The following is a 57295-nucleotide window of genomic DNA, read 5'->3' on the forward strand; positions in this document are numbered from 1 at the left end:
GCTACCGGAGTTCGGTGTGTACCTGCAGGGGCGTCCGCTGGTCGCCCTCGACTGGGATTCGCGATGGATCCGCTGGTCCGACTTCCGGGTGCCGTCCGACGCGCAGGACGCGTACGACGCTTTGTACGAGACGTGGGTTCGCGCGGGACGGCAGCGGGTGGAGGTGGCTTGCACCGGTGGGCGCGGACGCACCGGCACCGCGCTCGCGTGCCTCGCGATACTCGACGGCATCCGAGCGAGGGACGCAGTCGCCTTCGTCCGCAAGCACTACGATCCGCGCGCGGTGGAAACCCCGTGGCAGCGTCGCTTCGTCACACGATTCGCGTCACCCGGGTGAGTAGCGCCGCTCGATGCGGACCACATCGGCTTCGGCCGCGGAGGCCTCGCGTTCAGCAGCGGTGACGTCCTTCTTCGCTGCCGCGACCGCGCGACGCGCAAACTTGCGCTGTTGTTCGGCGTGGACCAGCTTTTCCTGCAGTGCCGCAACCTCCGCTTCATGGCGGGCGAGTTCGCGGTCCGCTTCCTGGGCGGCAGCCCGCGCACGCGTGACAGCGCGTCGAGCCTCGTGCGCCGCGGTGGTTGCCTCGGCCAGCTCGGCCCGCCCCTCCGCGCCATCGGTTCGGGCTGCAGAACGGTCGGGAACGACGCTCAGCGTCGGCGTCGACGACGAACCTCCGAGATCCCCGAGCGCGCCGATGCCGGACGGCTCGACGATGGCGTCGAGGCGTCCCGCACGCACACGTTCGGCGACCGCCGGGTCCGCAAGCGCGGCATTGAGGGTCTGTGCAACCTCCCGCAGGGCGCTGTCGCTGGCCGTTCGCCCCCGCTCGGAAGCCAGTTCGGCCGCGTCCCGCTCCAGCGCGGAGATCACCTGCCGTCGCTGCGTGGACAGTGTGCGCAGATCCTGTCCGGACAGTGTTCGCTGGGCGGTGCGCAGGGCGTCGCCCAGGTCGAGGAGGACACCGAGTTCGTCGGGTCGCTCACGTGCCAGCAGGTTCACCAGCCACGCTGCGACTGTCGGTTTGCGGAGCCGGCCGATCGCGGCAGTGAGTTCCCTGTCGCCCGACTCGCGGGCCTGCGCCACGTACTCGGTGCGCGCGGCGATGAACTCCCCGGGGTCGAGGCCGTACAGGGAGTCCGCCACCGAGTCCAGAGTGGGCATGGGGTCAAGCGTAGTGGCGATCACCCTGCCGGCACAGGGACACGCGATCCCCGCAGCAGATGACGCGCGGGCATTGTCGTCGCCAGGTGCGCGACAGCGCAGGTGACGAACACGGTCCCCACCACGAACCACAGCGGACCCTGGGGCCAGGGTTTTCCGACGAACCCGATGGCCAGCATGGTCATCGAACCGAGGGAGATCGCGACACCGATGACGGTTGCTACGACGCAGACCAGCGCGGTTTCCGACCACACCATGGTGTGGAGTTGGCGCGGGGTGGCCCCGACAGCCCGCAGCAACTGCCACTCCCGCCGACGCCGGAGTGTGCTCGCCACGAGCCGATTGGCAGCGCCGAGCAGTATGTATCCCATCAGGACCAGGGCGATAGCGATGTTGAGCACGCGCGAGGGATCCGGAGCTGCCGGCCCCACCGAGGTCGTGGAGGCATCGTCGATCCGCAGCCCGGGAGTATCCGCGAGCAGCGGTGGGAGTTCGGTGGTGATCCTCGCGTGGTCACCGGCGACCAGCACCTGGTCGTAGGGCCCGTCCTGCCCCTGCGGGAGTAGATCCAGCGACGCGGCGATCTTGCCGAATCCGAAGCCACGCGCGTAGGTCGCCACCACTGTCGGCTCCACCTCGGTCCCGTCCGACAGGATCAGCGGCAGGGTGTCGCCGACGTCGACCCCGGCGAGCCGGGCTGCAACGGAATCCATTGCGACAGAAGCACCGGTCAGGCGCGACACGTCGCCATCGGTGACACCGAGATCGAGTACCTCTCCGACGTCGGGCCCGACAGCGAGCATCGGATATTCCTCGGCGCGTGGCCCGCCGTCCTGCTCGAACGGACGTATCGCGGTGGACCGGATCACAGCGACAGCCGTGGTCGACGAGGATGCGCGCTGGATCGACTCGAGCGCCGACGACGACACGCCGCCCGCGTCGGGAGCGGACACGACCACATCCGCGACGGTGCCTTCGCCCACATCGTGGTCCACCGTGGCGCTCGCCGTGGTCACCGCGAAGATCTGCGTGGTCAACAGTCCTACCGCGAGTGCGAGGACACTGATCGCACCACCGGTCCGCAGGGCGTAGCTGTGCGAGTTCCGCACGGCCAGCCACCTGCTCGCAGAACCGGTTCTGGGCGCGATCCACCCGCAGACCCGACCGACCATCGCCGGGGCAATCAGACTGATACCGATGATCGCGAGCAGCGTTCCCGACGCCGTGCCGATCAGAGCTTCCTCGCTGCGAATCACGAGGGGGACGACTGCGGATCCGGCCGACAACGCGAGCACCACGAATCCCGCTCTGGTTCGGAGCCGACCTCCGCCGCGCGGTTCGGCCTCGGTCTCGAGGATCGCTTCGGTGGCCGGAATCCGGGAGATTCGCAGCGACCCCGCGCGCGCCGCCACCTGAACCATGCCCAGCATCAGCAGGCAGGCACCCAGCGCCGGACCGGGACTCCAGCTCGGTAACTGCCCGGGTGCGAGCAGGCCGACGGTGGTCAACGGCCGCGTGGCCGCCGCAGACAGCAGGTAGCCGCCGATCACGCCCACCGCCACAGCTCCGAACGCCACACGGGTCGTCCGACGCGCGATCATCGACCGGATCTGTCGCGGTGTCGCCCCCACCGCGCGAAGCAATGCGATTTCCCGCGACCGATTCGCCACACCGACAGAAACCGCTCCCGCGGTGATGAATCCGACGAGGACCACCAGCACTCCCCCGACGGAGAACGCCGCAGCCGTCAGCATTCCGGTCCCCGACGCCGCCGCGGGTCGTTCGGCGCGGCCGATGTCGTCGCCCGTCGCGACCACGAGACCTCGTCCCGCCACGAGTTCTTCCACACGGCCGGTGATCGCGACGGAATCCGCGTCGTCGTCGAAAGCGACGATGAGTAGGTCCGCGGAGTCTGCCGACCTCCGGGAGAGTTCCCGCGCGGTGGTGTCACTGACGAAGACGCCATTACCCGAAAGATCTGCAATGCCAGTCACACTCATGTTCTGTAGTTGTCCGCGCAGCATTACCTCCACCGGGTCACCGACCGAGACACCCGCCGTGACGGCTGTATCTGCGGCGAGTACGACGTCGGTGGGACCGCTCGGTGCACGACCGGTCAGACCGACCGTTCCGAGAAGGGAGTTCCACCCGTGACCGTTGTCTCGGACCGATTCCGCGGGCAGCACCCGGCCACGCCCGTCGGTTGCCACCGCCGGGAAACTCAGGTCCGCGGCGACCGCACGCACCCCCGGTATCTGCGACAGGTCCACGGCGAGGTCGGTCGGAACCCCGACGTGTTCGGGCAGCACCGGATCGAAGTCTTCGTCCTGCGGGACGCTCTGGTCGCCGCCGATGACCATGTCGATGCCGGTGAATCGCTGCGTGGGCACCTGCGAGCGCAGCCCGGACTCGGCCATGACGAGGCAGAACGTGACCAGTGCGGCACCCACCGCCACCGCGCAGATCACCGCAAGTGTTTCACCGACCCGGGCCGGCAAACGCACTGTCATCGGACTCGCCCTCCGAGCAGGGCAGTCAAGGTACGTGCGTCGGGGCGGCGTAGGACCCGATCGATGCGTCCGGTTGCCATCACCACGACGTCGTGTGCCCGGACTGCAGCTGCAGGATCATGGGTGACCATCACAACGGTCTGTCCGAGGTCGCGCACGAGATCATCGAGGAGGGAAAGGATCTGGTCGCCGGTGGCCGGGTCCAGTGCGCCCGTCGGTTCGTCGGCGAACACGACATCCGGGCGGGTCGCCAGTGCGCGGGCCACTGCGACCCGCTGTTGCTGTCCACCCGAGAGTTCACCCGGTGTGCGAGACAGGAAGTCGCCCAGACCGACCCGGTCGACAACTGTGGCCAGCCAGCTTCCGTCGCCGGGTGTCTCGGCCAGGCGCAGCGGCAAGGTGATGTTCTCCTCGACAGTGAGCGACGGGATCAGGTTGTAGGCCTGGAAGACAAACCCCACCCGTTCACGTCGAAGCCGTGTGCGGGCGGTCTCCCGCAGCCGACCGATCTCCGTGTCGCCGATCCACACCTTGCCCCGCGTCGGGGCATCGAGTCCGGCCGCGCAGTGCAGGAGCGTGCTCTTCCCGGAACCGGATCGACCCATGACGGCAAGGAACGCGCCGCGCGGGACAGTCAGGTTCACGTCGTCGAGCGCTGGTGTACCGCTTCGATTGTCCTTGGACCGATAGACCTTGGTCACCGCCTCCAGCCGGATAGCGGCCGGCACGGACTCACGCTCGGCAGTGGTGCGGACGCTCTCCATCGCGGTGTTCACGGGCGTCGCCGCCGCAGGTAGCGCGCCACGAGTGCCGCGAGGCAGAGGATGGTGGGAATCCCGAAAACCAGTGAGAACAGGACGTTGTCGGGCCTTGCGATCGACGACACCGCGTTCAGACCGACGAACACCGCGAACGCGACCCACAGTGCCCCGGTCGCCCGGTCGGGGGGATCTCCGCGCGGTCGTGTGCCTGCCGTCGAGAGTAGCTCACGTGTTCCGGATCCATGGTGCGGGCGGATGCCGTACGGGTCGTCCATGATGCCTCCAACAATCGAGGCCGCGACAATTGCGCGGCGCCCTCATTCGTTCCCTGGTCTCGACGCTATGAGCTGCCACGGCGTCCCGACATCCCGACGGCTACCGGCTTCCGGTACAGCAGGCTGTACCTTCATGCACCCGCATGGACGGCGAAGGTGCACAGGGCATACCGTCGGCACACCGACACGCACATCCACCACGCGAGGATTCGAGGGGGACCCATGACAAGTGAACCCTCGGCTGCCGGCAGCGACCCTCGACGAACCGCGCTGCGAGAGAATGCAGTTGCAGTTGTGAAGAAGGCAGCCATCGCGACGAAATGGCTGGTACTCGGAGCCGGAACCGCCATCCTGGCGCTTTTCGGCGTGATTGCCTCGATCCTGGTCGCTGCGCTCTGCCTGGTGGGTGTCGGAGTGTTTCTGCTCGCGCCGACGCTGTCGGTCGTCCGGTGGATCGCAGATCTGGAACGACGACGACTCGCCGCGATGGGCATTCCTGTCCCGTCGCCCTACAGCAGCGACCCCACCGAGTGGCGAGAGGCGTGGCAGTTTCTGCGCTCCGATCCTGCGCCTCGGCGGGACATCGTATGGCTGTGCATCCATGCGACGTTCGGCCTCGCCGTCGGTCTACTGCCGCTGGAGTTGCTCTCGAATGCGGTGGAGGAACTCACCGCTCCGCTGTGGTGGCATCTGTCTCCGCCCGGTGGAGCGACCATGCTCGGCGGCCTGATACCCATCGACTCAGGGGCCGAGGCGCGCTGGGCGACCGTCACCGGCCTCTGCTGGGCGATCCTGTGGTTCGTGTTGCCTCCGTTGCTACTCCGGGCGCAGGTCGCTTCCGGTAGCCGGTGGTTGCCCCCGCACCCGGATGTCGATCTGTCCGCTCGTGTCGTCGAACTGACCGCGACGCGAGCGGCAGCGCTGGATGCCCACGCCGTGGAACTGCGCCGGATCGAGCGGGCGCTGCACGACGGCGCGCAGAATCGGCTCGTGACCGTCGCCGTGCTCACCGGAGCGGCCCGCCAGGCCTTGGCCCGGGACCCTGCCACCGCCGACCCCTTCCTCGAGAAAGCACAGCAGAGCGCCGAAGTCGCTCTCGCCGAACTTCGCTCGGTGGTGCGGAGCATTCTGCCGCCGGTGCTGGAGTCCGAGGGATTACCCGGTGCGTTGTCGGCGTTGGCCGCGCAGTGTCCCGTCGAAACCCGGGTGGACACACATGTTTCACCACGATGCCCCGTGGCCGTCGAAGCGATCGCCTACTACACCGTGGCCGAGGCACTCACCAACGTCACCCGTCACAGCGGTGCGCAGCGTGCCGATGTGCAAGTACTGCGGCAGGGCAACACACTCATGGTCGAGGTACGGGACGACGGTGCCGGGGGCGCGGTCGTCGAACTCGGGTCCGGGCTCGCCGGGATCCGCGGGCGCGTCGAGGCGCATGATGGGACGTTGCAGGTGGACAGCCCGGCCGGTGGGCCGACGACAGTGATGGCGGTGATCCCGTGCGGATAGTGGTGGCCGAGGACGACGCGTTGCTCCGGGAAGGGCTCGTGCTGTTGCTGCGCGGCGAGGGACTCGACGTGGTCGCCGGGGTCGGCGATCCGGACGCACTGCTCGACGCCGTGGCGGAGCATCGACCCGACGTCGCGATCGTCGACGTCCGGATGCCGCCGACCCACACCGACGAAGGCATCCGGGCCGCGGTCGCGGCCCGGGCTGCTCATCCCGAGCTTGCCGTCCTTGTGCTGTCCGCATACGTGGAGCAGAGCTTCGCCACCGAACTGCTCGCAGGCGGGGCGCATCGCACGGGTTATCTACTCAAGGAACGCGTCGGGCGGGTCGGAACCTTCCTCGAGGCCCTGCACCGTGTCGCCGGCGGTGGCACCGCGATCGACCCCGAGGTCGTTGCCCAGCTCTTCGCACGGCAACGCGCCGCCGACCGGCTCGCCGACCTGACCGTACGAGAACGCGAGGTGCTCGCCGTAATGGCCGAAGGGCTGGGCAACGGCGCGATCGCGACTCGCTTGTTCATCACCGAGAACGCAGTCCACAAACACATACGGAGCATCTTCGCGAAGCTCGGCCTGCAGGCCGGCGACGACTCCGACCGGCGGGTCGTCGCGGTGCTCCGGCACCTCGAAGCCACGCAACGAACCGGTTGAATCGGGCGCCTACAGAGCCAGCTTCGCGAGCAGGTCGCGCGCCTTCTCGGCGCTACGCGGCTCGCACAGCACGTCGTAGCGGCCCGCGACCAGCTGCATCGTGGACGAGAAGTCGCGTTGTCCGCGGGTGGCCGCGTACGGGATCGTCGCTGAAATCAGCCCGAAGATGATGCCGCCGACGAGACCCACGAGCAGCGGCCCCAGGAAGTCGGTGGAGAAGATCCCGAGAAGCAGACCGAAGAACAGACCCAGCCACGCACCGGAGACGATGCCGCCGCCGATCACCTTGGCCCACGTCAGCCGGCCTGTGACCCGCTCGACCTGCATCAGGTCGACGCCGACAATCGTGACGTCCTCGACCGAGAAGTTCTGATCGGACAGGTGGTCGACGGCGCGCTGCGCTTCTGCGTATGTCGAGTACGAACCGACAGGCCATCCACTCGGCGGTTCCGGCAGTCCCGGCGCCTGGCGCCCGGGCCCCATGGGATTCGTCATTCTGGCTCCTTCTCGTTGCAGTCCGTGTCCATTCTGCCGGGATCTGCCTACTTCGGCGGCTCGAACGACGTGGTTCGGGTCATCCCCGCGGCACGGCCTTTCGCCGAGATCACGAGAGCCATCTTCCGACTCGCTTCGTCGATCATCTCGTCGCCGAGCATCGCGGCACCGCGCGCTCCACCCGCTGCGGAGGTGTGCCATTCGTAGGCGTCGAGAATCATCTCGGCCTTGTCGTAGTCCTCCTGCCTTGGGCTGAATACCTCGTTGGCGGCATCGATCTGACTGGGGTGCAGCACCCACTTGCCGTCGAATCCGAGCGCTGCCGAGCGCTGCGCCGACCGACGGAACGCCTCGACATCGCGAATCTGCAGGTACGGTCCGTCGATGGCCTGAAGTCCGTGTGCCCGCGCGGCCATCAGGATCGTCATGAGGATGTGGTGGTAGGCGTCGCCGCGGTCGTAGCCCTCGGGCTGTTCGCCCACGACGAGAGTGCGCATGTTGATGCTGGCCATGAAATCGGCGGGGCCGAAAACGAGGGTCTGCACGCGTGGACTGGCCGTCGCGATCTCGTTGATGTTCGTCAGCCCCAGCGCATCCTCGATCTGCGGTTCGATCCCGATCTTCCCGACCTCGAGTCCGTGTGCCTTCTCCACCTGGGTGAGCAGCAGATCGAGCGCTTTCACGTGGCTCGCGTCCGGCACCTTGGGCAGCAGGATCGCGTCGAGATGTGCGCCCGCCCCACCGACGACGGTGGACACATCGAGGTAGGTGGCGTCGGTCGTCCAGTCGTTGACGCGTACGACTTTGAGCTGGTCGCCCCAACCGTCTTCGTTCAGCGCTTCGACGATGGTGGTGCGCGCCTGTTCTTTGGCGAGAGGCGATACGGCGTCCTCGAGATCGAGGAAGAGCGCGTCGGCAGGTAACCCCTTGGCCTTGTCGATCATCTTCCGGCTGCTGCCCGGAACCGCAAGTACTGACCGTCGGGGCCTGAATGAGAACGACATGGGGGGACCGAACCTCCGTGTTCCGTGATCGACATACCTAGCCTCTAGCCTGGCAATCATGGCAGCAGTGAGCAAGGTATTCGCAGCGAGGCTGGCGGGCCTGGTCGTGCTCGGCCCCGACGGCGAATCGATCGGTCGGGTCCGCGACGTCGTGCTCACCATACGAATAGGCCGTCAGCCTCCGCGCGTGCTCGGCCTGGTCGTCGAGCTTCCCACCAGGAAGCGGATCTTCGTTCCGATGCTGCGGGTGACGGCGATCGCGCCGGGTTCGGTCACGCTCGTCACCGGCAGCGTGAGCCTTCGCAGGTTCACGCAGCGCCCATCCGAGGTGCTCGCGCTCGCGCAGGTACTCGACTCCCGCGTGCGCGTCGACGACCCGGAACTCGCCGACCTCCAGGGGGCGGACGTCACCGTCGTCGATCTCGGGATCGATCTCACCCGCAGCCGCGATTGGCTGGTCTCGCGTGTCGCGGTGCGACGGCATCGGGGACGGCTGGCGCGTCGCGCGCCGGTGCACGTCGTGGAGTGGCAGCACGTGCACGGCCTGACTCAGCAGGCCCTCGCTCTACCCGGGCAGGGTGTCTCACAGTTACTGCTCCAGTTCGAGGACATGCGTCCCGCCGACGTCGCCAACGTGTTGCGCGATCTGCCGATCAAGCGCCGCAACGAAGTGGCCGCCGCACTCGACGACGAACGACTCGCCGACATCGTCCAGGAGCTGCCGGCGGACGACCAGACGGATCTCCTCAAACATCTCGAGGTCGACCGCGCCGTCGACGTTCTCGAGGCCATGGACCCGGACGACGTCGCCGACCTGATGGGCGAGTTGCCGGAGACCGACGCCGAGTGGTTCCTCCAGCGCATGAACCCGGAAGATTCCGAGCCGGTGCGCCGCCTGCTCGAACACTCTCCCGACACCGCGGGTGGCCTGATGACCCCGGAGCCGGTTGTTCTGACTCCGGCGACCACGGTCGCCGAGGCACTCGCTCGGGCACGCAATCCGGATCTGACCCCGGCACTGGCGTCGATGGTGTTCGTGGTCCGTCCCCCGACCGCGACACCGACCGGCCGCTATCTGGGTTGCGTTCATCTGCAACGATTGCTTCGCGAACCGCCGGCGAGCCTCGTCGGTGGTGTCATCGACAACGATCTCCCGCGACTCGATCCCGAGGATTCCCTGGCTTCGGTCACGCGTTACTTCGCGACGTACAACCTGGTGTGCGCTCCGGTCGTGGACGACGAGCAGCACCTGCTCGGTGCGGTGAGTGTCGACGACGTGCTCGACCACCTGTTGCCCGAGGACTGGCGTGAAGAGGAGGAAGAGGATGAGTGACCGCAGCCCGTTGGGCACACAGCGACTCGAGACTCCCCGTACCTCCCGGTTCCGGGTGAACTTCGATGTGGAGGCCGTCGGCCGGGTCAGCGAGTCGATCGCGCGTTTCCTCGGCACCGGCCGCTACCTGGCGATCCAGACGATCGTGGTGATCGTCTGGATCGTGCTCAACGTCTTCGCGGTGAGCCTGCAGTGGGATCCGTATCCGTTCATCCTGCTCAATCTCGCGTTCTCGACGCAGGCCGCGTATGCGGCGCCGCTGATCCTGCTCGCCCAGAACAGGCAGGAGAACCGCGACCGGGTGTCGCTGGAGGAAGACCGCACACGGGCCGAGCAAACGAAGGCCGACACCGAGTTCCTCGCACGTGAGCTTGCGGCGTTGCGACTTGCCGTCGGCGAAGTCGCGACACGCGACTATCTGCGACGAGAACTGGAAGATCTGAAGGCTCTGATCATCGATGCCGACAAGGACGACGAGGTCGGTCCCGGCCCGATGAGGCCACCGCGACGCTGAGAACTACCGATACCGCAACGTCCGGTTGCACATAACCCGAACCCGTTCTGTAATGTGCGTCACAACAGTGGTGACGTAGGTTCGGTCGAAGGTGGGTATCCAGGTGCGCTGGCACACGACTCTGATTGTTGTTCCGTTGCTCGCCGCAGCAGGCTTCGCCGCGACGGCTTCGGCGCCCGCACCGAGCGGCGCCGCCGCCGATCTCGAACCCGCGCACACCGCCGCCGTGCGGAATGTGGGCGTCTTGCCCGCCGAGCCCGCGACCCCGCAGGCGATGCGTAACCCGTCCGCAGCCGCCGGCGACCCGACGGACCCGCTGTCACAGACGCCCCCTGCGATGCCCGGTGACGGGTTCGCCATCCTCGGCGACGGCCCCCTCGCAATCCCCGAACTCGTGTTCTACGCGTACCGCGCCGCCGAGATGCAGCTCGCGATCAATTCGCCGGAATGCGGACTGCCGTGGCATCTGCTGGCAGCGATCGGGCGCCTCGAATCGAATCATGCCGACAACGGGCGAACGGATGTCCTCGGCACCCTCGCCGCATCACGGACGACACCGGACGGTCGCGTCGGCCCGATGCAGCTTCCGGCCGACGTGTGGGAGCGCTTCCCCTCGGACGGCAACGTCGACGGAGTGACAGACCCGCAGAACGTGTTCGATGCGACCCTCGCAGCGGGGGCGTGGGCCTGCGCGGACGGCGCCTCCGCGCGAGACGAGGCAGGCGAAGCCCGGGTCGCGGCGATGTTCGACCCATCCCCCGAGTACCTGGCGAATGTGCAGAAATGGTCTGCCGCCTACAAGAAGGGCGCAGAGGTGGCCCCGGCAGCCCCTGCGGTACCGCCGACAGCTGTCCCCACCCCTCCCGTCGTGCAGATTCCCACCACCGACGCTGCCGCTCCTGCCGCACCGGACACGGACGCTGAGCAGGCCACCGAGGAGACCACTCCTGCCGCGCCGGGCCTGCCCATGATGACGATTCCGGAACTGCCGGAAATGCCCTGCCTCGTCCCCACCCTCTGCGAGCAGTGACAGTCGCCGGACGCCCACACCCGAAGTCGGACATACCCACCCGTCGACCTGTTACTTAAATCACATACAAGTAACGGACGCATCCCTTCACCACGGCCGCTCGATCTCCCCACGGGCGCCTCGACCGCGGCTTTCGATCTCTGTCACCACCGGCGACGATGTCGGCCCCGAGTACCCGTAAACCTGCGTTACATCACGGTTGAGTAACGGAAGCGCATCGAATCCTGTAGTGTCGGCCCGGCCATATAACGGAGGCGTCTCGACGAGATGCCCGAGGGAGGTAGTAGTGGGCCGGCACGCTAAGCCATTGGATTCGAAACTCCGTCGCAATTCAGTCATTGCCATGACGGGGTTGGTGCCGGTGGGCTTGGTTGCCGCAGCCGCCACCACCGCGGGCGCATCGCCCCGCACTCTGCTCGGGATTCACCAGCACGAAACCGAGCCTGCAGCTGCCGCAACACCGATCGACGACATCGCCGCAGCCGTGAACTCGATCGATATCCCGCAGGTCACCGCGGTCGCCCAGAACGTCATGCTCGCTCCGGAGCCCGCTGCCGCGCCCGCACCGAAGGCCGCCCCCGCGCCGGAACCCGAGCCCAAGGTTCTGCACGAAGGCCCCCTCGGAATTCCCGGCATCAACTTCGACGCCTACCTCAATGCCGAACGGATCCTCAACGAGGAGAATCCCGGCTGTGGCATGTACTGGACATTGCTCGCCGGAATCGGCCGCGTCGAATCCGGGCATGCCAACGGAGGCCAGGCCGACGATCTCGGAAACCTCAACGAGCCCGTGATCGGTCTTCCGCTCAACGGCAGCCTCCCGGGCCAGGCCGTCATCCACGACACGGACGGCGGCGCCCTCGACGGCGATTCCGTATACGACCGGGCCGTGGGACCGATGCAGTTCATCCCCACCACGTGGACCCAGTACGCGGGCGACGGCAACGGTGACGGCAAGTCCGATCCCCAGAACCTCTACGACTCCACCCTGACCACCGCGCGCTACCTGTGCGACGGTGGCCTCGACATGCGCAACCTCGCGCACTCGACGAAAGCCATCCACCGCTACAACAACTCGATGGCGTACGTCGCGAACGTCCTCGCCTGGTCTGCCGCCTACTCCACCGGCATCACACCCAGCGCTGCCGACCTGCCGCGGATCCACTGAACCACCGCCACCTACCATGGTCACCATGGCAGTCCTTGAGTCCGACATCCGAAGCGCGCTCGCACGGGTCCAGGATCCGGAGATCCGCAAGCCCATCACGGACCTCGGCATGGTCAAGAGCGTCGATATCCGCGACGACAGCAGTGTCGACATCGAGGTGTATCTCACGACGGCCGCGTGCCCGATGCGTACCGAGATCACCGATCGGGTCACCAAGGCCGTAGCCGACGTCGCGGGCGTGGGCGAGATCCGAGTGACCCTCGACGTGATGAACGACGAGCAGCGCACGGCCCTTCGCAAGTCCCTTCGCGGTGACTCCACCGAACCGGTCATCCCGTTCGCGCAGCCCGGTTCGCTCACGCGCGTCTACGCGGTGGCCTCCGGCAAGGGCGGCGTCGGCAAATCGTCGGTCACCGTCAACCTCGCAGCTGCGATGGCCGATCGCGGACTGTCCGTAGGTGTGCTCGATGCCGACATCTACGGCCACTCGATCCCCCGCATGCTCGGCACGTCCGCGAAGCCCACCCAGGTGGAGCGGATGATCGTGCCGCCTATCGCGCACGAAGTGAAGATGATTTCCATCGCCCAGTTCACGGAGGGGAACACCCCGGTGGTGTGGCGCGGCCCCATGCTCCACCGGGCATTGCAGCAGTTCCTCGCCGATGTCTTCTGGGGCGATCTCGACGTGCTGCTGCTTGATCTCCCGCCCGGCACGGGCGACGTCGCGATCTCGGTTGCGCAACTGATCCCCAACGCGGAGATCCTCGTGGTGACAACCCCGCAGCAGGCAGCGGCGGAGGTTGCCGAGCGCGCCGGCTCGATTGCCCTGCAGACCCGTCAGCGCATCGCGGGCGTTGTCGAGAACATGTCGTGGCTCGAACTGCCCGACGGCACCAAGATGGATGTCTTCGGTACCGGTGGCGGCCAGGCAGTCGCAGAGCGGCTCTCACGCGCAGTCGGAGCCGAGGTGCCGCTGCTGGGCCAGATCCCCCTCGACCCTGCGATCCGTGAGGCGGGCGACGCGGGCACCCCGATCGTCCTCAGCGCCCCGGATTCCGCACCGGGCATCGCGATGCGGGAGATCGCCGAGAAGCTCGCAGTCCGTCGTCGTGGTCTGGCAGGAATGTCACTGGGGATCGACACCACCCGGCATCTCTGAGCCGGCAGGCAAGCAGCACCGCCCCTCGGGGCGCAGAGCCCCTCCTCGGGGCGGACATTACGTCGCGTCGGGATCGATCGGCGGAATCTCGCCCGGAGCGAGGGGCTTCGCCATGTCCGGCCGCGAAGGCGTCGAACTGTGGGCGCCTCCACCGGACCCATTGGTCGCCGGGGAATCGAACTTACCCGTGAGGATCGAGTCGTCGCCGTCGAGAAGATGCTTGGTGATGACGGCCTTCGGCGTCATGCCCCGCAGCTGGTTGAGGTCGGACAGCGGCTTCTGGAGATCGTCGAATTCGGGTCCGAGTTCGTCCTTGAGCTGCTGCCGGGCACCCGATGCATACTCACGCACCTGCCGGAGCGACTTGGTCACCCACGACACCGCACCCGGAAGTCGCTCCGGACCGAGGACCACGAGGGCCGCGATGAGGAGGACCATGAACTCGCCCCAACCGATGTTGCCGAACACGGCACCAGAGTACGTGGTCCACGCAGGATTGCAGCACCGACGGCAGATGTCACATCCCTCATGATCAATCCGATACCGGTGTGACCTCGATGTCGACCAGGCGCCCCTCACGCACCAACTGCACGGTGACCGGCTGGTCCATCGCCTGCAGGTGAACGGCGACGACGAGTTCGTCCGCGCTCGTGACCTCTCGGTCGCCGACCTTGACGATCACGTCGCCTTCGACGATGCCTGCCTGCTGAGCCGGACTGCCCTGCTGCACATTGGCCACCTCGGCGCCGCTGGCAACATCGTTGACGACGGTCCGGGCATTCACACCGATCTCGGGATGATGCATCACACCCTCGGTGATGAGCGCCTGCGAAACCTCGGTGACGGTATCGATCGGGATCGCGAAGCCCAGACCGACCGATCCGCCGGTCTCCGACTTGATAGCCGAGTTGATGCCGATGACCCGGCCTTCCGAGTCGATGAGCGGTCCGCCCGAATTACCCGGGTTGATGGCCGCGTCGGTCTGCACGGCATCGATGACCGCGTCGGTGTCGGTGCCCTGTCCGTTCAACCGCATGGGCCGATGCAGCGCACTGACGATGCCGCGCGTGACGGTCTTGTTCAGGCCGAGGGGAGAACCGACCGCGACGACGTCCTCGCCTACCTGGACGTCCTCGGAACGGCCGAGTTCTGCGACGACGAGATTGTCGACGTCATCGACTTTCAGGATCGCCAGATCGGTCTTGATGTCGCGCCCGACGATCGACGCAGGCACCTTCGTACCGTCGTTGAACGACACCTGCACGTTGGCTTCGGGATTGTTCGCGGCCATCGACACCACGTGGTTGTTGGTAGCGATATAGCCTTCCCCGTCGATCACGACACCTGATCCGGTTCCGGCGTCCTGGCCGAGCGTGACCTGGATCGACACGACCGCGGGCAGTACGGCGTCGGCAACCTGGGCAACAGTGCCGGTCGGGACGTCCTCACCTGCCGCAACCTGCGTCAGCGACACACCACGACTCGTCAGCGATCCGTTCTCGGACAGCATCAGAGCAACGACGAGCCCGCCGACCATTCCGATGACGACGGCTACGGCGGCGAGGGTGGCGAGGGCACGTGGCTCGACGCGACGGTCGAAGAGCACTTCCCGGAGGGCCAATTTGCGGGCAGGCGGCAGTTCGGTCGGCGCGGTGTCCGCAATGGGAGGACCGAGTCGCACGGCCGAGTCCGGGTTGCGCCACGGGTCGGGCGGCGTCGCCTCGACAGGGTCCTCGTCGGAGTCCCCGGGCGGCCGCTGAAGAGTATCCACGGCCTCGTGAGGGCGTCCGTACGCCTCGGCGAAGATCGGGTCGGCCGGAGGTGCATGCTGGATCCGCGGGTCCGGTGCCCGGTCTCGGGAGTTCCCGCCGAAGGAACCGACGGCACCGGCAGGCCGACCGAAGACCTGCGCAGCGGACGGGTCGACGGTAGGCCGATACACGGGCCTGGGTTCGAGACGCGGCGCGTCGGCGGGTCTTGCAATCTCCCCGGACCGACCCGAAGTGGCATCGGGCATATCGTCGGCGGGCACAGTGTCGTTGTCGCCGACCCCATTGTCGGCGGCACCGGCGTCGCCTCGCCCGTTACGTTGCACACCCGTCCGTTGCACAGAATCGCCGCTCACGCGTGTCCGTCTCCCCCGTGTAGGTCCGTCACGCAGCCCAGTATCACCGATGGCACTGTCTCTGCTGCTACCGCCTGCTCGCTGTCACCGACGACGGCGGATCGACCACCGGCGTGTGGTGCTCCACGGATCCTGGGCGGCGGCGTCGAACAGACCTCCCGGCCCCGACAGGCGGGTGGGGTCGGTGCTCGGCTGGTCGCAGAGATGGCTGGGGATGTTGCTCAGCGCCCCGAGCAACGAGGACGGCATCGCCGGGGCCTGACGGGCTGCCGACCGCAATGCGCGACGGGCCTGTTCCTGCGCTTCGACCTCGGTCGCGCATTCGCCGCAGATGGACAGATGCTGGGCGGCTCGGAGGTACGCCGACATCCGGAGCTCTCCGTCGACGAATGCGGCAACGGCTTCGCTGGCCAGGTGCTCCGTAGAGCCGAACCTGCGAGGTGGTTGCACCATCGTCATCAAATCCTCCTGGCGGCTACCCCGCATCGACGCGACCGACTTCGACCTTCCCATGCTCGCGCAGGTGCTCGCGCAGCGCCTGGCGACCCCGGTGGATACGACTACGCACCGTACCGAGCTTCACCCCCAGTGTGGCACCGATCTCCTCGTAGGAGAGTCCTTCGATGTCACAGAGCACCACCGCGGCACGGTACTCCGGTGCCAGCGAGTCCAGTGCGGACTGCAGATCGGCACCGAGGCGAGCGTCGTGGTAGATCTCCTCGGGGTTCGGCCCGTGGGCCGGTACCCGATCGTAGTCCTCCGGCAGCGCTTCCATCCGGATCCGATTCCGGCGGCGCACCATGTCCAGGAAGAGGTTGGTGGTGATTCGATGCAGCCAGCCCTCGAAAGTGCCCGGCTGGTAGTCCTGAAGCGAACGGAACACTCGGATGAATGTGTCCTGGGTGATATCTTCGGCGTCCTGTGCGTTGCCGGAAAGTCGGTAGGCGAGCCGGTACACGCGGTCGCCGTGCTGACGGACCAGCTCGTCCCATGACGGCATGGAAGCACGATCACCGGTGGCATCGAACACTGCTGTTCCGCTCATATCGGTGTCGGCAGATGTGCACACGTCGGGGGTGGGGACGGTATCGGATCTTTGCATGTGGATCGGTGGATCCTCCTCTTCGGGACCGCTGATCGAAAACGATATCTTCGGTGGTCAACGCTTGGACGCGGGATTCTATTTCCGCTGGTGTCCTTCGTCGACCTTTCCGATGAATCTTTCGCCTTCGTCGAACCGGCGGTCTGTTGCGTATCCGACCATCACTTTTCACCACAGCGATGTGGACGCCGTATGAGTACCCTGAAAGTCAGCTGAGAAACCACGAACGTGGGATTCTGGGGCGCGCCTGCCTGCACTGATGCGGTCGCGACGATAGCCTCATCAGGGTGCAGACCAATGCCGACCGGATCCTGGCCCACGCGGAGAATGTCGTCGTCGAGGACGATGCCCTCGTCAACGCGCGCGAACGCGCCCTCGATCTCGGCGCCGAACCCGTTTCTCCGTCCGTGGGCGCAACGTTGTCGCTGTTCGCGCGCATGCTCGATGCGCGCACCATCGTCGAGATCGGCACCGGCGCCGGTGTCAGCGGCTTGTGGTTGCTCCACGGACTCCGCGAGGACGGCGTCCTCACCACCATCGACAGCGAACCCGAGCACCAGCGGGCCGCCAAGATCGCGTTCCGGGACGGCGGGATGGTCGCCTCCCGAACCCGGCTGATCAACGGCCGGGCACTCGACGTGCTGCCTCGCCTCGCGGATTCCGGGTACGACCTCGTCTTCGTCGACGCCACGCCCGCCGACCATCCGCACTTCGTCCAGGAAGGCGTACGGTTGCTCAGGCCCGGCGGTGTCATCGTGCTGCACAACGCACTGCTCGACGGGCGTGTCGCGGACCCGGCAGCGCGAGACTCGACGGTGCTCGCCGTTCGTGAGGCCGCCCGTGCCATCTCACAGGACGACCGGCTTGCTCCCGTCGTCCTGCCTCTCGGCGACGGACTTCTGTGCGCTGTGCGTATGAGCTGAGCGCCGTGCCTACCGGGTGAGCTAGATCCACACGCCCTTGCCGATGGCGACGACCCCTCCGTTACTCACCGCGAAGCGCTGACGGTCGCGTTCGAGATCGACTCCGATGATCTCGCCGTCTCCGACGACGACATTCTTGTCGAGAATTGCGTGACGCACGACGGCGCCCTTGCCGATACGCACCCCGGGCATCAGCACACTGCCCTCGACGGTGGCGCCGTCCTCGACCATGACATTGGAGCTGAGTACCGAGTTACGGACGGTCGCGGCCGACAGGATGCTCCCTGCCCCCACGATCGACTCCTGCGCGAGACCGCCCTGTACGAACTTCGCGGGCGGGAGGTTCTCCGCCGCACCGCGGATCGGCCAACGCTTGTTGTACAGATTGAAGATGGGGTGGACGGACACCAGATCCATGTGTGCGTCGTAGAACGCGTCGAGCGTGCCGACGTCGCGCCAATAGGCGCGATCGCGTTCGGTGGCGCCCGGCACCACGTTGTCGTTGAAGTCGTAGACGTGCGCCGCACCCTGCGCGACGAGAGCGGGGATGATGTCGCCGCCCATGTCGTGGTCCGAATCGGAATTCTCGGAATCGGCACGCAACGCCTCGACAAGCACCTTCGTGGTGAAGACGTAGTTGCCCATGGAGGCAAATGTCACGTTGGGGTCGTCGGGAGTGCCGGGCGGGTGTGCGGGCTTTTCGAGGAACTGGGTGATGCGGCCGGACTCGTCACTGTCGATGCATCCGAAGGCGAACGCTTCACTGCGCGGAACCCGGATGCCCGCGACGGTCACGCCGGCTCCGGATTCGATGTGCTGACGCACCATCTGCTCGGGGTCCATACGGTAGACGTGGTCGGCACCGAACACCACGATGTACTCGGGATCCTCGTCGTACACGAGGTTCAGCGACTGCAGGATCGCATCGGCACTCCCGGTGTACCAGCGCGGCCCCAGACGCTGCTGCGCGGGCACCGGGGTGATGTATTCCCCCGTGAAACCGGAAAGCCGCCAGGTCTGGGAGATGTGCCGATCGAGCGAGTGCGACTTGTACTGCGTCAGCACACAGATACGCAGATAGCCGGCGTTGACGAGGTTGCTCAGCACGAAATCGATCAGACGGTAGGCACCTCCGAACGGCACCGCGGGCTTCGCGCGGTCAGCGGTCAACGGATACAGCCGCTTACCCTCGCCGCCGGCGAGCACGATTCCAAGCACATGTGGCTGGCTCCTCACACGCTCAACCTATCCGCACTGCGCACGATGCCGCCAGCCAAGTGAGAACTCGGACACCGAGGAGTCGGCAACCCTGTCGGGGTACCGCGGCCTCCGATGCCTCGCGTCCCGGCGTCCGGAGATCGAGTGGCCGGAATTTCTGCGGCCGGATAGTTTGATGCGGTGCGGGTGGCAATGATGACACGGGAGTATCCGCCCGAGGTGTACGGCGGTGCAGGCGTTCACGTGACCGAGCTGGTGTCGCAATTACGGCACCTGTGCGAGGTCGACGTGCATTGCATGGGGGCGCCCCGCGAGACCGCGATCGTGTACTCCCCCGATCCGGCGCTCTCCGGCGCCAACGCTGCATTGACCACCCTGTCAGCGGAATTGCGCATGGCGCACGGGGCGGCCGGAGCGGACATCGTCCACTCACACACGTGGTACTCGGGTCTCGCCGGTCATCTCGCCGCAGACCTGTACGACGTCCCCCACGTCCTCACCGCTCACTCGCTCGAGCCCCGACGCCCGTGGAAGGCCGAACAGCTCGGTGGCGGTTACCGGATTTCGTCGTGGTCCGAGCGCAACGCCGTGCAGTACGCGGACGCGGTCATCGCCGTCAGCGACGGTATGCGCCTCGACGTTCTCGACGCATATCCGTTCGTCGACCCCGCACGCGTCCACGTGGTGCGAAACGGGATCGACACCTCGGTGTGGCATCCGGGCCCCCTCGCGCCCGATTCCGAATCGGTGCTGCCGACGATCGGTGTCGATCCGACCGCACCGATTGCCGTGTTCGTCGGCCGCATCACCCGGCAGAAGGGCCTCGGTCATCTGATCGCCGCGGCGCACCGCATCGCGCCCGAGATCCAACTCGTGTTGTGTGCAGGCGCTCCCGACACCCCGGAGCTCGCAGCGGACACCGAACGGGCCGTCGCCGAATTGCAGAGCTCGCGGGGCAACGTCATCTGGGTTCAGGAGATGCTTCCGCGAGAATCGGTTCGCGAGCTGCTCGCTGCCGCTCAGGTTTTCGTGTGCCCTTCGGTGTACGAGCCACTCGGTATCGTCAACCTCGAAGCGATGGCGTGCGAGACCGCCGTAGTGGCGTCGGATGTGGGCGGGATCCCCGAGGTCGTGCAGGACGGCGTCACCGGCACGCTTGTGCACTACAACTCGTACGAACCCGCAGTCTACGAACGCGCTCTCGCGGACGCCGTCAACGATCTCGCCTCCGACTCCGTGCGCGCCGCCGAATTCGGTCGGGCCGGGCGAGCGCGGGCGATCAGCGAGTTCTCCTGGGCGCAGATCGCGCGGGCCACCCTCGCGGTCTATCAGGACGCGATCAGTCGCCGCTGACCTCACCGGGCCGCCGGATCCACGTCGACACCACCACCGATGCGGTCACCTCGAAATCGTCGGGCAGCGCCTCCACCATTTCAGTGCGCTGCGCCGCGGTGAGATGGAAGGCGGAGGGGCCCATTCCCACGAGAGCGACGAGCGCCGTGCGGGTCAGCTCCATGGCGAAACGAACCTCGGTGCGATCGTGTCGCTCGAATCGCCCGGACAGCGCCGACGACAGACGTTCGGTCTTGTGTTCGTCGACGCTGACCATCCCGGGCAGCGACACGAGTTCACGCAGGTGCTCCGGTGTCGGAGTGGCCACCACGAGCACACCGCCGGGCTCCAGGACGCGGTGCGCCTCGGACGCGTTGCGCGGGGCGAACACCGACAGGACGTGCCCGAGCGTCCCGGATCGCACCGGGATCTGCGCCCACACGTCCGCCAGGACAGCGCCGGTGCGGGGATGGCTACGGGCGATTCGGCGAGCCGCCGGTTTCGACACATCGAGACCGATACCTCGGGAACCCGGCATCCCGTCGAGGACGGAGGCAAGGTAGCTCCCGGTGCCCGCGCCCACCTCGAGCACACCCGAATCGGACGGGACGGACGCGCACGCAGCCCTCACCGCCTCGCGGATCGGGTCGTAATGGCCGCCGTCGAGGAACGCGGCGCGGTCGGCGATCATCTCTGCTGTGTCGCCGGTGAATCGGGTCGCCGCACCGCTCGAGAGAGAAACGTAGCCCTGCCGTGCGATGTCGAAGCTGTGGCCGCGTTCGCAGAACACCGCCGTGGCATCGAGATCCATCGCGGATTCACAATGCGGGCACGCGAGGAGGTCGATCACCGAGTCGAGCATGGTTTCCCTTCATCCACGACGCGCACCGCAGGTCTCGCCGATACGAATCCGGGCCCCGCGCACAGACACCAGCGCGAGACCCGGAAACGTTCGAAAGAGGCGCTGATCAGCTGGTGACACTCTTGAGTTCGTCGCCGAGGGCCGCAGCCTCGTCCGGCGTGAGCTCGACGACCAAACGTCCGCCGCCCTCGAGTGGAACCCTCATGACGATTCCTCGTCCCTCTTTGGTTGCTTCGAGGGGACCGTCCCCGGTCCGGGGCTTCATGGCCGCCATCCTCTGCTCCCTCCAAATCTGCACCCGACCTCCGGGCGCGTGGGTTACCGTGTGGTTGCCTCGTCGCGGTCGACGATGCGCGCTCCACCATTGTTCCCTATCGCGGTCCTCGCTGGACAGCGGACTCCCGCAGGTGCCCGCGCGCAGTAGGTCAAGCGTCCGTTCGAACCCAGCACTCCGCGATGTGGTCGTCGACCATGCCGGTGGCCTGCATGAGGGCATACGCAGTGGTGGGGCCCACAAAACGGAACCCCCGGCGCTTGAGTTCACGCGCCATGGCCGTCGATTCCTCGGTCACCGCGGGAATCCGCTCCGCGGAGTCGAACCGCTCGGCGCGCCGCGGCGGCGCGAACGACCACAGCAACGTGTCGAGGTCCGAATCGGTGAGATCGAGTACCGCTCGCGCGTTCGACACGACTGCCTCGATCTTGAGCCGATTGCGGACGATGCTGGCGTCGGCCATCAGCGCCGCGATCTTCTCCTCGTCGTAGCGAGCCACGATGTCGACATCGAAACCGTCGAACGCCGCGCGGAACCCCTCGCGTTTACGCAGGATCGTCAACCACGAAAGCCCCGACTGGAACGCCTCGAGGGCGAGCCGCTCGAACAGTTCGTCGCGGCCGTGCAGTTCCCGTCCCCATTCGGTGTCGTGATAGTCGCGGTAGAGCGTCTCGCCGGTGCGATCGACCGCCCAGGGACACCGTGTCCGTCCGTCCGCGGTCATGGTCCGTCCGTCCGAGGTCATGACGTGGCCCCTTCGTCGGCGTCCTGCTGCTCCATCTCGGCCACCGACTCCGCCGGTCGCGTGGACCCGCAAGGCCTGGATTCGTCGTGCTCGTCGTCCGGTTTCTCGACGACGCGATCGTCGGGAAGGGGTACGTCGTCGCCCAGCGTCTCGGCGGACACCTCGTACTCCGCGATCCGCGCCTTGAGTTCGTCGATCTCGCGAGCGAGCCGATCGAGTGCCCAATCGACCTCGCCCATCTTGTATCCGCGCAAAGTCTGCTGGAAGCGCAGATCTCGCACGTCGGTGCCCGTCACGTCGGACGCGGGCAGGACGGTGGCTGTGGTACCGGGCGGGATGGGCGCGAGCGCTTCACCACGCCCGAACACCACACTCGCGACGAAGAACAGCGCGGCGCCGACGACGACGATGACGAGCACGTACAGCAGAACCGTCAGCATCCCTCGATCTTGACACGCCGCACCGACATCCGGATCAGCCGGTGATGGTGAGCATCGGTGGACGGTCCTCGAGGCTCACGTGCGTCTCGACCGGGCTGAACGAGTCGCCGTCGACGAGGAACTGGGTCAGGGGCGCACCCGAATCCGCGATTCCGCAGCGACCCAACATCGTCCCGACGATCTGCCTGCTCATCGCGCCGAGCTCGGACAGGGGCCGGTTCCGGTGCTTGCGCACGCCGAGGTTGACCTGGGCAATCGCATCGAGACCGCGCTGGTCGTACGTATCGAGCAGCAGTCCGATCTCGACGCCGTAACCCGGTGCGAACGGCACCGACTGCAACAGCTCGCGGGTACCCGCGTATTCGCCGCCGAGAGGTTGGAGGACACACGTCAGTTCCGGCCGCAGAGCCGCGAGCAGCGGTCGGGCGACCAGTTCGGTGACTCGGCCACCTCCGGAGGCGTCCTCGGCGCCACTGACCCGTAGGGGCCTCCGGTAGAAGCCCTTGACGAGGTGGATTCCGTCTCCGAGCAGTAGCGGGCCGAGGAGCTTCGGCACGAACGCCGGATCCGGGTTGATGAGATCGGAATCGACGAACGCGATCAGGTCGCCGGACGTCGCCGCGATCGACCGCCACAGGACCTCGCCCTTGCCCGGGACCGGTGGCACACCGGGCACCGCTTCCTCGCGGGAGATCGTGCGTGCACCGGCGGCACGCGCGCGGGCCACGGTGTCGTCCGTGGAACCCGAGTCGAGCACCACCAGCTCGTCGACGAGACCACCCAGGAGGGGGTGGATCGAGTCGACGACCCTTCCGACGGTTTCCTCCTCGTCGAGAGCGGGCAACACCACGGTCACCGTGCGCCCTGCCTTCGCGCGCTCGAGTTCGGCGACCGTCCACGTGGGACGGTCCCAACTGTTCGCTTCGCTCCAGGTGCGGGTGGGAGCGCTCATGCCAAGCCCCTGACCGTGCGGGCGGGCAGGCGGGTGCCGACGATCGCGGCGGTCATGTCGACCACGCGGCGGGTCGCTGCGACCTCGTGCACCCGGAACACCCTCGCTCCCGCTGCCGCGGACAATGCTGTCGCTGCCAATGTGCCCTCCAACCGCTCGGCGAGTTCGACTCCCAGAGTCTCGCCTACGAAGTCCTTGTTGCTGAGCGCCATGAGCACAGGCCACCCGCTATTTACGAGAACGTCCACGTGCCGCAACAATTCGAGCCCGTGATAGGTGTTCTTCCCGAAATCATGGGTGGGATCAATGAGGATCGAGTCGGACGCGACGCCTCGCCGCGCAGCGTCCTCGGCAGCGCCGACGACCTCGGCCGCGACCTCGGCAACGATGTCGGCGTACCGCACCCGGTGAGGACGGGTCCGAGGGACCGCGCCGCCGGTGTGGGAGCACACGATGCCCACGCCGAGCGCTGCCGCGACGTCGACGAGTTCGGGGTCGGCGCCCGCCCACGTGTCGTTGATCAGATCGGCGCCTTCGGCGACCGCGCGCCGCGCGACCTCGCTGCGCCACGTATCGACGCTGATGAGCACGTCGGGGTATCGCTCACGGATCGCTGCCACGAACGGTACGACCCGCCTGATCTCCTCAGCAGTGTCGACGAGGTCGCCCGGTCCCGCCTTGACACCGCCGATGTCCACGAGATCGGCTCCCTCGGCGACGGCGCGGTCGACTGCGGCGAGGGCTGCGTCGTCCGTGAACGTCGCGCCCCGGTCGTAGAAGGAGTCCGGAGTGCGGTTGACGATCGCCATCACGAGGGCCCGGTCGGTCGCGACCGGCCTGCCGCACAGCGTCGGAGACGGTCGTCCGCCCACCATCAGGGATGCGTGCCCGGGTGGGCGCACGTCGCGATGTGCGGGCAGCTCGGGAACCTCTGCGGCGGAACCGGTCATGGCTCCCATCCTGACATGATCAGCGTCGAGGGATTTCACCCCGAGTGACTGCCTCGACGTATCCGTCGTAGTGGGGGCGATATCCGTCGGAGCGGTCTGCGAGTACGAACACCGCGTCGGACCCGGTGTCGGTGTAGCCCTGCTTGCGCAGATCCACCTTGCGACTCTTGAAGGTCGTCGTGTGTTCGAGCTCGTCGACGATCCGCACGAACAGCGGCACCGCATAGTCCGGGAGCGCGTGGTGCAGGGCCGCGGAGAGCGCCGCGCCGTCGAATCCCGAGTCCGGATTCAGCGTGACCGCGACCATGCCCGCGCGGCCTTCTACGCCGGGCACCTCGACCCCGTAGGCGACGGCTTCGGCGATCGACTCGTGCGACGATACCGCCCCTTCGACCTGGGTGGTTGCGACGTTCTCGCCTTTCCACCGGAAGGTGTCGCCGAGTCGGTCGACGAACGCGACGTGCATGAAACCCTGTTTGCGGACGAGGTCGCCGGTGTCGAACCAGACGTCGCCGTTGTCGAACCCGTCGCGGACGAGTTTGGCTTCGGTTGCCTCTGGATCGGTGTAGCCGTCGAAGGGAGCGCGGGACGTGACCTTCGCGAGGAGCAGTCCGACCTCACCTTGCCGGACGCTCTTCAGACGCCCGTCGGCACCGCGTCGCGCTTTGCCCGTATCGGGGTCGTATTCCACCACCGCGTGCGGGAGCGGGCAGATTCCCGCAGTGCGGGTCTGGTTGAGCGCGTTGATGAATGCGATGTTGCATTCGCTTGCGCCGTAGAACTCTGCGACACGGTCGATTCCGAAGCGGTCGGTGAACTCGGTCCAGATCTCGGGTCGCAGGCCGTTGCCCACGATCAGCCGGATGCCGTTGTCGCGGTCGTCGGGACGCGCCGGCTGGTTGAGCAGGTAGCGGCAGATCTCACCGATGTAGATGAACGCGGTGGCTCCGTTGCGTCGGGCATCCGCCCAGAATCCTGACGCCGAGAACTTGCGGCCCAGCGCGAGGGTCGCTCCGGAACCGAGCACCGACGAGAGCGCGACTGTCAGTGCGTTGTTGTGGTAGAGCGGCAGGCAGCAGTACAGGGTGTCGTCGCGGCGCAATCGGACACCCAGTCCGCCGAGCCCCGACATCGATTTGAGCCAGCGGAAGTGCGACATCTTGCTGGCTTTGGGTAGACCTGTCGTCCCCGAGGTGAAGATGTAGTACGCGGTCTCGGAGGCCTGTAGACGTTCGGTGACGGCGGGGTTCGCGGAATCGGCCTCGGCGGCGAGTGAGTCGAGCTCGTCGACGCGCAGCACCGCCTCCGCCTGCGGTGGTCCGTCGAGGGACTCGATCGCGTCCTCGCATTCCTCGCCGATCACGAGGACCCGGCTGTCGAGTAGGCCGAGGCTGTGGGCCAGGACCTCGCCGCGCTGATGATTGTTGAGCATGCCTGCTGCGGCACCGAGCTTGACCGCTGCGAGCGTGATGAGAAGCGCTTCGGGCCTGTTCGTCATGAGGATGCCGACGACGTCGCCGACCCGCACGCCCCGCGCCGTCAGCACAGCCGCGTACCGGTTGACCTGTGCGTTCGCATCGCCGTAGCTCAGTGTGTCGCCGTCGAAACGCAGGAACGGACGGTCGGGCCGACGCTCGGCAAGTTTCTGGAAGACCGAACCGATCGTCTCGCGGGCTGTCGGAGTGCGGGTCATTCCGAGCGCTCCGCGCAGCAGGCTCGGTGCATCCGGCAGCATGGTCGGCAGTTGGGCAAGCAGGCCTAGCGGGGAGATGGTCGAATCACGCTCGGTGGACACGGACTTGGTCAACTTCGTTCCTCACGGCGGTCGGCTGGGCAGCAGGCTCGGAAGAAGTCGCAGCTCCCCCGAACTTACCGAAGAGTAGATAATCGATCGGCCGAACGAAACCCCCTCTACATCCGAGCGGCCGCGCCACACCGGTCGAGCGCATCCTCGATATCGTCGGTGACCTGCAGGGAATCGAGCGCCCGCCGAGCCACGAACCCGGTGTCGACCATCGACTCCAGCCACGTGAGCAATCCGGTGTAGTGCCCGACCGGATCGAGCAGCACCATGGGTTTATCGTGCATCCCCAAGTATCCCGCGGTCCAGGTTTCGAAGAGCTCCTCGAGGGTGCCGATACCACCGGGCAGGGTGATGAACGCGTCGGCGCGGTTCTCCATGATCTCCTTGCGCTGGCGCATCGTATCGGTGACTACGAGTTCGTCCGCGTCGACGTCGGCGACCTCACGGTGCACGAGCGCCTTCGGGATGACTCCGAGCGTGTGCCCGCCCGCAGCGCGCACGGCGTCGGCGATCGCACCCATCATCGACACGTTGCCCCCGCCGGAAACCAGCCTCCATCCGCGACGTCCCAGCGCCGTGCCGACCGCGGTCGCGAAACCGAGGTACGACTCGTGCACCGGACCGGACGCGCAGTAGACGCACACCGCCAGACCGGACTCGCTCACCACGAGGCCTCCTCCCCGTAGAGCTCGTGCTCGTCCTCACCGCGGTGCGCGGCGACGATGATCTGCACCGCCTCCTCGATGCTGTCGGTCACCGAGATCAGGTCGAGGTCCTCGGCCGAGATCTTGCCCTCGCGCAGCATCGTCGAGCGGATCCACTCGAGCAGCCCCGACCAGTACTCGGTGCCGAACAACACGATCGGGAACTGGGTGATCTTGTGGGTCTGAACCAGCGTGACCGCTTCGAACAGTTCGTCGAGCGTTCCGAATCCGCCGGGCAGGCAGACGAACGCCTGTGAGTACTTCACGAACATCGTCTTGCGCGCGAAGAAGTACCGGAAGTTCAGGCCCAGATCCACCCAATCATTGAGTGACTGCTCGAATGGCAATTCGATACCCAGCCCGATGGAGAATCCGCCCGACTCGCTCGCGCCGCGGTTCGCGGCTTCCATCGCACCGGGGCCACCACCGGTGATCACGGCGTATCCGGCTTCGACGAGTGCAGCGCCGAGACGGCGACCGACCTCGTAGTCCGCGTGGTCCGTCGGCGTCCGCGCCGACCCGAACACCGCGACAGCGCGTGGCACCTCGGCGAGTGCACCGAACCCCTCGACGAACTCACTCTGGATTCGCAGCACCCGCCACGGGTCGGTATGCACCCAGTCGGCAGGCCCTCGCCGGTCGAGCAGACGCTGATCCATCATGGTGGACTCGAACGCACGCTCGCCGCGCAACTGCACGGGTCCGCGATGCACGACCTCGTCGCGGTCGCGTCGACTGTTCGAGTTCGCGGGGGGTTCGTCGCCTGGCATGCCGGTCACGTTATCGGGTGAGGTACCCGCGGAGCACTGTGGTCACCTCGGTGATGTGACGCACGTCTACATTCTCGTCCCGCTTGTGCGCGAGGTTCGGGTCGCCCGGGCCGTAGTTGACGGCGGGGATCCCCAAGGCCGCGAATCTCGAGACATCGGTCCATCCGTATTTCGCGCGGAAGCGCCCGTCGGCCGCCGCGACCAGTGCTGCCGCTGCGGGATTCGCCAGCCCGGGCAAGGCGCCGGGCGACATGTCGGTCAGCTCCATCTCGATGTCGAGGCCGGCGAAAACCTCCTTCACGTGTGCGAGGGCGGTGTCGGGGCTGCGGTCCGGGGCGAATCGGAAGTTGACGTCGACCTCCGCAGTGTCGGGCACGACATTGCCTGCCACTCCCCCGCCGAGGCGCACGGCGGACAGCCCCTCGCGGTACACACAGCCGTCGATGTCGACCGATCGCGCTTCGTACCGCGACAGCCGTTCGAGTACGGGCGCGAGCTTGTGGATCGCATTGTCGCCGAGCCACGACCTGGCCGAATGTGCTCGCACACCATCCGTGGTGATCCTCACCCGCAGCGTCCCCTGACAGCCCGCTTCGATCAGCCCGCCGGTGGGCTCGCCGAGGATCGCCACGTCGGCATCGAGCCACTCACGTAGATCGGACTCGATTCTGCCGAGTCCGTTGAAGGAGGCGGCGATCTCCTCACAGTCGTAGAACACGAGTGTCAGGTCGTGCGCGGGTTCGGCGACCGTCGCAGCGAGATGCAGGAAGACCGCGTCGCCCGACTTCATATCGGAGGTACCGCACCCGTACATCAGATTGCCCTCGCGCCGCGACGGCACGTTGTCGGCGATCGGCACCGTGTCGAGGTGACCGGCCAGCATCACCCGGCTTCCGAGACCTCGGTTCGTGCGCGCCAGAACAGCGTTGCCACTGCGAATCACCTCGAACCCCGACGTCTGTTCGCGCAGCGCCTTCTCTACGGCGTCGGCAATGACCGATTCGTCCTGCGACACGCTGGGAATGTCCACCAGGGCAGCGGTGAGGTCGATCGGATCGGCATGCAGGTCGAGGTGTGGAACGGTCATAGCCGCACAATACGGAATCACGCTTTTTCACAGGTTCGGCATCGGTTTTTCACAGGGCCTACACAGGAGCACGCGCGCCTCGCGTACGCTTCTCGACCGTGAGTGCACACGGAGCATCAGCAGTAGGCATCGCGAACATCGCGTCGGACGGCACCGTCCTCGACACCTGGTTCCCGGCTCCCACGCTGGGCGAACATACCGAAACCGGGACGACGCAGCTCGAAGGCAAGGACATCCCGTCCGACCTCGCGCTGCTCGCAGGGACCGACGAGGCGCGCGACGTCAACCAGGTCGCGGTCCGCACCACCATCGCCGACCTGTCGCAGGCACCCGCCGACGCACACGACGCCTACCTGCGTCTGCACCTGCTTTCCCATCGTCTCGTCCAACCGCACGGCATCAACCTCGACGGTCTGTTCGGCCTGCTCGCCAATGTGGTGTGGACCAACTACGGTCCCTGCGCTGTCGAAGGGTTCGAACTCGTCCGTTCGCGTCTTCGCATCCGCGGACCCGTCACCGTCTACGGCGTCGACAAGTTCCCGCGCATGGTCGACTACGTCGTGCCGTCCGGTGTCCGCATCGCCGATGCCGATCGCGTCCGTCTCGGTGCGCACCTTGCCTCCGGTACCACCGTGATGCACGAGGGCTTCGTGAACTTCAACGCGGGCACCCTCGGGAACTCGATGGTCGAAGGCCGAATCTCCGCGGGCGTCGTCGTCGACGACGGCTCCGACGTGGGTGGCGGCGCATCGATCATGGGCACCCTGTCGGGTGGCGGCAAGGAAGTCATCTCCATCGGAAAGCGCTGCCTCCTCGGAGCGAACGCCGGCGTCGGCATCTCTCTCGGTGACGACTGCGTCGTCGAGGCAGGCCTGTACGTCACCGCCGGAACCAAGGTCACCGGCCCCGACGGCACCGTCATCAAGGCCAAGGAACTCAACGGCAAGTCCAATCTCATGCTGCGCCGCAACTCGGTCAGCGGTGCTGTCGAAGTGGTTCCCAACAAGGGCACCGGCGTCGAATTGAACGCAGCCCTCCACGCCAACGACTGAGTAGGGTCTCGTGAGCACAGCCGAGTCGCCCGCAACCGAGCCGCAGCACCTCGGAAGCGGGCTGAAAGTCCGACATCTGACCATGATGGGGCTCGGCTCCGCGATCGGCGCCGGCCTTTTCCTCGGCTCCGGCGTCGGTATCGCCGCGGCTGGTCCCGCCGTCCTCATCTCGTACGTCCTCGCGGGCATCATGATCATCTTCGTGATGCGCATGCTCGGCGAGATGGGCGCGGCACTTCCGGTCTCCGGTTCGTTCTCGCATTACGCCCGCATCGGGATCGGCCGCTGGGCCGGGTTCACGATGGGATGGCTGTACTGGTTCATGCTGATCATGGTCCTCGGCGTCGAGATCACCGGCGCATCGGCCATTGTGCAGTCGTGGCTTCCCGGTGTGCCCCAATGGGTTGTGGCACTCGTGTTCGTCACCTTCTTCGCCGTGATCAACCTCGCGCGTGTCGCCAATTTCGGTGAGTTCGAGTTCTGGTTCGCCGCGTTGAAGGTCGCTGTCATCGTCGGCTTCCTCGTGCTGGGTGTGCTGTTGGTGTTCGGACTGCTGCCCGATACCGATCCCGTCGGCACCGTGCACCTGCTCGGCGACGGTGACGGATTCGCACCGAACGGCCTCGCCGGCATCGCTGCGGGCCTGCTCGCGGTCGCATTCGCGTTCGGCGGGATCGAGATCGTCACGATCGCCGCTGCCGAATCGAAGGACCCGGAACGGTCGATCGCCACCGCCGTGCGCTCGGTAGTGTGGCGAATCAGCCTCTTCTACCTGGGTTCCATCGCGATCATGGTGCTCGTGTTGCCCTGGACCACCGCGAGCGGCGACACCTCACCGTTCGTGTCCGTCCTCGATATCGCCGGGATCCCCTACGTTTCCGGCTTCATGGAACTGGTCGTGGTGGTCGCGCTGTTGTCGGCGTTCAACGCGAACGTGTACGGAACCTCGCGGATGGCCTACTCCCTCGCGCGCGGCGGAGACGGACCCGCGTGGCTCGGCAAGCTCTCCCACAACGGAGTACCTCGCAACGCGGTGCTGGTGTCGGTCTTCTTCGGCTTCGTCAGTGTGTTGCTGAACTGGCTGCTTCCCGATCAGATCCTCGGAATCCTGCTCAACGCCGTCGGCTCGGCGCTGATCGCGATCTGGCTCTTCATCGTGGTTGCGCACCTGCGGCTACGGCGGCGGTTCGAGCAGGAGGGCACGCTGAAGCTGAAGATGTGGGCGTTCCCCTACCTGAGCTGGTTCACGCTCGCCATGCTCGTCGCGTTCATCATCCTGATGCTCTCCGACTCCGACGCCCGCGCGCAGCTCACCGCTACTGCCGTACTGTTCGTGATCATCAGTGTGATCGGCATCGTCTGGCGCAGGTTCCATCCCGCAGACTCCGAGAATCTTCCCGCTTCCTGACAGAGTGTCGGTCTCGGGCCCGGCCGAACGCCGGGCCCGATTCCCGACTGCGCGAGGCGAGGTGCTACTGGGCGGCGAGGAATTCCCTGTCCGCCCCGAGGCCTTCGAGCCTCCGGGCGATCAGCGCAGCTTGCAACTGTCGCAGACCCGAAGGGCGTGTGGGATCGAAACCGGTCAGCTGAGAAACCCGCTTGAGCCGGTAGTCGACGGTGTTGGCATGCACGTGCAGTGACCGTGCGGTCAGCTGTCTGCTCAGATCGTGCGAGATATGGGTCTCGAGAGTCTCGACGAGTTCGGGTGAATCGTCGAGTGGATCGAGGACACGCGCGAGATGCCGCCGTGCCGGGCCAGGACGGGTCAGCTGGTATTCGAGGGCCAGATCGTGCATTCCGTACGTGCCGACCGGGCGTCCCAGCAATCGGACGAGGTCCAGCAGTTCGTGGGCCTGCTTCGCCGCTGCAGGCACTTCCGGCACGGACGCATGCACCAGCGCCACCGTCACCGAGACACCGGCCACCGCCTCGATCCGGTGCCGCAGATCGTCGACCGATGGAGAGGTCGACGCCCCCGCGAGCAGGACCGTCCCCCCTTCCGGCCCGAGCAGCGCCAGATGCTTGCCGTCGCAGATGGCTTCCAGTTCGACCTCGACGCGACGCAAAGTTCGTCGGGCGACGACTTCCGGGCGCACGTGCGGATTCCGCTCGTCCGGATGCCGCGCCAGCGACACGGCGAGCACCGTGTATCCGTCGGCGAGTTCGAGCCCCGAACGGCGCGCGACCGACGCCGCATCCTGTCCGCTGAGCAGTGCAGCGACGAGTTCCTGTGCGGCGACGTCGCGCTCGCGGCGAATCACCTCGAGCTCCGAGACGAAACCGGTCGTGGCGGTGACGGTGACGCGTTCGAGCAATGACATCCACAGCCGCGAGGCGTCGGCGACCGACATGACGTCTCCTTCGCGGGCCCGGTCGCTGACGAGCTCCCAGCCGAGGCGAATGCCCTCGTGGTAGATGCGCAGCATGTATTCGAGGCGGAAGCCTGCCCGTGCCCACTGCGCTGCGCTGCTGCGCAGGTCTGCGAGATCTGCATCCGACGGCAGCTCGCCGGAGTCGAGCAGGTGGATCGCGATGCGCAGGCACCGCACGGTGACCTCGGTGACGTCGCCGCGCAACGACTCTCCCGGGCGTAGCGAGCACGGTGCGACGTTGTCTGCGAAGTGTGCGACCAGCTTGCGCGCTACCGCAGGCAGGTCGCGAAGCGGGACCGACGCCGGCTTGCCGTCGACCATGAAGGCCGGGCTCGCGCCGCTGTAGCGATCCGAACGAAGCGCTTGCTCGGTGTCGCGAACCTGATCCGTCAAAGACATACCTCGAACCCCCATCGAAGTGAGTAGACCTACTTACTCTGCAGTAGACAATCCGCCCTGGAGTGTGGCACACGCAACCCTCGAGCCGACTGTCTGTCGAGTTTCCGCCGACACCGGGACTCCGCCGGAGAATGTTCCGTCAGCATCGCTACTGCAACAGTTTCTTCTGTACCTTTCCCATCGCGTTTCGTGGCAAGGAATCGACCACTCGCACCTCCCGCGGGCGCTTGTGGATCGAAAGCTGCTGAGCAACAAGCGTGATCAACTCTTCCTCGACCACTTCCGGACCATCGGCGCGAGGAACCACGAACGCGACGATACGTTGGCCGAGATCATCGTCTTCCAAGCCCGCAACCGCAACCTCGCTTACCGCTGGGTGCGCGAGCAGCACGGTCTCGATCTCTCCGGCGCCTACGCGAAAACCTCCGGACTTGATCAGATCCGTCGATTCCCGGCCGACGATCCGGTGGAAACCGTCGGCGTCGATTACCGCGACATCACCGGTGACGAACCACCCGTCGTCGGTCCACGAAGCGGCTGTCGCCTCGGGACGGCCCAGATAGCCGTCGAACAACATCGGCCCGCGCACCTGAAGCACACCGATGCTCTCCCCGTCGTGGGGCACGTCGGCGCCGTGTTCGTCGCGCAGCCGCGTCTGCACCCCTGCAACCGGTGTCCCGACCCAGCCGGGGCGACGATCACCGTCGGCACGTGTACTCACTGTGAGCATCGTTTCGCTCATTCCGTACCGCTCGATCGGGGCGTGACCGGTGAGCTCGCGCAACTTCTCGAACACCGGCACAGGCAGCGGGGCGCTACCCGAGACGAGCAGGCGCGCGCTACCGAGTGCGCGCGCGGACTCTTCGTCCTCGGCCACCCGCGACCACACCGTGGGCACACCGAAATAGAGGGTGCCCGCAGCCTCCGCATAGGCCTGCGGGGTCGGCTTACCCGTGTGGATGAGCCTGCTACCCATCCGAAGTGGGCCGAGGACACCGAAGATCAGTCCGTGCACGTGGAACAGCGGCAGTCCGTGCACGAGCGTGTCGCGCTCGGTCCAGTCCCACGCCCGCACGATCGCGTCGAGCCCGGCCGCAATGGCCTGGCGACTGAGTAGCACCCCCTTGGGCGAGCCCGTGGTGCCGGATGTGTAGAGCACGAACGCGACCTTCGACGGGCTCGGTTCGGGAACGTGATGCCAGTCGCGCGCGTGCAGTCGCACCGGCAGCACCGGAAGTTCCGGCACCTGCACTCCCGCGCCGGCACCGCCCGTCTCGGGAGCGGACCCGAGCCACGCCTGCGCACCCGAATCCTTCAGAATGTGGGCGAGCTCCGCCGGCCCCGAGTCCGGCGGCACCGGCACCACGGTGACGCCCGCGAGCAGGCAGCCGACGACCGCCACGACCGTCGTCGCAGTGGGGGTCGCGAGCACCGCGACCCGCTCGGCCCGCGACACACGGGCGGCCACCGCGGTCGCCGCACCGAGAATGTCGCTGCGCGACAAGGTGTGGCCGTCGATCCGGACGGCATCGGGGACATCGTCACCGCGGGCGACGGCAAGCGGGTTCAACGAACGCAGTAGTGCAGACACCCCAGTCACGATACTTTGGCGATCTTCGATCGCACATATCGCTTGCGCACGTTCAGGAACGGAGATGCCCGTGCACGCCGGGGTGGGACGCGGTGATCTGCCGCGGCGGCGGTAACACGATTCCGAGTACTGCCCCGAGCAGCATGCCGATCAGGACCGCAACACCGTGGGCATCGTCGAAGAGAACCAGCAACACCCCGGCGACGAACGTGCCCGCCGATGCCAGGAGTAGGGCGTGCCGGGCCGCCACCACCGGCCACAGGCCCGCGAGCGAGGCTGCCATCACGAACGTCGCTCCCGACACCCCCGACCCCACCGATGGGGAGACGAACGAGGTGAACAGCCCCCACAACAGCTGGCCGACCACACACAACGCGACCGCGCGCTGCCACCCCCAGACTCGCACCACCGCGATCGCGACGATCGCGAACATCACCAGATTGCCGACAGTTCCGGCGACACCGTCTTGAGTCAGCGCCGAGGTGAAGACCCGCCACCATTCACCGTCGCGAGTGCGGATCGGATCCCGACGGAACACCATTTCCATCGAGGGTTCGATCAATCGGATCACCGACGGCACGGCGATCAGTAGCCACAACGCGATCGCAGCGACCGGAGGCGGCCACCACCAGCCGTTCGCGGCGTGCCTGCCGTGACGCGGGGCTGCCATCAGCGCGGTCAGCGCCACCACGACGACGTACAGCACCCACGAACGGGGGTCGTCGCCTGAGGTACTCACGGGCGCCAATCTACCGGCGAGGGGGTCCGCTCAGTCGCGCCTGAGGAGTGACTGCAGAAAGAATCGCAGGTTGGCGGGGCGCTCGGCGAGGCGTCGCATGAGATAGCCGTACCACTGCGACCCGTACGGTACGTACACCCGCACCCGCCGGCCTGCACCGGCCAAGCGCACTTGCTCGCCGTCGCGAATCCCGAACAACATCTGGTGCTCGAAGTCGCCTCGGCCACGTCCGGCCACCGCGGCGAGCGGATCGACCGCCGTCACCACGGCGGGGTCGTGCGAGGCGACCATCGGGTACCCGTCTCCCCCCATGAGTATCTGCAGGCACCGTAGATACGACGCATCGACTTCAGCGCGATCCCGGTACGCCACCGACTCGGGCTCGTCGTACGCGCCTTTGCACAACCGCACCCGCGACCACGGTCCCGACAATTCTCGGCAATCGCCTTCGGTGCGGCGCAGATACGCCTGTACGACCGCCCCCACGTCGGGAAAATCGATGCGCAGCTCGCGGACGATCGCGAGCGTGTCGTCGGTGACGGTGTGGTCTTCGGCGTCGATACTCACCCACGCGCCCACGTTCTGTGCGGCGGCGCAGATCTCCCGAGCGTGGTCGAGCGCGATCTTGCTACCGTCCGACCCGAGCGACAGCCCGAGAGCCGTGAGCTTGACCGACACTTCCACTGCGGGCGCACCCCCGAACGTCTCGGGCGTGAGTTCTTCGAGCTTCCCGAGATCGGTGAGCAGGTCACGGTATTCTTCGACGATCGCACGGGCCTGCCCGACGTCGAGGGTGTTCTCACCGAGATGGTCGACACTCACGCCCCTGCCCGAACCCAACAGGTGCGCGGCAACGGTCACCGCGTCCGCGCGGGTGTTCCCGGCAACGAACCGGTCGACGATGCGTCGAGTGGGTGGTGCGGCGGTCACCACGCGGCGCACCGCGTCCGATTTCGCGGCCGTGAGGATGACCGGACGCAGCGGGTTCGACAGCGCGTCGCCGAGACCGGTCACGGTTCCGTCCCGGGGCCGGGTTCCATGTGCGGGTAGCGGTGGTCGGTGGGCGGGACGAACGTCTCCTTGAGTGCCCGCGGCGACACCCAGCGCAGCAGGTTCAGCGCTGAGCCTGCCTTGTCATCGGTACCCGAGAGGCGACCACCTCCGAACGGCTGCTGTCCGACGACCGCACCGGTGGGCTTGTCGTTGACGTAGAAATTGCCCGCCGTGAACCTCAACGCGGCGGCGGCATGCTCGATTGCGGCGCGATCCTCCGCTATCACCGCACCGGTCAGGGCATACGGGGTTGCCGTGTCGATCATCGCGAGCACGTTCTCCCACGCACCGGCCACGCTGTCGTCGTAGACGTGCACGGCGAGAATCGGACCGAAGTATTCGGTGGTGAGAGCTTCGTCGCCGGGATCGTCGACGAGCAACACCGTGGGCCGTACGAACCACCCGACCCACTGGTCGTACCCGCCACCGACGGCGAACTCCACCGAGGTGCGGTCGCGAGCGCGATCGAGAGCACCGACGACCTTCTCGTATGCGCGACGATCGATCAACGCGCCACCGAAATTGGACAGATCGGTCACGTCGCCGTAGGTGAGCGCATCGACCTCCGCGAGGAAGCCCTCCCGCATCCGCGACCACACCGAGCGCGGCACGAACGCGCGCGACGCCGCGGAGCACTTCTGTCCCTGGTACTCGAACGCGCCGCGGATCAGCGCAGTGGCCAGCACAGCAGGATCGGCAGAAGGATGCGCGACGACGAAGTCCTTTCCGCCGGTCTCCCCCACGATCCGCGGATAGGTCCGATACACGTCGAGGTTGCCGCCGATCTCCTTCCACAGGTGCCGGAACGTCGCAACCGATCCGGTGAAATGAAGACCTGCGAAACGGGGGTCGCTCAGGACCACGTCGGACACGGCTCTGCCGTCTCCGGTGAGCAGATTGATCACGCCGGGCGGCAGACCTGCCGCCTCGAGCACGCGCATCGTCCAGTGGGCCGCGAGGGACTGGGTCTCCGAGGGCTTCCAGATGACGGTATTGCCCATGAGGGCGGGCGCGGTCGGCAGGTTCCCGGCGATCGCAGTGAAGTTGAACGGCGTCACCGCGTAGACGAACCCTTCGAGCGGACGGTGATCCATACGGTTCCACACACCGGGCGAGGACATCGGTTGCTCGGCCAGGAGACCGCGTGCGAAATGTACGTTGAACCGCCAGAAGTCCACGAGTTCACACGGCGCGTCGATCTCGGCCTGCTGCACCGACTTCGACTGGCCGAGCATCGTGGCGGCCGCGATGGTCTCGCGCCACGGCCCCGACATCAGGTCGGCGGCCCGCAGCAGGATCGCGGCGCGCGCATCGAACGGCATGTCGCGCCACGCGGGCGCAGCGGCGGTAGCTGCGTCGACCGCTGCCGCCGCATCCGCTGCGGTGGCGTTGCGGAGGGTTCCGAGCACCGCCGCGTGGTTGTGCGGTTGCACGATGTCGACGCGATCACCCTCGCCGTGGAGGTGCATTCCCCCGATCACATGGCTGACATCGATCGGCTCTGCGGTGAGTTCCGCGAGCTTTCCGAGCAGGCGGGTTCGCTCGGGACTGCCCTGGGCATATCCGTGAACCGGCTCGTTCCTCGGCTCAGGAACAACTGTGACGGCGTCCATGGTGCCTCCTGGGCCCAGGGTAGCGCCGGGTGAACGATCGAGCGGGATGTTCCGATCGATCAGGCCAGTCGCTGTGCGGCAGCCTCGATCCGCTCGTCGGTGGCCGTCAACGCGATCCGCACGTGCTGCACACCACCGGGACCGTAGAACTCGCCGGGTGCAACGAGAATGCCGCGCTCGGCGAACCAGTCGACAGTGGTGCGACACGCTTCATCGCGGGTGGCCCACAGGTACAGACCCGCCTCGGAGTGGTCGACGGTGAAACCGGCGCCGCGCACGGCCGCGAGCAGCGTCTTGCGACGCGCCCGGTACCGCTCACGTTGGATGGCCTCGTGCTCGTCGTCGTCGAGTGCCGCAGTCATCGCGGCCTGGATCGGCAGCGGCACCATCATGCCGGAGTGCTTGCGCACCTCGAGCAGATCGGCCACGAGTCCGGGGTCGCCGGTGACGAATCCCGCGCGGTAACTCGCAAGGTTCGAGGTCTTCGACAGCGAATGCACTGCAAGAAGATTGGTGTGGTCACCGTCGCTCACGCTCGGATGCAGGATCGAGAGCGCTTCGCCCTCCCACGTGAGTCCGAGATAGCACTCGTCGGACACGACGATCGCGTTCCGGGTGCGCGCCCAGTCGACCACCTTGCGCAGGTGGTCGCGGCCGAGCACTTTGCCGGTCGGGTTCGACGGCGAGTTGACGAACACCAGCGACGCACCCTCCGGACCGAGCCGGGTGAGGCCGTCGGCGCGGATCAACCGAGCGCCCGCGAGCAACCCTCCGACCTCGTAGGTCGGATACGCGAGCTCAGGGATGACGACGAGATCGGTGGCGCCGACACCCAGCAGGGTCGGCAGCCACGCGATCATCTCCTTGGTACCGATGGCAGGCAGGATCGACGCCTCGTCGATGCCGGTGATCCCGTAACGACGCGCGAGCGCACCCACCGCAGCCCGACGCAGTTCGGGCGTTCCGTGGGTCGTGGGATAGCCCGGCTCTTCCGCAACCGAGGTGAGCGCTTCCCGGATCACCGGTGCGACCGGATCGACAGGCGTACCCACCGAGAGGTTGACGATGCCGTCGGGGTGCGCGGCAGCCTTCGCCTTCGCGTCGGTCAGTGAATCCCAAGGAAAGTCCGGAAGGCTCTGCGCGACCGACCGGCGTGTGCGTGTCGCCACAGGTGCCTAGTCCTCACCCATGGGAGGCAGGTTCTTGACGAACGGCGTGTCGTAGTCGACCTTGCCGAGCTTCGCTGCGCCGCCCGGCGATCCGAGATCCTTGAAGAAGTCGATATTGGTCTGCACGTACTCGGACCACTCGTCCGGCACGTCGTCCTCGTAGAAGATCGCCTCGACGGGGCACACGGGCTCACAAGCACCACAGTCCACACACTCGTCCGGGTGGATGTACAGCATGCGACCACCCTCGTAGATGCAGTCGACCGGGCACTCTTCGATGCATGCCTTGTCCAACACGTCCACGCACGGCTCCGCAATCGTGTACGTCACTGCTGTTCTCCCTGCCTCTCTTCGATGCCCGCCGACCCGGTACGGTCCCAGCGCATCGGCGCACTGGCGCCCACAACCGAACAGTATCCACCGTCGCCGGTGGCCCCCTCCCTCTTAGGGTGCCCTGACCCGACCGGGGGCCACGAGCCGGGACTATCGAACAGTGACGCCGATCTCACGACGGGCATACGCGGTGGTGCGTTCCCGGGCGGGACGACCGATGCCCTCGGCGATCGCCACCAGTTCGGCGACGGTTTTCTCCGACCCGTGCTGCGAACCCGCCATCCGCGAGATCGTCTCCTCCATCAGCGTGCCACCGAGATCGTTGGCGCCGCCCTCGAGCATCGCCTGTGTCCCCGCCACGCCGAGCTTGACCCAGCTGGTCTGGATATTCGCGATCCGCCCGTGCAGCATGATGCGGGCCAGCGCGTGCGCCGCGCGGTTGTCTCGCATCGTCGGCCCCGGACGCGAGGCGCCCGCCAGATAGAGCGGCGACGACTGATGCACGAACGGCAGCAACACGAACTCGGTGAACCCACCCGTCCGGTCCTGGATTCCGCGCAGCACGTTCAGGTGCCCCACCCAATGGTGCGGCTGGTCGACGTGCCCGTACATCATGGTCGAACTCGACCGCAGTCCCACCTCGTGCGCCGTCGTGACGACCTCGATCCACTCCGCGGTCGGCAGCTTGCCCTTCGTCAGGACCCACCGCACCTCGTCGTCGAGGATCTCCGCGGCCGTACCGGGGATGGTGTCGAGGCCGGCCTCGCGCAGCTCGGTCAACCATTCACGGATGGAGGTACCGCTCCGCGCGACACCGTTGACGATCTCCATCGGGGAGAACGCGTGCACGTGCATGGAGGGCACCCGCGCTTTCACTGCCCGCACCAGATCGGCGTAGCCGGTGACGGGCAGCTCCGGATCGATGCCACCCTGCATACACACCTCGGTGGCGCCTGCGACGTGCGCTTCCCACGCCCGGTCGGCGACTTCGTCGGCAGAGAGCGTGAAGGCATCGGCGTCACCCTTGCGCTGCGCGAACGCGCAGAACCGGCAGCCCGTGTAACAGATGTTGGTGAAGTTGATGTTCCTGTTGACGACATAGGTGACGTCGTCGCCGACCGTGTCGCGGCGCAGCTGATCTGCCAGCGCCACCATTGCCTCCAGGCCCGCACCGTCGGCGTTCGCGAGCGCTGTGTACTCGGCATCCGAGCACCCTCCCGGGTTGCGCTCCGCGGAACGCAACGCCGACAGCACGTCGCGCTCGAGGCGAACCGGCGCGGACTCACCCAGTGCCAGCACCTGCTCGCGCACAGTGTCCCAATCACCGAAGGCACTGCCCAGGTCGGAGCGATGATCGGTATTGCGCCCGGTCACGTCGATCTCGGAGTTGAGGTCGATACGCCCCGACGACTCCCAGTCCACATCGGGCTCCTGCCACGGCAGACCCGACGGGATGACCCCTCTGGCGAGACCGGTCTCCGGGTCGGACAGCGCACGCACGTGCGCGGTGATCCTCGGATCGATCCACGGCTGACCGGCCAGCACGTACTGCGGCTGCGCTGCGATTCGTTCGGTGAGCCGGAAGCCCGCTTCGGCGCTCAGCCGGGCAAGCGTGTCGAGGTTCGGCCACGGCCGCTCCGGATTGACGTGATCCGGGGTCAGCGGCGACACCCCGCCCCAGTCGTCGACTCCCGCCCCGAGCAACGCGCGGCACTCGTCGAGCGACACCAGGTTGGGCGGCGCCTGGATACGCATACCCGGACCGAGGATCAGACGGGTGACCGCGATCGCGGCCAGGAATTCGTCGAGCGCGGCGTCGTCGACGTCGCGCATCGCCGTGTCGTCCTTGGCCCGGAAGTTCTGCACGATGACTTCTTGGATGTGCCCGAACGCCTTGTGCGTCTTCCTGATCGCCAGGATCGACTCGGCACGCTCGACGAACGACTCGCCGATTCCGACGAGGATGCCCGTAGTGAACGGCACCGACAACCGGCCCGCATCGGTGAGCACCCGCAGCCGCACGGACGGTTCCTTGTCGGGGCTGCCGTGATGGCACTGGCCCTTCTCGGTGAACAACCGCTCCGAGGTCGTCTCGAGCATCATGCCCATCGACGGCGCTACCGGCTTGAGCCGCGAGATCTCGGCCCAGCTCATCACGCCCGGGTTCAAGTGCGGAAGCAATCCGGTCTCCTCGAGCACCCGGATCGACATCGCGCGCACATAGTCGAGCGTCGAGTCGTACCCGCGTTCGTCAAGCCACTGCCGCGCCTCTGGCCACCGGTCCTCGGGCCGGTCACCGAGAGTGAACAGCGCTTCCTTGCAGCCGAGCTCGGCGCCCTGCCGTGCGATCTCGAGGATCTCGTCGGGCTCGAGGTACATCCCCCGGCCTTCTGCCCGAAGCTTGCCCGGGACCGTGACGAACGTGCAGTAGTGGCAACGGTCGCGGCACAGCCGGGTGATCGGGACGAACACCTTCCGCGAGTAGGTGACCGTACCCGGCCGCTCCTGCTCGAGCAGACCCGCATCGCGTACCCGGGCCGCCGACGCACACAAATCGTCGAGGTCGGCGCCGCGCGCCTGCAGCAGCACAGCGGCTTCGTCGATGTTGAGAGTCACCCCGTCGCGGGCGCGACGCAGCACCCGGCGCATCGCAGACGGGGACGGCCGGGGAGCGGCACCGGGGCGCAGCGACGGCGACGGAAGCATCGCAGAGTGCTGGGTGTCGTCAGCGGAATCGGTCATGGGCCGATCATGCGCCCCTGCCGTGTCGCATGCCACTTCGGGGTGCACCCGGCTGTCACTCGTGGGGATAGTCGTCGTCCACGGCTACCTCGCGATTCTGCTCGACCGCGTCGGCAGGATCGACCTCGAGCGGCAGGTCTGTCGGGTATGTATCGCGAGGCTCGTCATAAGCCGGCGTCGACTGTTCGGCCCGATCGCCTTCGGAATCCTCCGCCGAAAGGCTGCCGAACCCGAGGACATCGGCAGTGTCGGTCATGTCGGCTTCGCTCATCTCGATCCTCCTCGTGACTGAAACGCCCGGCAGTGTGGGAATACTCGGGGCTGCCCCGATCGGGTGTCCAACCAAGCCTAACGTGGAACCCTGAACCGAGTCGGGAGTGTGAATGTGGACAGCAGCACCGGGACGGTGATGACCGAACCCGCATGGAGGCCGAGTCCGAAGGCTCGGGCATTGTGGGCGATCAACGCTGCGTTGATGTGGGTACCGATCGTCATTGCGCAGGTCGTGTGGGGTGTGCTCGACTCCGGTCGGGCCGGGTGGCACATCGCCGCGGCCGTCGCGACCGTCGTCGTCGCGGGCGTGCACATCACGGTGGTGCCGCTGTGGCGGTATCGGGTGCATCGATGGGAGATCAGCGACACCGCCGTCCACACCCGCTCCGGTTGGTTCACGCAGGAACGCCGCATCGCACCGATCTCCCGGATCCAGACCGTCGACACCGAACGCGGACCGATCGACCGGTGGCTCGGGCTCGCGACCGTGACCGTCACCACCGCGTCGTCCGCAGGTGCCGTGGAAATCACCGCGCTCGATGCGGCAGTGGCCGACGAGACGGTCGCACGACTCACCGCGATCGCAGGTGGCGACGGAGCCGATGCGACGTGACTTTCGAATCCGAGACACCCCCACCCGACACGACGCATCCTGCAGGCACCGTCGACGACGACATCGTCGGCTGGCAGCGACTCGACCGCCGGATGCTGCTGATCCATCCGGTCGAGGAGATCGCGAAGCTGTTCCCCGTCCTGATCGGGTCGGTGTTGCTGGGCAGCAGCAGAGGCAACCCGTACTGGGGGCTCGGTGTCGCGGGGCTGCTGGTCCTTGTCGGACTGGCCCGCTGGTTCACCACGAGCTATCGGATCGGGCCCGCGCACGTCGAGTTGCGCCGCGGTCTGCTCCGACGCCGCGAGCTCTCGGTCCCGCGCAGCCGCATCCGGTCGGTCGACGTCGATCGGCGGGTACTGCATCGACTGCTCGGCCTCGCAGTGGTGAAGATCGGCACCGGACAATCGGTCGGCAGCGCCACCGATCACAACAGATTCGAACTCAACGGCATCGCCATCGAGGACGTTCCCGCTCTGCGTGCCGGACTCCTCGGGGACGGCCTCGCTGCCGCAGCGCCCGAAAGCACGGCCGCGCGCACACCGGTGGACTCCGTGCGCGCCCCGATGGGCACTGCACCGAGCGAACGCGAACTGGCCCGCCTCCGATCCGGGTGGGTGCGGTACGCGCCGTTCTCGGCCACCGGCCTGATCGGTATCGCCGCCGTGGTCGGGCTGGCGTTCCAATACGGGATCGGCGAACAACTCACCGAATCGGACACCGTCGCACGCGGGGTCGATGCGCTCGCGGCCGCCGGCATTGCGGTCGTCGTCGGAGTCGCAGTGGTCGTGATCCTCGTCGTCGCGAGCATCGCCGCGTGCATCCGGTACCTCCTGCTGTACGGGAACCTACTGGTCACCGACGACGGACGGATGCTGCGGGTCGGGCGAGGCCTGCTCCGGGTGCGGCACACGACGCTCGATCGCGCGCGCCTTCGCGGCGTCGACGTCCACGAGCCCGTTGCACTGAGACTCGTGGGAGCTGCACGACTCGACGCGATCATGACAGGTGTATCGGCCGAACGCGGCGAGTCGTCGCTCGTGCTGCCGTCGGCGCCCGATGGTGAGGTCCGCCGGGTCGCAGGCGAAGTGCTCACCACCGATTCACCGTTGACGGTGCCGCTGGTCCCCCACGGCGCTGCGGCACGCCGCCGCCGATTCACCAGGGCGGTCGCGCCGGTGGTGTGCCTGATCGCGGCGGGCATTGCACTCACCACGATCCTCGACCGGCCGCTGCCGTTGCCCGCGACCACAGCCGGAACGGTGGTGCTCGTCGTTGCCGCGGCAGCGCTCGGGTGGGATCGCTATCGGGGGCTCGGGCATGCGTCGCCGCCGGGGTACCTCGTCACACGTGCGGGTTCCGTCGATCGTCATCGGGTCTGCCTCGAGTCGGACGGGATCATCGGATGGACCGTGCGCCAGACGTTCTTCCAGCGGCGCGCGGGAGTGGCGACGGTGATCGCTGCGACGCCCGCGGGCGCAGGCCACTACGAGGTCGTCGACGTCCCCGAAAGCGACGCCTGGGCGTTGATCGAATCCGTGACGCCCGGCGCGGGCGATATCTGGACACGCGGAGGTCATGCCTCGTGATCGATCCTTGGCGCAGACCCGGAGCAAGCACGCTCGCGGTGATGGACGAGTTGCTCGTGGACTGCCGCGCGTGCCCGAGGCTGGTCGAGTGGCGTGAACGCGTCGCACGGGAGAAGCGGGCCGCTTTCCGCGACGAGGAGTACTGGGGAAGACCGGTCCCCGGTTTCGGCCCCACCGATGCGGCGCTGCTCATCGTGGGATTGGCGCCTGCCGCGCACGGCGCGAATCGGACGGGTCGGATGTTCACCGGCGATCGCTCCGGGGACTTCCTCTACGCCGCCATGTACGAAGCCGGACTCGCGTCGCAACCGACTGCGACCCACATCGGTGACGGACTCGAATTGTTCGGCACCCGGATCACCTCACCGGTGCACTGCGCGCCCCCCGCAAACAAGCCGACCGTGACCGAGCGGGACACGTGCCGTGGCTGGCTCGAGCAGGAACTCGCGTTGCTCTCGCCGACGCTGCGGGCCGTCGTGGTGCTCGGTGGTTTCGGATGGCAAGCGTTGCTCCCGGTGCTTACCGCCGCGGGATGGGTCGTGCCGTCACCGCGTCCGAAGTTCGGGCACGGCGCAAGCGTCACCCTCGCCCCGGCGACCGAGGGCAAGGCCCCGCTGCACCTGTTCGGGTGCTATCACGTGAGTCAGCAGAACACCTTCACCGGCCGCCTCACCCAGGAGATGACCGCGGCGGTTCTCACATCTGCTGCGCAGGCGGCCGGGCTGTCTTGATGATCGCTTTGATCCTCGCCGAGAAGAGATAACCGCCTGCGGGCAAGAGCGCCGCGACGGGAAGCATCAGGATCCGCCAGTCCGCCATGGCCAGCTGATCGCCACCCGGCCCGACGGCCAGGCACACCGCGAATCCGAGCAACCAGGCCGCGAGCGGCAGCATCGCGGTTCGCAGCGAGTCGGTTTCGCTGTACAGGGCCATCACCAGCAGCAGATTGATCACCGCTGCGAGCAGAATCGTGATCGGGAACGGAACCGGGCCGATGTAGAGGCCGAGGAACAGCACCGACAGGATCGCGCAGAGGGCACCGTCGAAGACGAGCAACGCAACGATGCCTCGCCGCGGCTCCGGCGGCAGCGCGGGTACGTCCGGCAGTTCGGTTGCAGGGTCGACGGTCATCGTTCCATAGTGCGTGACGGCACCTCTGCCGAGCTACCCGGGGTCGGGGCAGGTCAGGGCACGGGCGGGTAACCGAGCATGGTCAGCAGGTGCGATTGCATGTCGACGAACCCGTAGAGCGCATCGAAATAGCCGGCGCGAATCTCGTCGGCGTGCGGCCGCAACGAGTCGACGAACGCGACGATCTGATTCTGAACGGACCAGTTGTACATCGCCGCCCCCTCCCTCCATAGGTGACGGCGGTCACATTAGCTGATGCCGGAGAAGAGGTCACGCTCCCGCCCGGAATCGTCCCGTTCGCCCGGTTCTCCGCGCACCAAGCGGAAATGCTCCTCGCGGAAGATCGGTTGGGCGACCGAGTTCGACAGTGTGAACTGTGCTCCTCCCGGTGCCACGGTGACCTGTGTCGCGTGGGCTGCCATCGCGGCACGTTTCGCGTCGAGCACGTCGCGGACGTCGACGACGGCGCTGACCTGATCGTCGGGCACGCTCGGGAGCTCGCCCGTCTCGGGCACGCGCCACCCCTCGGGGAGCTCGCCGATCTCGGCGACGCCCGCTTCGAGTGCCGTCCGCTCGGTGACCGTCCAGTACACCTTCGCCGGTGTCCACGGTGCACCCGCACCGGGGTAGTTCTCCGTTCCGGCGAGCTCGACGGCGGCGGTGACGCGTTCGTGCACCGCGATGTGGTCCGGGTGCCCGTACCCACCGACCGGGTCGTAGGTGATCACGACGTGAGGCCGAGTGCGCCGGATGACGGCAACGAGCTCCCCCACGGCTTCATCGGGATCGGCGTTGACCCACGCTCGGGGATTCGACGCTGCCGGAGTGCCTGCCATCCCGGAGTCCCGCCAATGGCCTGCCCCGCCCAGGAACCAGGGCGCGGCGACCCCGAGGGCATTCAGGGCCCTGGTCAGTTCCAGCACGCGGTAACCACCCAGTTGGTCTGCCCGGTCCGCAGTCAGCTGCGCCCACTCGTCGCCGATGACTTCACCTTCCTCGCCGAGGGTGCAGGTCACCACGGTGACCTCGACTCCTTCGTCGACATACCGGGCGATAGTGCCGCCCGTGGTGAGGGTTTCATCGTCCGGGTGTGCGTGGACGAGCAGCAGTCTGCGCGGTTCGCCAGCGGTCACGGTGTGTTCCTCTCCCAGAATCGAGCGTCGCCGACGATGCCTGCCTGCACCGGGCCTGCCAAGGCCACTCCGTCCACACCGGGGCCGGCGGCAGCGACGGACCGGCCCTGGATGATCGGAAGGTTCACCGCGAGATCCCACAATCTGGACTCCACTGCAGCCAGGGTTGCAGGGACGTCGCCCACCCCGTGCAGGGCATCGACGAGCTGGGCCTGCACCGCGGGATCGCAAGCACCGGAAAGGTTGCTCGGCGCTTCGAGCTGGGCCGCGGCAGCATCCTCTGCGTCATCCGTCGAGTCGGCGTCGCCGGGCTCATCGTTCCCGGCGTCCGAGCCTGGGACACCTGCTGCCGTGGTTTCCGGAGGGCCACTCCTCGACGTGGGCGTCGCCTCCGCCGTCTCCGACATGTCTGCGGTCTCCGAGGCGGCAGGAGCCGGGAGCGCGGGGAGGCATCCGAAGCGGGAGATCGCCGCCGTTGCCGGGTCGGACCCCGCCTCCATCCAGCCGACGATCGCGTGTACCTCCCCCGTGACGAGGGCGTCGCCGTAGAGTTCGTCCGGCGGTAGTTCACTCACTGAGGCCGCAATGCCTGCGCCGGACAACACGTCCGCTACCGTCCGCGCGACAGTACGCGCTGTTTCGGACCCTTCGGCGACACCGATCACGAGCACGAGGGGCGCACCGTCCCGGACGAGCGTGCCGTCCGCGATCGGCTCTGCACGTCCCGATGGCGCCTCCTCCGGCGAATCCGCTTCCGAGGACGTCCCTTCCGCCGCGGTGGTCTCCGGTGTCGTCGTTTCGGCCGAGGACGACGAATCCACGGGCGGCTCGGAGGCAGGCACAGCGAGGAGGTTGGGCAGGTAGCCGGCGTCCGCGAACAGGGCGAGTGCGTCCTCACGACTCGGTCGCGGCGGCATCGTCGGCGCGTAGCCGGGATCGGACGGAGCGAGGACCTGGGCCCGGTCGGGCACGATCTCGGCAGCGGAACCCGCTGCGACGAGGGCAAGCATCTCCGGGTCGAGAAGGCCGAGCACAGCGCGGCGCACCCGCGGGTCGGCGAGAGTGGCGGTACGGGTGTTGAGCGTCAATTCGAGCGTGCGGGACTCGAGCTGCACGTGCGTTCGCAGGCCGGATACCGCACCGAGCTGGGCGAGCAACGCCGATCCGCCCGAGACCTGCGCGATCTGAGTATCGCCGGTGCGCATGGATTCGGTGAGCTGGGCGTCGCTGCCACCGCGTCGCATGAGGATCTCGTCCGGGAGCGCGGGCTCGCCCCAGAACCGGTCGTTACGCTCGAGCAGCACCTCGCCGCGACCACGGTCGACGGATTCCACCTTGAACGGGCCACCCGACACCGGGATCGTTTCCGACAGGCCGGTGTCGAAACCACCCGGGGTGTCCTTGACGAGATGCGCGGGCAGCATGTCGGCGAACAACTCTCGCCAGGCGGGGTACGGCTCACGCAGTGTCACAGTGACCGTCTTACCCGCGCCCGAGGACTGGACGTCTTCGATCAACCGGTAACCGGCGGCGTCGACGACTCCCGGCTGCGTGATCATCTGCTGCCAGAGGTAATGGAAGTCCTCCGCCGCGATGGGTGCGCTGTCGGACCATTGGGCGTCGGTGCGAACCTCGTACTCGATGGTGAACGGTGCCTGCGAGACCACCTCCGCCGACACCAGCACCGAGTCGTCCAGCACCCATTCGGTGACTCCGGGGTGCTCCACGCTCGGCACGGGACGGAAGGCGCTGGGCAGCACCAGCTGCGCGATCGCATCACCGACCGGTGACTGATCTGCCAGCAGATGAGGGTTGAAGCCGGTCTCCACGCCGTCGATCGCGACGACCACGGTGTTGCGCTTCGGGGCAGGTGCCGGCGTTGCTGTCGGCTCCGTCTGTTCGATCGGCGGGGGTGGATCCGCGGTACACGCCGCCGACGTCAGGACGGCTGTCGCGACGGCCACCGGAACGACCCATCGCCGATACCAGGTGCGCGAACGCAACACTCGGGCTTCCTCTCGTCGACTTGTGTCCACCGGGTATGTCGCGGCCCCGGGAGCCTGGGCTACCGGGGCCGCTTCACACTATTCCTACTTGTTGCGGGCCTTCTCACGCGAACGTGCGCGCGCACGATCGGTGCTCGACAGGTGCACCTTGCGTACGCGGATCACCTCGGGCGTCACCTCGACGCATTCGTCGACCGCACAGAATTCGAGTGCAGCTTCGAGGGTGAGTTCGATCGGCTTCGAGAGCGTCTCCATGACGTCGGCCGTCGACGAGCGCATGTTGGTGAGCTTCTTCTCGCGCGTGACGTTGATATCGAGGTCCTCGGCGCGGGGGTTGATACCCACGACCATGCCCTCGTAGGTGTCGGCACCGGGCTCGACGAAGAAGGTGCCGCGGTCGGCCAGCTGGATCATCGCGAACGGGGTCACCGAACCTGCGCGGTCGGAGACGAGCGAGCCGGTGTGGCGCGCGCGGATCTCACCGGCCCACGGCGCGTAGCCGTGGAAGATCGCGTTGGAGATACCCGTGCCGCGTGTCTCCGTGAGGAAGTCGGTGCGGAAGCCGATGAGACCTCGGGACGGGATGATGAACTCCATCCGGACCCAACCCGTGCCGTGGTTGGTCATCTGCACCATCTTGCCCTTCCGGGCAGCGAGCAACTGAGTGATCGAGCCGAGGTACTCCTCCGGGCTGTCGATCGTCAGCTCTTCGTACGGCTCGTGCAGTTTGCCGTCGACAGTCTTGGTGACCACCTGCGGCTTGCCGACCGTGAGCTCGAAACCTTCGCGGCGCATCTGCTCGACCAGGATCGCGAGGGCGAGTTCACCACGGCCCTGCACCTCCCACGCATCCGGGCGGCCGATGTCGAGCACCTTGAGCGACACGTTGCCGATGAGCTCGGAATCGAGACGGGTCTTGACCATGCGCGCGGTGAGCTTGTGTCCCTGGACCCGACCGACGAGCGGCGATGTGTTGGTACCGATCACCATGGAGATCGCGGGCTCGTCGACGGTGATGGTGGGCAGCGCGACCTGGTTCTCGATGTCGGCGAGCGTGTCGCCGATCATGATGTCGGGAATGCCCGCGACAGCGACGATGTCGCCCGCGACGGCTTCTTCACCGGGCTGACGCTCGACACCGACCGTCTTGAGCAGCTCGGTGATCTTGACGTTCTTCACGCCGTCCGAGTGCATCCATGCAACGGTGTCGCCCTTGCGGAGCTTGCCGTTGTGGACGCGAAGCAGCGCAAGGCGTCCGAGGAACTCGGACGCGTCGAGGTTGGTGACGTGCGCCTGCAGCGGGGCCTCCGGGTTGCCCTTCGGAGCGGGGATGCACTCGAACAGGACCTCGAAGAGTTCGTCGAGGTTCTCTGCGTCGGGGACCTGACCGTTCTCGGGCTGCTTGCGGCTGGCCTTGCCTTCGCGACCCGAGGCATAGAGCACGGGGAGCTCGAGGGCGAGTTCGGCGGCTTCCGCTGCTTCGTCGTCGAGATCGGACGCGAGATCGAGAAGCAGGGTCTGGCTCTCCTCGACGACCTCTGCGATACGGGCGTCGGGGCGGTCGGTCTTGTTCACCACCAGGATCACCGGCAGCGACGCGGCGAGCGCCTTGCGCAGCACGAAGCGGGTCTGCGGAAGCGGGCCCTCGGAGGAGTCGATGAGCAGGACGACGCCGTCGACCATCGACAGGCCCCGCTCGACCTCGCCACCGAAGTCGGCGTGGCCGGGGGTGTCGATGACGTTGATCACCGTCACGCTGCCGTCGGGGTGGTGGCGGTGCACCGCGGTGTTCTTGGCGAGAATGGTGATGCCCTTCTCGCGTTCGAGGTCGCCGGAGTCCATGACGCGGTCAACGAGTTCAGCGCGTTCGGCGAACGCACCCGACTGGCGCAGCATTGCGTCGACGAGGGTGGTCTTTCCATGGTCGACGTGCGCCACGATGGCGACATTTCGAAAATCGGCGGTGCTCACGCGATGGCTCTCCTGGCTGTAGTCCGGCCACACGGCACTGGACCCGGTTGGCACCTCGCCCGTACGGCGCAATTTCGTTCTGGGCCGCGACGCGAATGCGAAACACCCGGCGTGGTCTTCGAGATCAACTCTCCGAAGGACCATGCGGGCACTGCGGCCACGAATACCCTACAGCCCGCACGGGTGTGCACGCGGCATCGCGCACCTATCGGCCCAGCTCAGAGTACCTCGAAGTGACGTTCGACACGTAGGAGAGACGCGCTTCGTGGTGCTCGACCCCTCCAAAGTGACCCTTGGTGTTCAACTGAGGGAACGCTAACCTGACTTCCACGCGCATGGACGGGAGCAGGACGACGATGGGCAAGAAGAAATTCAAGGCGAGCGCTGTCGCGAGCCTGAAACCGAAGAAGAAGTGCTGCCGCAAGAAGACTCGCTGCGTCAAATGCCCCGTCGTGATCATGCGCATGAAGAAGGTCCAGGACGAGGGGATGAGCGAGAAGCAGCTACGCAAACACCTGGAGAAGGTCCGCGCCGCCTGACTCGCACCGACGGGTCATTGCGGGTGCGACCGCTGAGGCGACACAATGGGTCATGGCCCAACTGCTCACCGACGGCGAGATCGACGCCGCACTGTCCGACCTTCCGCATTGGCACCGCGCAGAAGACGCCTTGGTGCGCACGATCGAATCACCGACGTTTCCCGAAGCGATCACCCTGGTCGGCAAGGTCGCCGAAGTCGCGGAGGACGCAAACCACCATCCCGATATCGATATCCGATGGCGCAAGGTGACCTACTCGCTCAGCACGCACTCCGCAGGCGGAATCACCGAGGCCGATCCGGCTCTGGCTCACAGGATCGATGCGCTGGCCGGGCCGTAGCAGCATCACGCTCGCCCCACCGCGGAGCAACGATCATCCACAGGTAGACGACGAGAACACCGACGACGTTCACGGCTCCGAGCCAGGCGAGCGGGGCGGGCCGGTCGATGTCCCACATCGAAGCCTGGAAAGTACTCAGCACCCACGGCACGCCGACCAACGTCACCGCCGCCCAGCAGACCGCCACCACCCGCGTGCCGAGACGACCTGCGAGGGGTCCGTAGACGAGCCACAGCAACATCGGCACGACCCACACCCAGTGGTGCACCCATGAGATCGGCGAAATCAGCAGCCCGAACAGCTGAACGATGACGAGCGTGCCGAGTCTGTCGTCGGGGCCCAGGGACCGCCACGCCGCGACCGCGAGGAGCGCGCACACAGCGACGGCGACGATCCACACTGCACCGGTGTCGACGTCACGGCCGAGAAGCCGGCTGAGCGCACCCCGCAGGGACTGATTCCAGACCGACCCCACCGGCCCGATCCGATCGGCGTCACCGAACAGGGAGGTGAAGTAGGTGCGAGCCTGCTCACCGAGCAGCACGGCGCTGACGACGACGGTGGCACCGAACGCGACCGCCGAGAAGAATGCCTCGCGCCAACGTCGCCTGGCCAAGAAGTAAACGCCTGTGATCGCCGGGGTGAGCTTGATCCCGGCCGTTACGCCGACGAGCCCACCGGAGAGCCACCACCGGCTGCTACGGACCGCCACCATCACGGCGAGCACGAGGAAGACGTTGATCTGCCCGTAGTCGAGGGTCGTACGTACCGGTTCGGTCCACACCGCGATCGCCGTCCAGACCAACGCCACCGACGTCCAGCGATCGTCGTGCGCCGCCGGACCGACGAGCAGTTCGAGTGCGATCCGGATGACGTAGAACAGCGCCGCGATGGTCAACAGCAACCACATGATGCCGAGCAATCCGAACGGCAGATAGTGCAGCGGCAGGAACACGAGAGCCGCGAACGGCGGATAGGTGAACGGCAGCGGGAAATCCGGGGTGTCCCGCGAATAGGTGAAGTCGTAGAGCTCGCCGCTGAGGAGCGCGGCGGAACCGTCGACGTAGACATGCAGGTCGACGAGGTTCATGCCGTTGGGAGTCAGCAGACCCCATGCAAGCCTGGCCACCACGGAGATCAGCAGAAGCAACACGCACCACAGACGGTACGACCGAGCACGTTGTGGCACTGCGGTGCGCCTCCCGTCGTCGTCATCCGGGTGCTCCGACCCGGCGTCAGAGGTTACCGGTGCGACGCATCAGAGAGAAAAGCACCAACCTCTCACGTAACAATTTTATCTCTCGTCACACTTTCCGCATCTGTATCGAGTTACCGTCGAACACGAACCGCCATACGGAACACCCTGTCGCTACACTCCCCGCAGGTATCGGCCACGCCCGCTGCAATCGGGCGCTGCCGCTTGTACCGGACCGGGGGGCTACATAGAGTGTCTCCTCGAGCCGTCAGTATCTGGTTGCCCGTCCAGGACACCCGGATACTTCAACGACAAGGATGGGGAACAGTGCTTCGTACTCGAGGAATGCGGAGGGCGCTCACAGTGTGCGCACTCGCCGCCACCGCGGGACTTGCCGTGCCGACGCACGCAGTCGCGCAACCTGCACCGCCCGCGCTACCGGATCTGGCCGAGCTCGTAACGCTCCCCCAGTTCGCTGTGCCGGCCGACCTGTCCATCGAGTCGCTGACGCAGTTCCTCCCCCGGGCCGAGGTCGACCCCGAGCAGACGGAAGCGCTCGCGTCTCTTGCTCCCGCGATCGTGGGGGCTGCTGCCGGTCCCTCCGACATCGCGGACGACGGCAAGAACGACATCCTCGCCCAGGCCAAGGAACTGCTCGCGAACTCCGAGCTTCCCGATTCGGTGAAGGGCACCCTCGAAAGGGTCATCACCTTCCTCGACGGCAGCGGTGGCGGCGGGCCCGATCTCCCGGCTCCGGGTGAAGTCGTGATCTCACAGTTCCTGTATCCGACACTCGGCCAGGACTGCATCGGCGACGGCGCCGACTCGGTGGGCACTGCACTCGCAGTCGCGGGCCCGGCACTGTTGCCGCCTCCGGGACCGGGCGCCGGTCAGGCCGGTTTCGTGTTCACTGCACTCGGCACCGCACCGGCGGCCGCTGAGCAGGCCGAGCCGCTCACCCTGACCTGGATCAACATCTCCAACGGTCGCACCGGGACGCAGCCGTTGACCAACGAGGCCAATGTCAACCCTGACGGCCCGACCACACTGACCGCGATCGCCGACACCGGGCCCGGCCAGGTCGTCGCCGTGATCTCGGGGGGCGTCACCACGCAGGAGGAAGGCGCGGACGCGCGCTCCTGCACCTTCCTGCCGACCCTGGGGCTCGTCGCAGTTCCCTGACAGGCACATTCACACGAGGCCACCGGAATCGTTCCGGTGGCCTCGTCGCGTATGCAGCCGAATTTCTCGTTTGCTTTTCACCGGCCGCTGTACGTGGTAGACCGAGGCATGGCCCGCATGCCCTACCAGCCACCACCACAGCGGCACCGGTCGTTGCGCTCGCGCCGCTCGATCCTGTCGATTGCCTCGGAGGGGTCGATCCTCTCCATCGGGTCCGCCTATTCGATCCTGTCGATCGGCAGCGTCGGTTCGATCCTGTCGGTCGGGTCCGCCGGATCCGCAGCGTCGGCGCTGTCGTCTTTGTCGTTCGGAAGCGTGGGCTCCTGCATGTCGGCGCTGTCGCGCTGGTCGCTGATGGCGTGGCGCGGAGTGCATTCGACACCGGAGGAGCACCCACGCCTCGTGGTCACGGCCGACGAAACCGATCCCGCCGGTCACTGCCAGTCCTGACACGCGTGCGGTGGGTCCGCTGGGCTTCCGAACTGTCGGCATGTTAGACAAGTTGCGACATAGTTGTTTTCGCACACATCACAGTTGAGGCCGCGTTCGAGCGTGGCTCGGACGAGGACCCCATGGCCGTCGACAGCCCGATTCCGACACGGGAGCGGCCCGTACCGCGCGCAATCGTTCCGGTTCTGGCACTGTGTGGCATCGGCGTGGCGCTCATGCAGACCCTCATCGTTCCGCTCCTGCCGCAGTTGCCGGTACTCGTCGACGCAACACCTGAGAACACCTCATGGGCCGTCACCGCGACCCTTCTCGCCGGGGCCGTCATCACCCCGATCTCCGGCCGCCTCGGCGACATGTTCGGTAAACGCCGGATGTTGATCGTCAGCCTCGGCATGATGGTCCTCGGTTCCGGCGTGTGTGCTCTGTCGACCACCCTGATTCCCCTCGTGGTCGGCCGTACCCTCCAGGGCGCCGCGGTCGGCGCGATTCCACTCGGTATCGCAATTCTGCGCGACGAACTTCCCCCCAGGAAGATCCCGGCCGCCATGGCGACGCTCAGCGCCACCCTCGGTGTCGGCGGCGCGATAGGTCTGCCGTTCGCGGCGTTCGTCGCGCAACTGACCACCTGGCACATGCTGTTCGTGGTCTCCGGGATCATCGGGGTCATCGGCATCGCTGCAGTGCTGTATTTCGTCCCCGAGTCCTCCCAGCGCAATCCGGGCCGCTTCGATTACCTCGGCGCCGTTCTGCTCTCGATCGCGTTGGTGCTGCTGCTGCTTCCCGTCAGCAAGGGCAATACGTGGGGGTGGTCGAGCCCGATCACGCTGGGGATGTTCGCCGGTGCGATTGCGGTATTCGTCGGGTGGGGCATGTACGAACTACGGCTGCCACGTCCGCTCGTCGATCTCCGGATCTCCGGGAGACGCCCGGTTCTCATGACGAACCTGGCCTCGATCGCGCTGGGGTTCGCGATGTATTCCAACGTTCTCGCGTTCCCGCAGCTGCTCATGGCGCCCTCCGAAACGGGTTACGGATTCGGGCAGTCGATGGTGATGGCGGGGCTCGTACTCGCACCGAGCGGACTTGTGATGATGGCCCTGTCCCCGGTATCGGCCGGGATCACGCGGCGATTCGGCGCGCGTGCAACACTCGCGTGCGGGGCGGCCACCGTCGGACTCGGATATCTTGTGGCGTACCTGCTGTACACCGAGGTATGGCACATCCTTGTCGCTGCGATGATCATCGGGGCCGGGGTGGGCCTCGCCTACGCGGCGATGCCCGCTCTGATCATGGCGGCGGTGCCCTTGACCGAATCCGCCGCAGCCAACAGTCTCAATACTCTGATGAGATCGATCGGTACGTCGACGGCGGCAGCGGTCATCGGAGTCGTGCTGGCCGCCATGACCACCCGGATCGGCGATGCCGTGGTCCCGTCCCTCGATGGTTTCCGGATCACGTTCCTGATCGCGGTCGTCGCAGCGATCGTCTCGTTGGCGATCACTGCACTGATCCCCAGACCGGCTCCGACGGCGCGGCGCTTCGACAACTGAGCCGGTCACCGAACTCAGAGTTTCGACAGTGACCACTGTCCGTAGTCGGCGGCAAGGATGTTGTTCACGTCGATACCGATACCGTCGATCTCACCCCCGGACACCTGGTGCAGGTGCGCTGCCCCGTGGACGAAGCCCTTGGGTGTTCCCCAGTTGTGCTGCCAGTAGAAGGCCCCGAGTCCGACGGCAGACGCCCACTCGATTGTCGGCGAATTCGCATACACGCCGGTGTTCGAAGGTCCGACCACTTCCTGCCATGCAAGCAGATACGGGACGATCTGAGTGGTGAACTGCACGAAGGTCGGATTGTCGTCGATCGAGGCATAGATCGGCCGATCGTCGGGTCCCCCCGCCGCGCGATGCAGTTCGAGTCCGCGTCGCGCGTGTTTCAACCCGGCCTGGTAGCCACCGAGCCAGTCGGAGGTCTCGCCCTTTCCGAACTGGTAGTTCGACACCACTTCGAGGCCGCTGCCGATGAGCGCATCGGCCTCGCTTTCGGTGAGCGGCTTGCCCAACATCCATTCGGCACCCGGTCGGCGGTCGGAAACGTAGCGGATCGCACCGATATGCCCCGCGGAACGGATCGAGGCCGGGGACGGTACACCGGCGGAGTAGTCGACGATGGTGCCGAGCACCTCGCGTCCCTGGGCGATCCCCGGCGCGGCGAGCGCGGAGGCAACCACGGCTCCTGATCCGATCGCCGTATACCGCAGCAGTTCCCGACGGGTGAGTGTCATGCGCGCTCGCTTCACTGGTGGGGTAGATACCACCCGGTATTGCACCACAGCACCACCGGGCTCACCTGTCACATCGACGAAGGCGCCCGATTTGCCCGGTGCTACGAAGGAAATCAGTAACCGGCAAGATCTGCGAAGAACGCAGGCACCAGTGCGACATCCTCGACGGTCCGCACCGTGGTGCGTACCCCAAGCCGGTGCTCCTTGAGCAGATCGCACAGGCCTTCGCCGTCGACCAGATCGATCGGCGGAGCTCCGTGCCGATGGGCCTCCGCCCTGGCGTCGTCGGTGAACTCGCCGGTCGACACCAGCAGACCCTTCTCGCCTCGGCCGACCATCGCCGCACGGAACTCTCGTACAACATCTGCACCCACCCGCTCGCGGCCGCGGACGAAGCGGAAGAAGACCGAGAAGCTCAGCAGCGACACTCGCAGCACGCCGGTGCCCTCGACGACATCGGTGTCGGTGCTCTCATCCGGGTCGAGGGTCGTCAGCGTCGTGAACCCGGCCGCGCGGAGCACAGCGGTGACCAACCGTTCGAAACCGGCATCGGAAAGGTCTGTGACGGCACCCAGCAGCGGTTCACGCCACAATTCCGGATCCTCGGGAGCCGCGACGAGCGGCACGACCTGCGCACCCGACGAGTTCCGGCCGATCCGCTTGCG

58 protein-coding genes (2 of these 58 cut by a window edge) are annotated in these 57295 nt (G+C 66.8%); 20 read left to right on the forward strand and 38 right to left on the reverse strand.

What is annotated here, in order from left to right; genetic code table 11:
* Positions 1–337: the 3' portion of a protein-tyrosine phosphatase family protein gene (locus HCA61_RS07720; RefSeq protein ID WP_169687591.1), read on the forward strand. 101 nt of this gene lie to the left of the window's left edge; the window shows 337 of its 438 coding nt (coding positions 102–438); its start codon lies off the left edge, out of view; its stop codon occupies positions 335–337.
* Here the strand turns inward: HCA61_RS07720 and HCA61_RS07725 are convergent.
* From HCA61_RS07725 to HCA61_RS07740, 4 genes are read right to left on the reverse strand one after another with little or no spacing between them, the layout of a single operon-like run.
* Positions 326–1162 (reverse strand): hypothetical protein, encoded by an 837-nt coding sequence (locus HCA61_RS07725; RefSeq protein ID WP_169687592.1) that lies wholly within the window; start codon positions 1160–1162, stop codon positions 326–328. The genes HCA61_RS07720 and HCA61_RS07725 overlap by 12 nt on opposite strands.
* A gap of 20 nt (positions 1163–1182) precedes the next feature.
* Positions 1183–3672, reverse strand: coding sequence for an FtsX-like permease family protein (locus HCA61_RS07730; protein WP_169687593.1), 2490 nt, complete (start codon positions 3670–3672; stop codon positions 1183–1185).
* On the reverse strand, positions 3669–4448 hold the full coding sequence (locus tag HCA61_RS07735) for an ABC transporter ATP-binding protein (RefSeq protein ID WP_247272957.1): 780 nt from the start codon (positions 4446–4448) through the stop codon (positions 3669–3671). The genes HCA61_RS07730 and HCA61_RS07735 overlap by 4 nt, the downstream gene beginning before the upstream one ends.
* Complete coding sequence (locus HCA61_RS07740; protein WP_169687594.1) at positions 4445–4708, reverse strand: hypothetical protein; 264 nt, start codon at positions 4706–4708, stop codon at positions 4445–4447. The genes HCA61_RS07735 and HCA61_RS07740 overlap by 4 nt, the downstream gene beginning before the upstream one ends.
* A 222-nt stretch (positions 4709–4930) precedes the next feature.
* Between HCA61_RS07740 and HCA61_RS07745 the strand changes: the two genes are divergently transcribed.
* Positions 4931–6220, forward strand: coding sequence for a sensor histidine kinase (locus tag HCA61_RS07745; protein WP_169687595.1), 1290 nt, complete (start codon positions 4931–4933; stop codon positions 6218–6220).
* Positions 6211–6870 (forward strand): response regulator transcription factor, encoded by a 660-nt coding sequence (locus HCA61_RS07750; protein WP_169687596.1) that lies wholly within the window; start codon positions 6211–6213, stop codon positions 6868–6870. Before HCA61_RS07745 ends, HCA61_RS07750 begins: the two co-directional genes overlap by 10 nt.
* A gap of 9 nt (positions 6871–6879) precedes the next feature.
* Here the strand turns inward: HCA61_RS07750 and HCA61_RS07755 are convergent, their stop codons facing one another.
* Both HCA61_RS07755 and HCA61_RS07760 read right to left on the reverse strand, forming a co-directional pair.
* Positions 6880–7365, reverse strand: a complete 486-nt coding sequence (locus HCA61_RS07755) for a general stress protein (RefSeq protein ID WP_169687597.1) — start codon at positions 7363–7365, stop codon at positions 6880–6882.
* A gap of 47 nt (positions 7366–7412) precedes the next feature.
* On the reverse strand, positions 7413–8369 hold the full coding sequence (locus HCA61_RS07760) for a CoA ester lyase (protein ID WP_169687598.1): 957 nt from the start codon (positions 8367–8369) through the stop codon (positions 7413–7415).
* 58 nt (positions 8370–8427) lie between these two features.
* Here HCA61_RS07760 and HCA61_RS07765 point away from each other — a divergent pair, with 58 nt between their 5' ends.
* From HCA61_RS07765 to HCA61_RS07785, 5 genes are all read left to right on the forward strand, one after another.
* Positions 8428–9702: a CBS domain-containing protein gene (locus HCA61_RS07765; RefSeq protein ID WP_169687599.1), complete on the forward strand. Its 1275-nt coding sequence runs from the start codon at positions 8428–8430 to the stop codon at positions 9700–9702.
* On the forward strand, positions 9695–10216 hold the full coding sequence (locus tag HCA61_RS07770; protein WP_169687600.1) for a DUF1003 domain-containing protein: 522 nt from the start codon (positions 9695–9697) through the stop codon (positions 10214–10216). Before HCA61_RS07765 ends, HCA61_RS07770 begins: the two co-directional genes overlap by 8 nt.
* 91 nt (positions 10217–10307) lie before the next feature.
* Positions 10308–11246, forward strand: a complete 939-nt coding sequence (locus tag HCA61_RS07775; protein WP_346777515.1) for a hypothetical protein — start codon at positions 10308–10310, stop codon at positions 11244–11246.
* 286 nt (positions 11247–11532) lie between these two features.
* Positions 11533–12414, forward strand: coding sequence for a lytic murein transglycosylase (locus tag HCA61_RS07780; protein ID WP_247272953.1), 882 nt, complete (start codon positions 11533–11535; stop codon positions 12412–12414).
* 25 nt (positions 12415–12439) lie between these two features.
* Positions 12440–13573 (forward strand): Mrp/NBP35 family ATP-binding protein, encoded by a 1134-nt coding sequence (locus tag HCA61_RS07785; RefSeq protein ID WP_169687602.1) that lies wholly within the window; start codon positions 12440–12442, stop codon positions 13571–13573.
* A 57-nt stretch (positions 13574–13630) separates the two neighbouring features.
* Here the strand turns inward: HCA61_RS07785 and tatB are convergent, their stop codons facing one another.
* From tatB to sigE, 4 genes are all read right to left on the reverse strand, one after another.
* Positions 13631–14041 carry a Sec-independent protein translocase protein TatB gene (tatB, locus tag HCA61_RS07790; protein WP_169687603.1) on the reverse strand — a complete coding sequence of 137 codons (411 nt, stop codon included), beginning with the start codon at positions 14039–14041 and terminating at the stop codon, positions 13631–13633.
* A 64-nt stretch (positions 14042–14105) separates the two neighbouring features.
* Positions 14106–15590 (reverse strand): trypsin-like peptidase domain-containing protein, encoded by a 1485-nt coding sequence (locus HCA61_RS07795; RefSeq protein WP_169687960.1) that lies wholly within the window; start codon positions 15588–15590, stop codon positions 14106–14108.
* A 192-nt stretch (positions 15591–15782) separates the two neighbouring features.
* Complete coding sequence (locus tag HCA61_RS07800; protein WP_169687604.1) at positions 15783–16157, reverse strand: zf-HC2 domain-containing protein; 375 nt, start codon at positions 16155–16157, stop codon at positions 15783–15785.
* A gap of 16 nt (positions 16158–16173) precedes the next feature.
* Entirely contained in the window at positions 16174–16800 is a 627-nt protein-coding gene (gene sigE, locus HCA61_RS07805; protein WP_169687605.1) for an RNA polymerase sigma factor SigE, read from the reverse strand.
* A gap of 287 nt (positions 16801–17087) precedes the next feature.
* On the opposite strand from sigE, the gene HCA61_RS07810 reads away from it, so the two are divergent.
* Positions 17088–17723 (forward strand): O-methyltransferase, encoded by a 636-nt coding sequence (locus tag HCA61_RS07810; protein ID WP_169687606.1) that lies wholly within the window; start codon positions 17088–17090, stop codon positions 17721–17723.
* Positions 17724–17744: 21 nt separating this feature from the next.
* On the opposite strand, the gene glgC is transcribed toward HCA61_RS07810, so the two are convergent.
* Positions 17745–18959 (reverse strand): glucose-1-phosphate adenylyltransferase, encoded by a 1215-nt coding sequence (gene glgC, locus HCA61_RS07815; RefSeq protein ID WP_169687607.1) that lies wholly within the window; start codon positions 18957–18959, stop codon positions 17745–17747.
* Between the two features lie 162 nt (positions 18960–19121).
* Here glgC and glgA point away from each other — a divergent pair, with 162 nt between their 5' ends.
* Positions 19122–20294 carry a glycogen synthase gene (gene glgA / locus HCA61_RS07820; RefSeq protein WP_169687608.1) on the forward strand — a complete coding sequence of 391 codons (1173 nt, stop codon included), beginning with the start codon at positions 19122–19124 and terminating at the stop codon, positions 20292–20294.
* On the opposite strand, the gene HCA61_RS07825 is transcribed toward glgA, so the two are convergent.
* The 10 genes from HCA61_RS07825 to dapE form a co-directional block, all read right to left on the reverse strand.
* A complete protein-coding gene (locus HCA61_RS07825; RefSeq protein WP_169687609.1) occupies positions 20281–21135 on the reverse strand; it encodes a putative RNA methyltransferase in 855 nt (284 codons plus the stop codon). The two genes, glgA and HCA61_RS07825, sit on opposite strands and share 14 nt — an antisense overlap.
* A 106-nt stretch (positions 21136–21241) precedes the next feature.
* On the reverse strand, positions 21242–21409 hold the full coding sequence (locus HCA61_RS07830) for a DUF3117 domain-containing protein (RefSeq protein ID WP_011211259.1): 168 nt from the start codon (positions 21407–21409) through the stop codon (positions 21242–21244).
* 151 nt (positions 21410–21560) lie between these two features.
* Positions 21561–22133 (reverse strand): DNA-3-methyladenine glycosylase I, encoded by a 573-nt coding sequence (locus tag HCA61_RS07835; RefSeq protein ID WP_169687961.1) that lies wholly within the window; start codon positions 22131–22133, stop codon positions 21561–21563.
* A gap of 17 nt (positions 22134–22150) precedes the next feature.
* The gene (locus HCA61_RS07840; RefSeq protein WP_169687610.1) at positions 22151–22594 is read right to left on the reverse strand and encodes a DivIVA domain-containing protein; all 444 of its coding nucleotides are present in this window, start codon (positions 22592–22594) and stop codon (positions 22151–22153) included.
* 34 nt (positions 22595–22628) lie between these two features.
* Positions 22629–23546 (reverse strand): glucosyl-3-phosphoglycerate synthase, encoded by a 918-nt coding sequence (locus tag HCA61_RS07845; RefSeq protein WP_169687611.1) that lies wholly within the window; start codon positions 23544–23546, stop codon positions 22629–22631.
* Positions 23543–24421 (reverse strand): dihydropteroate synthase, encoded by an 879-nt coding sequence (gene folP, locus HCA61_RS07850; RefSeq protein ID WP_169687962.1) that lies wholly within the window; start codon positions 24419–24421, stop codon positions 23543–23545. Before folP ends, HCA61_RS07845 begins: the two co-directional genes overlap by 4 nt.
* A gap of 94 nt (positions 24422–24515) precedes the next feature.
* A complete protein-coding gene (locus HCA61_RS07855; RefSeq protein ID WP_346777532.1) occupies positions 24516–26291 on the reverse strand; it encodes a long-chain-acyl-CoA synthetase in 1776 nt (591 codons plus the stop codon).
* A gap of 116 nt (positions 26292–26407) precedes the next feature.
* Positions 26408–26968, reverse strand: a complete 561-nt coding sequence (locus tag HCA61_RS07860; RefSeq protein ID WP_169687612.1) for a TIGR00730 family Rossman fold protein — start codon at positions 26966–26968, stop codon at positions 26408–26410.
* The gene (locus HCA61_RS07865; RefSeq protein WP_169687613.1) at positions 26962–27774 is read right to left on the reverse strand and encodes a TIGR00730 family Rossman fold protein; all 813 of its coding nucleotides are present in this window, start codon (positions 27772–27774) and stop codon (positions 26962–26964) included. Before HCA61_RS07865 ends, HCA61_RS07860 begins: the two co-directional genes overlap by 7 nt.
* A gap of 10 nt (positions 27775–27784) precedes the next feature.
* Positions 27785–28861: a succinyl-diaminopimelate desuccinylase gene (dapE, locus tag HCA61_RS07870; protein ID WP_169687614.1), complete on the reverse strand. Its 1077-nt coding sequence runs from the start codon at positions 28859–28861 to the stop codon at positions 27785–27787.
* Positions 28862–28959: 98 nt separating this feature from the next.
* On the opposite strand from dapE, the gene dapD reads away from it, so the two are divergent.
* Both dapD and HCA61_RS07880 read left to right on the forward strand, forming a co-directional pair.
* Positions 28960–29913, forward strand: a complete 954-nt coding sequence (gene dapD, locus HCA61_RS07875; protein WP_169687615.1) for a 2,3,4,5-tetrahydropyridine-2,6-dicarboxylate N-succinyltransferase — start codon at positions 28960–28962, stop codon at positions 29911–29913.
* An 82-nt stretch (positions 29914–29995) separates the two neighbouring features.
* Complete coding sequence (locus tag HCA61_RS07880) at positions 29996–31321, forward strand: amino acid permease (RefSeq protein ID WP_346777533.1); 1326 nt, start codon at positions 29996–29998, stop codon at positions 31319–31321.
* 64 nt (positions 31322–31385) lie between these two features.
* On the opposite strand, the gene HCA61_RS07885 is transcribed toward HCA61_RS07880, so the two are convergent.
* From HCA61_RS07885 to HCA61_RS07925, 9 genes are all read right to left on the reverse strand, one after another.
* Positions 31386–32606 carry a helix-turn-helix domain-containing protein gene (locus HCA61_RS07885; protein WP_169687964.1) on the reverse strand — a complete coding sequence of 407 codons (1221 nt, stop codon included), beginning with the start codon at positions 32604–32606 and terminating at the stop codon, positions 31386–31388.
* Between the two features lie 226 nt (positions 32607–32832).
* On the reverse strand, positions 32833–34275 hold the full coding sequence (locus tag HCA61_RS07890; protein WP_169687617.1) for an acyl-CoA synthetase: 1443 nt from the start codon (positions 34273–34275) through the stop codon (positions 32833–32835).
* 52 nt (positions 34276–34327) lie between these two features.
* Positions 34328–35014 carry a rhomboid family intramembrane serine protease gene (locus HCA61_RS07895; protein WP_169687618.1) on the reverse strand — a complete coding sequence of 229 codons (687 nt, stop codon included), beginning with the start codon at positions 35012–35014 and terminating at the stop codon, positions 34328–34330.
* Positions 35015–35044: 30 nt separating this feature from the next.
* Positions 35045–36028 (reverse strand): proline dehydrogenase family protein, encoded by a 984-nt coding sequence (locus HCA61_RS07900; protein ID WP_346777516.1) that lies wholly within the window; start codon positions 36026–36028, stop codon positions 35045–35047.
* Positions 36025–37680, reverse strand: coding sequence for an L-glutamate gamma-semialdehyde dehydrogenase (pruA, locus tag HCA61_RS07905; RefSeq protein WP_169687619.1), 1656 nt, complete (start codon positions 37678–37680; stop codon positions 36025–36027). The genes HCA61_RS07900 and pruA overlap by 4 nt, the downstream gene beginning before the upstream one ends.
* Positions 37681–37739: 59 nt before the next feature.
* Positions 37740–38849, reverse strand: coding sequence for a succinyldiaminopimelate transaminase (dapC, locus tag HCA61_RS07910; protein WP_169687620.1), 1110 nt, complete (start codon positions 38847–38849; stop codon positions 37740–37742).
* Positions 38850–38855: 6 nt separating this feature from the next.
* Positions 38856–39179 carry a ferredoxin gene (fdxA, locus tag HCA61_RS07915; RefSeq protein WP_169687621.1) on the reverse strand — a complete coding sequence of 108 codons (324 nt, stop codon included), beginning with the start codon at positions 39177–39179 and terminating at the stop codon, positions 38856–38858.
* Between the two features lie 153 nt (positions 39180–39332).
* On the reverse strand, positions 39333–41888 hold the full coding sequence (locus tag HCA61_RS07920; protein ID WP_240959071.1) for a bifunctional FO biosynthesis protein CofGH: 2556 nt from the start codon (positions 41886–41888) through the stop codon (positions 39333–39335).
* A gap of 91 nt (positions 41889–41979) precedes the next feature.
* A complete protein-coding gene (locus HCA61_RS07925) occupies positions 41980–42195 on the reverse strand; it encodes a hypothetical protein (RefSeq protein ID WP_240959038.1) in 216 nt (71 codons plus the stop codon).
* A 138-nt stretch (positions 42196–42333) separates the two neighbouring features.
* Here HCA61_RS07925 and HCA61_RS07930 point away from each other — a divergent pair, with 138 nt between their 5' ends.
* From HCA61_RS07930 to HCA61_RS07940, 3 genes are read left to right on the forward strand one after another with little or no spacing between them, the layout of a single operon-like run.
* Positions 42334–42810, forward strand: a complete 477-nt coding sequence (locus HCA61_RS07930) for a PH domain-containing protein (protein WP_169687967.1) — start codon at positions 42334–42336, stop codon at positions 42808–42810.
* Positions 42807–44396 carry a PH domain-containing protein gene (locus HCA61_RS07935; RefSeq protein WP_247272942.1) on the forward strand — a complete coding sequence of 530 codons (1590 nt, stop codon included), beginning with the start codon at positions 42807–42809 and terminating at the stop codon, positions 44394–44396. The genes HCA61_RS07930 and HCA61_RS07935 overlap by 4 nt, the downstream gene beginning before the upstream one ends.
* Positions 44397–44437: 41 nt before the next feature.
* Positions 44438–45127: a uracil-DNA glycosylase gene (locus HCA61_RS07940; protein WP_169687969.1), complete on the forward strand. Its 690-nt coding sequence runs from the start codon at positions 44438–44440 to the stop codon at positions 45125–45127.
* Here the strand turns inward: HCA61_RS07940 and HCA61_RS07945 are convergent.
* The 5 genes from HCA61_RS07945 to typA form a co-directional block, all read right to left on the reverse strand.
* Positions 45093–45527: a hypothetical protein gene (locus tag HCA61_RS07945; protein ID WP_169687623.1), complete on the reverse strand. Its 435-nt coding sequence runs from the start codon at positions 45525–45527 to the stop codon at positions 45093–45095. The two genes, HCA61_RS07940 and HCA61_RS07945, sit on opposite strands and share 35 nt — an antisense overlap.
* 53 nt (positions 45528–45580) lie before the next feature.
* Entirely contained in the window at positions 45581–45739 is a 159-nt protein-coding gene (locus tag HCA61_RS07950; protein ID WP_169687624.1) for a hypothetical protein, read from the reverse strand.
* Between the two features lie 36 nt (positions 45740–45775).
* Complete coding sequence (gene mshB, locus HCA61_RS07955; protein WP_169687625.1) at positions 45776–46660, reverse strand: N-acetyl-1-D-myo-inositol-2-amino-2-deoxy-alpha-D-glucopyranoside deacetylase; 885 nt, start codon at positions 46658–46660, stop codon at positions 45776–45778.
* Positions 46657–48666, reverse strand: coding sequence for an ABC transporter family substrate-binding protein (locus HCA61_RS07960; protein ID WP_247272939.1), 2010 nt, complete (start codon positions 48664–48666; stop codon positions 46657–46659). Before HCA61_RS07960 ends, mshB begins: the two co-directional genes overlap by 4 nt.
* A gap of 84 nt (positions 48667–48750) precedes the next feature.
* Complete coding sequence (gene typA, locus HCA61_RS07965; protein WP_169687626.1) at positions 48751–50637, reverse strand: translational GTPase TypA; 1887 nt, start codon at positions 50635–50637, stop codon at positions 48751–48753.
* 356 nt (positions 50638–50993) lie between these two features.
* On the opposite strand from typA, the gene HCA61_RS07970 reads away from it, so the two are divergent.
* Positions 50994–51176: a hypothetical protein gene (locus HCA61_RS07970; RefSeq protein ID WP_169687627.1), complete on the forward strand. Its 183-nt coding sequence runs from the start codon at positions 50994–50996 to the stop codon at positions 51174–51176.
* A gap of 52 nt (positions 51177–51228) precedes the next feature.
* Positions 51229–51516 carry a 4a-hydroxytetrahydrobiopterin dehydratase gene (locus tag HCA61_RS07975; protein ID WP_169687628.1) on the forward strand — a complete coding sequence of 96 codons (288 nt, stop codon included), beginning with the start codon at positions 51229–51231 and terminating at the stop codon, positions 51514–51516.
* Here HCA61_RS07975 and HCA61_RS07980 read toward each other — a convergent pair.
* On the reverse strand, positions 51461–52705 hold the full coding sequence (locus HCA61_RS07980) for a mannosyltransferase (protein WP_169687629.1): 1245 nt from the start codon (positions 52703–52705) through the stop codon (positions 51461–51463). The two genes, HCA61_RS07975 and HCA61_RS07980, sit on opposite strands and share 56 nt — an antisense overlap.
* Before the next feature lie 351 nt (positions 52706–53056).
* Here HCA61_RS07980 and HCA61_RS07985 point away from each other — a divergent pair, with 351 nt between their 5' ends.
* The 3 genes from HCA61_RS07985 to HCA61_RS07995 all read left to right on the forward strand — a co-directional run bounded on the left by HCA61_RS07985 (position 53057) and on the right by HCA61_RS07995 (position 55893).
* The gene (locus HCA61_RS07985; protein WP_169687971.1) at positions 53057–53893 is read left to right on the forward strand and encodes a hypothetical protein; all 837 of its coding nucleotides are present in this window, start codon (positions 53057–53059) and stop codon (positions 53891–53893) included.
* 117 nt (positions 53894–54010) lie between these two features.
* Positions 54011–54343, forward strand: coding sequence for a hypothetical protein (locus HCA61_RS07990; protein ID WP_169687972.1), 333 nt, complete (start codon positions 54011–54013; stop codon positions 54341–54343).
* 122 nt (positions 54344–54465) lie between these two features.
* Complete coding sequence (locus tag HCA61_RS07995) at positions 54466–55893, forward strand: MFS transporter (RefSeq protein ID WP_169687630.1); 1428 nt, start codon at positions 54466–54468, stop codon at positions 55891–55893.
* A 14-nt stretch (positions 55894–55907) separates the two neighbouring features.
* On the opposite strand, the gene HCA61_RS08000 is transcribed toward HCA61_RS07995, so the two are convergent.
* Both HCA61_RS08000 and HCA61_RS08005 read right to left on the reverse strand, forming a co-directional pair.
* Positions 55908–56630 carry a DUF1906 domain-containing protein gene (locus tag HCA61_RS08000; RefSeq protein WP_169687631.1) on the reverse strand — a complete coding sequence of 241 codons (723 nt, stop codon included), beginning with the start codon at positions 56628–56630 and terminating at the stop codon, positions 55908–55910.
* 113 nt (positions 56631–56743) lie between these two features.
* Positions 56744–57295: the 3' portion of a winged helix-turn-helix domain-containing protein gene (locus HCA61_RS08005; RefSeq protein WP_169687632.1), read on the reverse strand. Its footprint extends 393 nt past the window's final position; the window shows 552 of its 945 coding nt (coding positions 394–945); its start codon lies off the right edge, out of view — the gene reads right to left on this strand; it ends in the stop codon at positions 56744–56746.

It is taken from the genome of Rhodococcus sp. HNM0563, assembly GCF_012726195.1.
Classification (GTDB): Bacteria; Actinomycetota; Actinomycetes; order Mycobacteriales; family Mycobacteriaceae; genus Rhodococcus.

Coding starts and splice junctions, on each gene's coding strand:
- HCA61_RS07730 (WP_169687593.1), bottom strand. CDS start 3,672: ATGACAGTGCGTTTGCCGGCCCGGGTCGGTGAAACACTTGCGGTGATC.
- HCA61_RS07845 (WP_169687611.1), bottom strand. CDS start 23,546: ATGAGCGCTCCCACCCGCACCTGGAGCGAAGCGAACAGTTGGGACCGT.
- HCA61_RS07755 (WP_169687597.1), bottom strand. CDS start 7,365: ATGACGAATCCCATGGGGCCCGGGCGCCAGGCGCCGGGACTGCCGGAA.
- HCA61_RS07880 (WP_346777533.1), top strand. CDS start 29,996: ATGATGGGGCTCGGCTCCGCGATCGGCGCCGGCCTTTTCCTCGGCTCC.
- HCA61_RS07785 (WP_169687602.1), top strand. CDS start 12,440: ATGGCAGTCCTTGAGTCCGACATCCGAAGCGCGCTCGCACGGGTCCAG.
- HCA61_RS07970 (WP_169687627.1), top strand. CDS start 50,994: ATGGGCAAGAAGAAATTCAAGGCGAGCGCTGTCGCGAGCCTGAAACCG.
- HCA61_RS07830 (WP_011211259.1), bottom strand. CDS start 21,409: ATGGCGGCCATGAAGCCCCGGACCGGGGACGGTCCCCTCGAAGCAACC.
- HCA61_RS07865 (WP_169687613.1), bottom strand. CDS start 27,774: ATGCCAGGCGACGAACCCCCCGCGAACTCGAACAGTCGACGCGACCGC.
- dapE (WP_169687614.1), bottom strand. CDS start 28,861: ATGACCGTTCCACACCTCGACCTGCATGCCGATCCGATCGACCTCACC.
- HCA61_RS07995 (WP_169687630.1), top strand. CDS start 54,466: ATGGCCGTCGACAGCCCGATTCCGACACGGGAGCGGCCCGTACCGCGC.
- HCA61_RS07725 (WP_169687592.1), bottom strand. CDS start 1,162: ATGCCCACTCTGGACTCGGTGGCGGACTCCCTGTACGGCCTCGACCCC.
- HCA61_RS07760 (WP_169687598.1), bottom strand. CDS start 8,369: ATGTCGTTCTCATTCAGGCCCCGACGGTCAGTACTTGCGGTTCCGGGC.
- HCA61_RS07990 (WP_169687972.1), top strand. CDS start 54,011: ATGCCCTACCAGCCACCACCACAGCGGCACCGGTCGTTGCGCTCGCGC.
- sigE (WP_169687605.1), bottom strand. CDS start 16,800: ATGCAAAGATCCGATACCGTCCCCACCCCCGACGTGTGCACATCTGCC.
- HCA61_RS07885 (WP_169687964.1), bottom strand. CDS start 32,606: ATGGTCGACGGCAAGCCGGCGTCGGTCCCGCTTCGCGACCTGCCTGCG.
- HCA61_RS07945 (WP_169687623.1), bottom strand. CDS start 45,527: ATGACCGTCGACCCTGCAACCGAACTGCCGGACGTACCCGCGCTGCCG.
- HCA61_RS07795 (WP_169687960.1), bottom strand. CDS start 15,590: ATGCCCGATGCCACTTCGGGTCGGTCCGGGGAGATTGCAAGACCCGCC.
- HCA61_RS07975 (WP_169687628.1), top strand. CDS start 51,229: ATGGCCCAACTGCTCACCGACGGCGAGATCGACGCCGCACTGTCCGAC.
- HCA61_RS08000 (WP_169687631.1), bottom strand. CDS start 56,630: ATGACACTCACCCGTCGGGAACTGCTGCGGTATACGGCGATCGGATCA.
- folP (WP_169687962.1), bottom strand. CDS start 24,421: ATGGTGGGCGGACGACCGTCTCCGACGCTGTGCGGCAGGCCGGTCGCG.
- HCA61_RS07925 (WP_240959038.1), bottom strand. CDS start 42,195: ATGAGCGAAGCCGACATGACCGACACTGCCGATGTCCTCGGGTTCGGC.
- HCA61_RS07920 (WP_240959071.1), bottom strand. CDS start 41,888: ATGCTTCCGTCGCCGTCGCTGCGCCCCGGTGCCGCTCCCCGGCCGTCC.
- HCA61_RS07930 (WP_169687967.1), top strand. CDS start 42,334: ATGACCGAACCCGCATGGAGGCCGAGTCCGAAGGCTCGGGCATTGTGG.
- HCA61_RS07770 (WP_169687600.1), top strand. CDS start 9,695: ATGAGTGACCGCAGCCCGTTGGGCACACAGCGACTCGAGACTCCCCGT.
- HCA61_RS07740 (WP_169687594.1), bottom strand. CDS start 4,708: ATGGACGACCCGTACGGCATCCGCCCGCACCATGGATCCGGAACACGT.
- HCA61_RS07940 (WP_169687969.1), top strand. CDS start 44,438: ATGGACGAGTTGCTCGTGGACTGCCGCGCGTGCCCGAGGCTGGTCGAG.
- HCA61_RS07825 (WP_169687609.1), bottom strand. CDS start 21,135: ATGCTCGACTCGGTGATCGACCTCCTCGCGTGCCCGCATTGTGAATCC.
- HCA61_RS07745 (WP_169687595.1), top strand. CDS start 4,931: ATGACAAGTGAACCCTCGGCTGCCGGCAGCGACCCTCGACGAACCGCG.
- HCA61_RS07985 (WP_169687971.1), top strand. CDS start 53,057: ATGCGGAGGGCGCTCACAGTGTGCGCACTCGCCGCCACCGCGGGACTT.
- HCA61_RS07835 (WP_169687961.1), bottom strand. CDS start 22,133: ATGACCGCGGACGGACGGACACGGTGTCCCTGGGCGGTCGATCGCACC.
- HCA61_RS07840 (WP_169687610.1), bottom strand. CDS start 22,594: ATGCTGACGGTTCTGCTGTACGTGCTCGTCATCGTCGTCGTCGGCGCC.
- HCA61_RS07800 (WP_169687604.1), bottom strand. CDS start 16,157: ATGACGATGGTGCAACCACCTCGCAGGTTCGGCTCTACGGAGCACCTG.
- pruA (WP_169687619.1), bottom strand. CDS start 37,680: ATGGACGCCGTCACAGTTGTTCCTGAGCCGAGGAACGAGCCGGTTCAC.
- HCA61_RS07950 (WP_169687624.1), bottom strand. CDS start 45,739: ATGTACAACTGGTCCGTTCAGAATCAGATCGTCGCGTTCGTCGACTCG.
- HCA61_RS07765 (WP_169687599.1), top strand. CDS start 8,428: ATGGCAGCAGTGAGCAAGGTATTCGCAGCGAGGCTGGCGGGCCTGGTC.